Genomic DNA, 57671 nt, shown 5'->3' with positions numbered 1-57671 from the left:
GATCCGCCATTTACTCGAAATTCGAGGTGTGGGTATTATCAACGTCATGACTTTGTTCGGAGCTGGTGCAGTTCGTAATAACAAACGGATTACCTTGGTTGTACGTCTGGAAGCATGGCAGCAGGATAAACAATATGATCGTCTGGGTCTGGATGAAGAGACAACACGGATCATTGATACGGATGTGCCTCTCGTTACGATTCCTGTTCGTCCGGGACGGAACTTGGCCGTTATTATCGAAGTGGCCGGCATGAACTATCGTCTGAAACAGATGGGTCTTAATGCTGCACTGCAATTCACGAATAAATTGACAGCAACCATCTCAGAAGATATGGAAGACATGGATTAAGAAGCATATATAAATTGAACTTATGATAAATGGTTGACATGTACTGCTTCTCTGAAGGCGCAGGGCATGCCAACCATTCGTCATGCGTGCGATTGATCGAATTTATAGGAGTGTGAATGAATGGATACATTATTACTGTTGAACCCGATCGCGTTCTCTATTGGGGCGTTAAAGGTTCACTGGTACGGGCTTATTCTTGGTGCCGCGGCACTTGTAGGACTATTGCTCGTGATCCGGGAAGGTAAAAGATACAATATCCCGCAGGAAGTGTTCATGGACATGGTTCTGTTGGGTGTGCCATCTGCCATCATTGGGGCCCGCATCTACTACGTAGCATTTAAATGGGACGATTATAAGGATAATTTCTGGGATGTCTTTAAAATATGGAATGGCGGTATTGCCATCTATGGTGCACTCATTGGTGCTATCATCTGTGCAGTCATTTTCTTCCGTCGTAAAGGGTATAACTTCTGGCGTATGGCCGATATCTGTGCGCCTGGACTTATTGTTGGACAGTTGATTGGACGCTGGGGGAACTTCGTGAACCAGGAAGCCTACGGCGGTCCCGTGGAAGAATCATTTTTGAGAGACAAGCTTCATCTGCCAGACTTTATTGTGAATCAAATGAACATAGACGGCGTGTTCCACCATCCTGCGTTTTTGTATGAATCGATGTGGAGTCTCGTTGGTCTGGTCTTGCTGCTGGTTCTGCGTCGTCAGAAGTTTCTGCGTTCAGGCGAACTGTTCATGTCTTATTTCATCTGGTACTCGATCGGTCGCTTCTTCATTGAAGCTTTGCGTACGGACAGTCTGGGCTTCCAGGCTCCGCAGTGGGTTGCTTCATTAGTGAACGGGCTGTGGTCTCCAATGACTGCAATGGGCTTCGAACAAGGATATCTTGATCCTGCTTACGGTAACGTAAGAATCTCGCAATTGCTTGCTATTGGCATCATTATTGTTGCTGTTGTATTCATTGTAGTGAGAAGAGTGACTGGTAAAGCGGATGTTCGTTACAGTGATCCGATTGTATCGTCCAAAGTTCCTGCAGATGATATGGAGCATACGGGAACGGTTGCTGGCAAAGAGAATAAGGTAACACCTCCAGCCAAAGACGATCCGAAGCAAGTTGATGATAAAAAGGAGTAATGCAACATGATTGACACGGTATTGTTCGATCTCGATGGAACGATTATTGATACCAATGAGCTGATTATCAGCTCATTCCAGCATGTCATGGGAGGATGGGAGCATTCAGCTCCATGGACACGGGAACAGATTATTCCGCATATGGGTGGCACACTGGAGCAGCAAATGCGCACCTTCTCAGGGCAGGAGGAAGTCTCCGAGTACGTGAAAGGTTACCGCGCCTATAATGATATCCATCATGAAGCGATGGTTAGACCTTTTCCACATGTTATTGAGGTAGTAGAGGCTCTGCATCAGGCTGGCATTGTGATGGGTGTGGTCACAACCAAAATTCGTCCATCTACATTAAAGGTGCTTGAGCGTTTTGACCTGCTTAAGTATATGCAGACGATTGTAACAGTGACCGACGTAACGAATCCGAAGCCACACGCTGAACCTGTACTGAAAGCCATGACGGAACTGGGTGCAGATCCTGCCAAAACGTTAATGGTGGGTGACAGTCCGGTGGATATCCAATCGGCACAAAATGCGGGCGCTCTCTCAGCAGGAGTTGCATGGTCTCTTAAAGGGGAAACGATCCTGAATGGATATGGCCCCGATCACATGTTGCATGATATGAGAGACTTGTTGAAACTCATCCGTATTGAAACGGAACGTTCATGAGAAAAGTAACCCGCTATCCGGTAGAGGACCAGAATGCACTTTGGCATATCTACAAGACAGTGAGTCCGTGGAAGGGCGTTCGTAATTTTATCTGGATCCAGTTGTCACGCTACTGTCCGATTCTATCGGTGAAGAACTGGATATACCGCCGTATGCTCGGTATGAAGGTGGGAAAACACACAGCTTTTGGCCTGATGGTGATGGTAGATGTGTTCTTTCCGGAGAAAATAACGGTCGGTGAAAACTCGGTCATTGGTTACAACACAACGATTCTCGCTCATGAGTATCTCATTAAGGAGTACAGGCTCGGTGAGGTGATTATCGGGGAAAATGTACTGATTGGTGCCAATACAACAATTCTGCCCGGAGTAACTATAGGGGATGGAGCCGTTGTGGCTGCCGGAGCTGTCGTACATAAGGATGTTGCTCCAGGAGCTTTTGTTGGAGGCAATCCACTGCGTGATTTATCACGTCCGGCAGCTTCTACTGAAGAGACTGTCTTTAACATGGATGATTCTTCTCAGGGTAGTGTGCATTAAGTCCATAAAGTGATAAATCAAGATGAATCAATGAAGATGATTCGAAGTAAAAAGCTGCTGATGGCAGCTTTTTTCGTATATAAATACCGATTGGTGAGGGTAACGGTGCGTGTATATAACGATATGTTCATCCAAGGACGTTCAAGCCTCGGTATTGTTGACGGTAATGCGGATTTCATGTTATCATATCCCATATCCTTTAGTTTGTTAGCACTTTACCATGTGAAAGTGTTTTAAGAGAATTAAACATGATAAAGATTAAACTAAACCAATAGTTGAATGCTTTTACGGCAATACGGTGATTCAAGTTTATAAGATAGAATGGGGATTTACACTACATAAATCCTGTTGAAATAGAACGAGGGCGACTCTTAAATTACTGACTCGGGGTGAATATTACCAATGTCCAAACCAAAAGGTTTTGAAAAACCGACCGGATTCCGCGACTATACACCACATGTAGTATCCAAGCTGCGGACGATTGAACGAAATGTACTGGAATGCATGGAACGCTGGGGTTACCGTCAGATCATCACGCCAACAATTGAATATTACGATACCGTAGGAGTAGCAAGCTCTACATCAGATCGAAAATTATTTAAATTATTGAACAGCCGGGGAACTACGCTGGTGCTAAGATCAGATCTAACGGCTCCGATTGCACGCGTAGTTTCGTCCATGCTCAAAGATGAGCAGTTACCGCTGCGTCTGTCCTATCATGCCAACGTATTCCGATCCATTGAAGAGGAAGCTGGACGTGAGGCGGAATTCTTCCAGACAGGCGTGGAGTTGGTCGGGGACGACTCACCTGAAGCGGATGCAGAAGTCGTTGCGTTAGCAATTGCCTCTTTGCAGGCAGCGGGAGTATCTTCTTTTAAAATAGCAATGGGGCATATGGGATTCCTGAACGGATTACTGGAGGAAGTGATTCCAGGTCAGACCGCTGAGCAGGAGCAATTGAAGGAAGGTCTGCTCGGACGCGATTATGTCGGCTATCGCCAGTCAATTGAAGCACTGAATCTGGAGCCTAAGCTGAAAGAACAGCTCGAAGCGATCCTGCGTCTACGCGGTGGTAAGGAAGTATGCACACATGCGGCAGAGCTAAGTTCCAGCGCTGAAGCAGCTCAATCGATTGCACATCTGTGTGCGGTATTCGAAGTGTTGGAAGCTTACGGTGTATCTGAGCATGTACTGATTGATCTGACGATGATCGGTGACTTCTCCTATTATACGGGCATGACGTTTGAAGGGTATGCGGCAGAACTGGGATCACCTGTATGTAGCGGCGGACGGTATGATAATCTGTTACAACAGTTTGGGCGCTCGTTGCCAGCTACAGGCTTTGCATTGAAAACCAACCGGATTATTGATGGCGTTCATGGCATTATCATTGAAGAGAAAAAACCAATACTTATCCAATACAGCCCGAAACGTCGGGCAGAGGCACTAACAGAAGCGGCAAGATTACGCAGTATGGGTCAAAATGTAGTGACACTCCTTCTTTCTGAAGACGGAGCTGAGGGAAATGCTGTATCGGGTGGAGCAACAACTGTTCAGGCTGAGCAAGTTATTACTTACGGATCTGAAGAAGGAGGACGCTGAGATGTCGGATATTCTGAAGGTGGCCATGCCGAAGGGCCGAATCTATAAAAAAGCCTCCAAATTGTTCCGTGAAGCGGGACTGGATATTCCAGAGGACGTGGACGATACACGCAGACTGGTCATTGAAGTACCGGAAGCCGGAATGGAATTCATCATGGCGAAACCCGTGGATGTTCCAACGTATGTGGAGTACGGTGTTGCGGATATCGGAATTGTCGGTAAAGACGTGCTGCTGGAGGAGAATCGGGATGTGTATGAACTGTTGAATCTGGGAATCGCTCAGTGCCGTATGTCTGTCATTGGACTTCCGGACTGGAAACCAGGCATCCAGCAACGTGTCGCGACAAAGTACCCAAGAATTGCCTCACAGTATTTCCGGGAGCAGGGACAGCAGGTCGAGGTGATCAAGCTGAATGGTTCCATTGAGCTTGCACCCCTGATTGGTCTGGCGGACCGAATTGTCGATCTGGTGGAGACAGGTCAGACGCTGCGTGAGAACGGACTTGTGGAGATGACAGGCATTCTGGATATTACAAGCCGTCTTATCGCCAACCGGGTAAGTTATCGGATGAAAAATGCACGAATCCAGGCTTTATGTGATGCACTTCAGCAGGTTATTCCGGCTTCGAATGAGATTTCGGCAGGAAGCCTTCGGGGATAAGTTATTGCGTCGGAAACATAGATGAGAAACATGTAGAGCAGAGGCAAGGACACAACAAAGAAACGAATCAGTCATAAGTAGGCAGGCATTATAGGCGATAAGGGGGTTGTACGCATGAAAATTGTACCTGCACGGGAGTTTGATCTGAAGCGGGAAGTAGAGTATGGTACGCCGGAGCAAAATGAAACGGTACGGCGCATTGTCAGCGACATTCGCCGTGAGGGAGATGCGGCCCTGCTGCGTTACACGGAGCAGCTGGACCGCACGAAGCTGTCGGCAGCGGAGCTACGCGTGCCGCAGGAAGAGCTGCAGGCGGCTTATGCAGCCGTGGAGCCATCTTTTGTGACGGCGATTCGGCAAGCCGCCGTCAACATTCGTGCGTTTCATGAGAAGCAGAAACGCAACTCTTGGATGGATTGGCAGCCAGACGGAAGCCTGCTGGGCCAGGTCATCCGACCGCTGAAGCGGGTAGGTGTCTATGTACCTGGCGGCAAAGCAGCGTATCCATCGTCTGTGCTGATGAATGTGATTCCGGCACAGGTGGCAGGCGTGCCGGAGATTGTTCTCGTGACGCCGCCGTCTACGAACGGCGGCGAAGGCATTAACCCGTACATTCTCGTCGCTGCTGCGGAAGCAGGCGTGAGCGAGATGTACCGGGTTGGCGGCGCTCAGGCCATCGCCGCCCTCGCTTACGGCACGGAGAGCATTGCCCCGGTCGACAAGATCTGTGGACCGGGCAATATTTACGTGGCGCTCGCGAAGCGCGAGGTATACGGTGCGGTCGATATCGACAGTATCGCCGGGCCGAGTGAGATTGTGGTACTCGCCGATGATACGGCGAATCCGGTGTATGTCGCCGCAGACCTGTTGTCGCAGGCGGAACATGACGAGATGGCATCGGCCATTCTCGTCACGAACTCGGCCACGCTGGCGGAAGCCGTGCAGGGCGAAGTGCAGCGCCAGCTTGCTGTGCTGCCGCGACGCGATATCGCTGCTGCTTCCGTGGAGCAGTATGGCGCGATTATTGTAGTCGATTCCATTAATGAGGGAATCGATGTGGTGAACCGGCTCGCACCGGAGCATCTGGAGATCATGGTGCAGGAGCCAATGGCTTACGCTGGCCGGATCGAGAATGCCGGAGCGATTTTCCTCGGCCCATATAGCTCTGAGCCGGTAGGGGATTATTTTGCCGGACCGAATCATATTATTCCGACCAATGGAACCGCGCGATTCAGTTCGCCAGTGGACGTGGATGATTTTATCAAAAAATCGAGTCTGATTTATTATAGTAAACAAGCGCTGCTACAGAACGGAGCGGCTATTATAGAGTTGGCCCGCCATGAGGGTCTTGAAGGGCATGCCCGTGCAATCGCTGTACGGTTAGAACAGGAAGGAAAGGCGGAATCGGACAATGGATAAGCAAAATAATGGTGTGGAACTTGAAAACAAAGGTGCAGTGCGCCAAGCAGAGGTTGACCGCAAAACAAACGAGACCAATATCCAGTTGGCTTTTACTGTAGATGGAACGGGACAATCCACGATTGAAACGGATGTACCCTTCCTGAACCATATGCTGGATCTGTTCACGAAGCACGGACAATTCGACCTGAACGTGCAGGCCCGTGGAGATATTGATATCGATGATCACCATACGGTTGAAGACATCGGAATCTGTCTCGGACAGACGTTGCGCGAAGCTTTGGGTGACAAACGCGGCATCAAGCGTTACGCCAGTGTTTTTGTACCTATGGACGAGGCGCTCGCTCAGGTTATTATCGATGTGAGTAACCGACCTCACTTTGAATACCGTGCAGAATACCCTTCTCAACAGGTAGGCAGTTTCTCCACGGAGTTGGTGCATGAATTCCTGTGGAAATTGGCGCTGGAAGCTCGGATTACGTTGCATGTTATCGTACATTATGGTCAGAACACCCACCACATGATTGAAGCGATCTTTAAGGCATTGGGACGTGCACTGGATGAGGCAACGATGATTGATCCACGTGTAACGGGTGTGCCTTCCACGAAGGGAGTGCTGTAGACGATGGCGATTGCAATTGTCGATTACGGTATGGGGAACCTGCACAGCGTCGGCAAAGCGGTCGAACGTCTTGGCTACGAAGCGCTGGTCACGGGTGACCGGGAAGAGATTCTTAGCGCAGATGGTGTCATTCTGCCAGGCGTAGGTGCTTTTGGTGATGCGATGGTTCATCTGCGGGAGAGTGGACTAGATACGGTGGTGAAGGAAGCTGCTGCCGGATCCAAGCCACTGCTCGGTATCTGTCTGGGCATGCAGCTGTTGTTCAGCTCGAGTGAAGAGCATGGCGAGCATATGGGACTGGATATTCTGCCAGGTAAAGTGGTGCGTTTCGCACCAGGAGAACTGAAGGTTCCTCATATGGGGTGGAACCGTTTAGAATTCCTACATGCCGAAAACCCGCTATTTATGGGACTTGAGGCAGGTCACGTCTATTTTGTCCATTCCTATTATGCAATTACTGAAAATAGGGACGATCTGCTGGCAGTGACGGATTACGGACATCCGGTTACAGCCATTGTAGGCAGAGGATCTAACTTCGGCATGCAATTCCACCCGGAGAAAAGTGGCGAACTTGGCATAAAGCTGCTCGGTAACTTTCTGGCTCTGACAGGAGCGCCTGTACAAAGGTAAATGTCTCTGGTATCCGTGGACAATAGGACTGGTGCAAGAGAGCGAACACATAGTCTACGCAAGTCCAGAGAAACAGGTGTGATCTGAGTATAATTCATATGAAACGAGACGGAGTGATACACTGCTACGGAGTGTTAAACATAGCATACCCGGTATGTGAGCATTGCTCGTCTCTTCTAATTTATAAAATACCTGAAGTTAAACACGCGGGCACGAAATCCAGCGTACCGATAGAATTCATATCGTCAGTTTGTAATAAGCGTACAAATCTAATTCATATTCAGGAGGCCTTGTATGTCATCTTTTATCCTATATCCGGCGATCGATATCCGGGACGGCAAATGTGTAAGACTGGTGCAGGGAGATTATAATCAGGAGACCGTGTATAACGATGACCCGGTTCAAGTGGCTCTATCCTGGGAGAAACAAGGCGGTACATACGTTCATCTGGTGGATCTGGATGGTGCGAAAGCAGGGCATCCTGTTAATGATGAGCTGATCGGGCGGATTGCCTCGGCTGTGAATGTACCTGTTCAGGTGGGCGGCGGACTTCGTACAGTAGCGGATGTAGAGCGTTTGCTGGGTCTGGGTGTTAGCCGGCTGATCATTGGGACAGCAGCGATTGAGGATCGTGCTTTTACAGAGGAAGTACTGGGACGTTACGGCGACAAAGTGGCAATTGGTATCGATGCACGTAATGGTTACGTGGCAACCCGCGGATGGCTTGAAACATCTGAAGTACAGGCAGAGGTGCTCGCGAAGGAATTGGCGGCATATGGGGCAGAAACGTTTATCTTTACGGATATTTCCCGTGATGGTATGATGCAGGGTCCTAATGTGGAAGCGATTGTGTCTCTAGCCAAGGCAAGCGGACGGACGGTTATTGCTTCCGGCGGTGTGAGCGTGATGGATGATCTGCTTCGTCTGAGTCGTCATGCCGATGATGGTGTTGGTGGAGCAATCGTGGGTAAAGCACTGTATACTGGTAGCATCGATTTGTCTGAAGCAGTGCATGCGGTAAATAAGTAAGGGATATTCGGATAGAGAGGAAGAGGTAGCATGCTGGCAAAAAGAATCATCCCCTGTCTGGACGTGAAGGACGGCCGGGTCGTCAAAGGCGTCAACTTCGTTAATCTCCGCGATGCGGGTGATCCGGTAGAGCTGGCGGCGCTATATGACCGCGAGGGCGCTGATGAATTGGTATTTCTCGATATCTCCGCTTCGGTAGAAGGTCGCGAAACGATGGAAGAAGTCGTGCGGCAGACGGCAGGCGAGATTGCTATTCCTTTCACCGTAGGCGGTGGCATCTCCAAGGTGGAGGATATGAAACGTATTCTCCGTGCAGGGGCAGACAAGATTGCAGTGAATACCGCGGCGGTACTTAATCCACAGTTGATTGCGGATGGCGCACGTCGCTTCGGATCGCAATGCATTGTGGTAGCGATCGATGCCAAGTATAACGAGGCTTGGGACGAGTGGGAGGTCTACACGCATGGTGGACGGAAACCTTCCGGAATCAAGGCACTTGAATGGGTTAAGCAAGCTGAAGCATTAGGCGCGGGAGAGATTCTGCTAACCAGTATGGACGCGGACGGAACGAAAGACGGTTTTGATCTGAAGCTGACGGCAGCGGTATCCGAATCTGTGCGTATTCCAGTCATCGCATCGGGCGGTGCGGGCAAGGAATCTCATTTTTATGATGTATTCACCTCAGGCAAAGCGGACGCGGGTCTGGCCGCAACGATTTTCCATTACAAAGAAATCGCCGTACCGGCGCTAAAACAACATTTGAGAGAACAAGGGGTGGAGATCCGTGACTAAAGTGAGCGATGAAATCAAGGAACAGCTATCCTTGGAACAGGTTGTGGAACACATTCGTTGGAGTGATGGTTTGGTTCCTGCAATTGTGCAGGATGTGGATACACGGGAAGTCTTAATGATGGCTTATATGAATCGCGAATCCCTGAAGTTGTCGCTGGAATCCGGTGAGACCTGGTTCTGGTCGCGCTCGCGTCAGGAGTTGTGGCATAAAGGTGCAACATCCGGCAACGTGCAGACGATTACTTCCCTGAAATATGATTGTGACGGCGACACCTTGTTGGTTGAGGTCAAACCAAATGGTCCTGCTTGCCATACAGGTGCGGTAACTTGTTTCCATAATGAGATCATTGGTTTGCCAGAGAAATCGGCGGACAAGGCTTCGGATGGAGTGGGTGCGAATGCTGCAAGCTCCAGTTCCGAAAGTCGCTTTGAGGTATTGGCTGAACTGGAATCGGTTATTGCAGAGCGTGAACGTGAGCGCCCTGAGGGTGCATATACAACGTATTTGTTCGATAAAGGTGTAGATAAAATCCTGAAGAAAATCGGTGAAGAAGCGTCCGAGACGATCATCGCCGCCAAAAATAAAGACAATGACGAGCTTCGTCTGGAAGTCAGTGACCTGATGTATCACCTGCTCGTCCTGTTACAAGAGCGCAAGCTGCCGCTGGACGACATTATGTCAGAGCTGAGCCGCCGTCATGAACGGCCTCGCCGCGATTAGGAGGCGAGTATCGTGCGTATAGACTATCACACACACCATGAGCGGTGTGGACATGCAGTCGGCAAACTGGAGGAATATGTGCAACGCGGTGTGGAGATCGGGCTAACCCAGATTGGATTGTCCGATCACATGCCCTTGTTGCATGTGGATCCGGCTCAATATTATCCGGAAATGGCGATGCCTATGGATGAACTGCCGCGTTACGTGGAGGAGTGTTTCTCCCTGAAAGAACGTTACCGCGGGCAGATTGACGTACGTGTTGGTCTGGAAGGTGACTATATTGAAGGCTGGGAAACAGAGATCCGTGCAATCATTGAGCGTTATCCATGGGATTATGTGATTGGCTCTGTTCATTTCCTCGGGGAATGGGACATTACGGATTTCCGCCAGACCCATCACTGGGAGGGCAAAGACATCCTTGAGGTATATCGTCAGTACTACGATGCCGTAAGCAAAGCAGCTGCCACGGGCATGTACGATATTATGGGCCATACGGATGTCATTAAACGCTTCGGCTTTGTTCCTTCAGCAGAGCAAACAGAAGAACGTATCTCACTGGAGAACGCAGCGCTGCAGGCTATTGCAAAAAGTGGCTGCGCCATGGAGCTGAATGCTTCCGGGTTATCGAAACCGTGTGCAGAGATGTTTCCTAGTCGCAGGATGCTGACGGAAGCTATTCGCTTAGGTATTCCATTAACCATGGGCTCTGATGCACATGACCCACTGAAGCTGGGGGATTACTTGCCTGAAGCAGAGGCTCTCTTGCGTGAGCTGGGCTGTACGGAAGTCGCTGTTTTTGAAGGCCGTCATCGCTCGTTCATTCCTTTAAATGTATAAGCCAGTGGAGTATAATGAGGGTAGGAAATAACCTTTTAGATAAGGGATTATATAGGGACTTCAACCCTCGGGAGGGCATTATGCAGCATTCGTTACGTATTTTTTCCGGTTCATCGAACCCTAAGCTGGCAGAACAGGTATGTGACAAGCTGGGAGTACAACTGGGCAAGATCAAGCTGTCCCGGTTCAAGAGCGGAGAAATATACGTTCATTATGAAGAAACGATCCGTAATTGTGATGTGTTTCTGGTACAGTCGTTGTCTCATCCGATCAATGAGCTGTTTGTTGAACTGCTTGTGATGATTGATGCCGCGAAGAGGGCTTCTGCACGTACAGTGAACATCATTGTTCCGTATTATGGCTATGCTCGTCAAGAGCGTAAATCTGCTCCTCGGGAGCCGATCTCGGCCAAGATGGTAGCAGATGTATTAACTACAGCTGGGGCCAACCGGGTAGTTACAATCGATCTGCACGCAGCGGCCATTCAGGGATTCTTCAATATTCCGGTTGACCATATGACATCGCTGGATCTGATTAGTGATTATCTGTTAAGTAAAGGCATCGAGAACCCTGTCGTGGTCTCCCCGGATGCGGGACGAGCATCGATGGCAGAGAAGCTGGCGAATCGTCTGGATTCTCCATTTGCCATCATGATCAAGAAACGGCCAAGCCATAATGAATCCGTGATTACCCATGTCATTGGTGATGTCGAAGGCCGGACACCTATTATTATTGAGGATCTGATCGATACCGGAACGACTATTCTGAATGTCGTGGAAGGATTGAAGGAACGTGGGTCCAAAAATGTATATGTATGTGCAACACACGGATTGTTCTCGGATGGGGCAGTGAGTAAATTGAATCACCCGTCTATTGAAGAGGTGGTGGTTACGGACTCGATCGCACTGCCAGATGACCACCCTGAATGCTTTAAAGTGTTACCTGTTGCGCCAATGCTGGCCCGCGCCGTACGCATTATTGTGGATGGTGGTTCCATGGCTACATTGTTTAAGGATTCTGGAATTTAGCGCATCGAGGTATTAAATATTGCTAAGCTTGATTAGTTGTTCCGTGTCTGAGTTGCTTACCTGCTCAGCACGGTTTTTTTGTTTTGCCTTTAGGAATTCAATTCTTGCATTACTGCTCGGAGGCTTGTGCTATAATAACATAAAATTAGTTATGATAGCGTTATCATATAAGAAGTTCATCCCAGAATTGTGACGGATGCTGAACAGTAGAGCCACGACTGATGAATATTGGCATCGTGGAGTGAGGAGTGGGGTCTATTGTCTCGTAATTGGTATTATCGGTTACTTTTTTCATATTTCCCGATTTTTTTTCTTACCGTGACCATACTCATTTTTATCGCGTTTGTATTTATTAATGATATCTCCAAGGAGGAAACCCGAAAAGCAGACCGCATTTCCTCCAGTTATCTGTTGGACACGGTAGATCGCACGATCAGAGATATTGAACTATCCATCTTGGAGACGGTGCAGAGTCAGCAGGCCTATAAACTTTATTTTAATAATACAAGTCAGACCAGCTCGGATACCGTGTATACCATTGCACAGAGTTTGCGTGAGATGACCAATTCTTCCTCATGGATTCAATCCATCTATCTATATGACAAGAGAAATAAACATGTTTTGACGGTAAGTGGCTCCAGAGAAGTGGAGAGTTTCTCTGATAAGGCATGGATTGATCAAATGGCTAAAGGGTCAACTGGATCGGGCTGGCAGCCCGTTCGAGAATTCGATGCTGAATCCGTACAACGTACCCCTATCCGGGTGTTAACCATAAATAAAGATATGCCTTTACCTTTTGGATCCCAAGGTACCCTGGTCATTAATATCAAGATGAGTAGCATCGAGCAAAGTGTAGACAGTATGGTCAATGGGCAACTGTCATTTCTGACAATTACGGATCGCGATGGCCAAGTGGTGTATAACGCACATTCTGATGGGGAAGGTTCAGTAGATGGACAAGAGCTGAATAACTTACCCCTGGAAAGACTGGGATGGACATTATCGAGCGGAATCAAGGCAGGGAACCTGTTCGGCTGGGTATCTGTTGTGTCCTATGTGTGGGTGATTATTGCCATTGTGACCGTCCTCTGTGCCATCGTCTATATCGTGTATATTACTCGTCGTAACTACAAGCCTATTCAGATCATCATGAACCGGATCGAATCACATCAGATTCGGGCGTTTGAACATTCCGGTGTTCGTACCGATGAGATGAAGATGATTGATGGTGTGCTTGAGAATCTGATCAATCATATGATGGATTATGATAAGAAGAGTAGAGAAAATGTACTTATGCAACGCAGTAAGCTGTTTAATGCTTTGCTGCACGGGGAACACACAGATCATGCTCCTGAACAGTTAAGGGAGCTATCCCCGTTGGATGAGGTGCATGATTCATCACGTTTTATTGTTGTGGTTGGTGAGATTAACCGCTATGAGAAGGGATTTCAGGAGAGGTATACGAGAGGCGAGCAGAACACTTTGAAATTTGCCTTAATGAATGTTCTGCAAGAGCTTTCCCGTAATACAGGGGTACAGTGCTGGACAGAATGGATCAGTGCAGATCGTATCGCAATCCTCTTTGTGTTTAAAGAACAGCGGGATAACAAGGATATGGCCGGACAGATTCGCGTTGTGGCGGAGGAATGTAAATCATGGGTTGAACAAAACCTGCGTATTTCCTTACGCTTTGGCATCGGGCCTATTGCTGAAGGGATAGGTTCGATTCGGGATTCCTATACGGCCGCTGAGGCAGTGATGCAACGTAAACTGTTAATGAATGGGGATGTGGGTCTGGCGGAGTGCGGAGAACACCAGCATCCTTTGCTGGATACCTACACGTATCTGCAGATGATTGCGGACTTCGTGAAACGATTCCGGATGTCCAGCACCCAGTGGCGTGATCAACTGGAGGGAATATTTACAGCGTTTGAACAAAATAAGCTGCCGGATGATGAGATTCATTCCCTGATCCAGGCGATGCTACAGATGCTCAGCAGAGAAGTGGCCATGATGTCGGAAGAGCTGCAGGAGGCACTGTCAGAAGAGAATATTAACAAGTGGCTACAGTTGATGGAAGAAGCAGAGACACTCCAAGATGTCAAAGGTCTTCTGTTCGATAATCTGACGGATCTGTTCAGAACATATGTAGCGGTAACCGAAACCAAGAGTTACAAGGCAATGGTTAACGAAATGAAAAATTATATTGAAGAGCAGTTCGCAAATCCGGATCTTTCATTGAAACATTTGAGTGATCGATTCCAGATTACGGGCAAACATGCGAGTTATTTGTTCAAGACAGAATTCAACATGAAGTTTGTTGATTTTGTTACAGAGCTTCGCATGAAGGAAACGGAACAGTTGCTTATAAAAACGGATTATTCATTACAGGACATTGCCCTGAAGGTAGGGTATGCTAACGGGATTACTTTGGGGCGTGTATTTAAGCGGGTAACGGGGATTACACCAGGAGATTATCGACGTTTGAAACGTGAACACCGAGCACCCGAAGAATAGTAGGTGTATCTGATGTTATACATCAGAAATGAAGTATAGGGTGAATTTCTTGCATTCCCTTTTCGTTCGGAGAGGAGGAGACAGGAGTTCACCCTTTTCTATTGATCGGACAATAAACCGAAATCGGATTTACCTGCTCGCGAAGGGGATTATGGAGATATGCCTTTTTTGTTGAGGTTTGCGATTATAGGCAGTATGTGAAAATGGTTTATCTGCAATCGGTCAGGCAAGCTGGGATCTTAGGAGACATATTGCTGTTAAAGCCTGAGATAGCGCGGGTTCAGGAAAATAGTCAGTGTGCGAAAATGAGCATAGCGTATAAACCATAATCCGTTTGAAAGCGCTTCCGAAACTGGTTTATTGCAGAGGGTTGGAAAAATGTGAAATACTCTGGGCAAGCTTTAAACATTAAACGCAAAGCCAAAGGGGATGACAAAATGACAAGAAAAGCAACCAAGGGGAGTCTGAAGAAATGGATGGGTTTGGCGCTTACGATGGTAATGGGCGTTTCTTTACTTGCGGGATGCTCATCAGCATCAGAAGAATCAGCTGAAGGTGGAACATCAGGAAATGGCGAGCGCGTTACTTTAAAGGTGGAGGTATTTGATCGCGGTAATAGTCCTTCTCCACATACAATCACGAACAACTACTTAACTAAATTTGTTCAAGAGAAATTCGGCGATCCGAATAACATTGATGTGCAATTCATACCTGTTCAACGTTCAGAAGAAACAACCAAGCTCAACGTGTTAATGGCCAGCCCCAGCGACGTTCCAGATATTGTGTTTGTATACGACTCCAGTGTGTTCTACCGTTATGCTCAGCAAGGTGGTCTAACTGACGTAGGTGAACTTCTTAATGAACATGCACCTAACTTAAAAGAATATCTCGGTGAAGACCTGTTGAAATTCGGTCAGCTTGAAGGTCAGCAATTCGCTATTCCCGGTAAACGTGCCATTACGGCTCGTTACAACTCATATATCCGCCAGGATTGGCTCGATAAAGTCGGCATGAATGCTCCAACAACAACGGATGAGCTGTACGAAACGTTGAAGGCATTCAAAGAGAAAGATCCGGGCAATCTGGGCAGCAAAAACATCCCAATGGGTATGGCACTTGCCCCAGCGCAGTACGAAACATTGATTTACTCCTTTATTAAACCTGTACAAGATGGGCTTACGTACAGTCAGCGTTACGAGCTACCATTGCATGATGGCTTCAAAGATGCGATGCAGTTCCTTAACAAGCTTTACAATGAAGGCCTGATCAGCAAAGACTTCAGTCTTGATGAAGAAAAAACGCAATTGGTCAAAGACTTCCAGAACGGTAATATTGGCTACATGTCTGAGGACGTAGGTCAGATTCTGTATGCAGATGGTATGCTTGATAATTTGTACAAAAATGTACCGGATAGCAAAGTTGTAGCAGTTGACGCTTACACCAACCCGAATGTGGACAACAAACACATCAAATCACGTTATGGTAGCAACGGTATGTACATCATGATTCCAAAAAGCAGCAAACGTTCGGTTGAAGCAGTGAAATATCTAGACTGGATGGCTTCTGGAAAGAACTTGCTGGAGATGAACACCGGTGTCGAAGGTGAAAATTACGATATGGTTGATGGTGTTCCAGTTGTTAAAGATGATGCACCACAGGATGTCAAAGATCGTCTCTACAACGGTGGTGACATGGCCATTATTGCCAACGGTAAAGTAGTTGGAGATCAGGCAGCCAATGAAGCCGCATGGATTGCAGGCTTCCCAGAACGTAACCAAGAGCTGATGAGACAGTCCATTGATATCGCTAATACTGATACGATCGGCCCGGTTATCTTCAGCAAACCAATTGAAGCAGAATCTAAATATGGTACAGCGCTAAATGATAAGTTGAAAGTGCTTATTGTGAAAACTGCAATGGCTAAACCGGCAGACTTCGAAGCGGTATATGAAAAAGAAATGAATGATTTCATGTCACTGGGTGGCGCAGAACTGAAGAAAGAGCTTGAAGCAGCACTTCAGTAAGCGTTATTAAATAAACAGGTTCATCTTGTGATTACTAAATTAATATGTAATTTACCGCATAACTTTGGAAGGAACGTGTGCCGCCAGTATGGGCGGCACAGCCGTTTCTCTGTTGATAGGAGGAAACCGACTTGACCATCACATACTTGAAAAGGTATTGGCAATTGTATGCGCTCATCTCACTGCCTCTGATCTACTTCTTGATCTTTCGTTACGGCCCAATGTACGGGGTTCAGATCGCTTTTAAGGATTTCAACTTGTTTCAGGGCATCAACGGGAGTGAGTGGATCGGTTTCGATGCTTTCCGTGAAGTATTTGGAATGCGGGACTTCTACACCACATTACGAAATACCTTCATGTTAAATTTCCTCGACCTGCTTGTTTCGTTCCCTGCTCCAATTATATTGGCCATCATGCTCTATGAAGTTCGATTTAAATGGTTCAAAAAAATATCACAAACGATTCTGTACATTCCTCACTTTATCTCCTGGGTTATCATCGGGGGAATTGTATACCAATTGTTCGGAAATCAATCCGGTATGGTTAACGGTGTGTTGGAAAGTATGGGCTTAAATTCAATACCATTTTTGACAGAGAAAAACCCATGGCTTGTGACGTACCTGTTCACAGGTGTCTGGCAGAGTGCAGGATGGGGTACTATTCTTTATTTGGCGGCATTAACCGGCGTGAACAAGGAATTGTTTGAGGCTGCCGAGATTGACGGAGCTTCAAGACTGAAGAGAATCTGGCATATTACGCTGCCAAGTATTAAACCAACCATTGTGACCTTGCTCATTCTTAATCTCGGACATATGGTCAGCATCGGTTTTGATCGGCCTTATATTATCGGTAACACAGCCGTACGTGAATATTCAGATGTACTTAGTACTTTTGTATACAGGGTCGGGCTTGAATCAGGACAATACACGCTGGCAACTGTCGTAGGACTATTCCAGGCTGTTGTAGGGCTAATCTTTGTACTTGGCTCTAACTATATTTCAAAAAAGGCAACCGGCGAAGGCATTTTATAAGTTATCAAAGCATGAAAGATACGCCAATCGGCTTGTATGTATAGACCATCAGTAAAGGAGCTGTGCGCATATGAGTGAACGCACCTCAAATCGGATTTTTGATATCGTTAATATCTCCTTTATCAGTTTGTTTGTTATATTCTGTCTGGCTCCATTTTTGCACACCATTGCGATATCTCTAAGTTCTAACCGGGCTATTACTTCGGGAGAAGTGACCATTTTTCCTAAAGAATTTAACTGGGATGCGTATATTCAAGTATTCTCTGATCAATCCATGCTATATTCACTGGGCTTTACGACTGTTCTGACAGTGGCAACCACAGTGTTGTGCATGTTATTCACACTTGCTGCTGCTTACCCGCTAACCAAGAAAAAATTAAAAGGGCGCAAGCTCTTCATGTATGTCATCATCATTACGATGTTCTTCAGTGGCGGGATGATTCCCGAGTATTTGCTCATTCGTGATCTCAATATGCTTAATTCAGTCTGGGCACTGATCTTACCGGGACTGGTAAGTCCATTTAACCTGATTATCCTGATCTCATTTTTCAGAGGCATTCCTGAAAGTCTGGAAGAATCAGCAGAAATTGACGGCAGCTCACATGTACACACACTATTCAAAATCATACTGCCATTATCCATGCCTGTACTTGCCACATTAGCGCTATTCTATGCGGTTGGTCGCTGGAATGGATTCCAGGATTCACTTTTGTATATTAATGATCCTAAGTTGTATCCACTACAACTGAAGCTCTTCCAAATGGTTCAAAACAACATGGTAAGTGAGCTTACATTGATGGAAGGTGCTAACCGCACACCACTGACTCCGGAAAGTCTCAAGGCAGCAACAGTTGTATTCGCAACTGTACCGATTCTGCTCGTCTATCCGTGGCTGCAAAAGTATTTTGTCAGCGGTGCGATGCTTGGCGCAGTAAAAGGTTGAGTTAAGGCTGGTGTAAAAAGTTAAGCCAGAGGGAAGGAGAAGGAAAACAGATGCAGCACATAGATAAGGGTATATATTCGTTCTCCACATGCTGGAATATCCGAAAACATGATGTCGGGGAAGCCATGATTCGGGAGATTGCCGAACTAGGCTTTCGCCAGGTCGAGCTCAACTATAACGTAACGAAGGAAATGCTCACGACGATTGAGCCCATGATTGAACGCGGAGACATCGGAATCTCCAGTGTCCATAATACGTTTCCACATGACCCCGATCCCGATTATGGTACGGATTCAATCCTGCTTGGATTCGAGGATGAGGTTAAACGGCAGCGGGCAATAGAGTTACTTGTTGAGTCGGCAGAATATGCCCATCGTTATGGGGCTAAAGCTGTCGTCGTACACCCCGGGGAAGTACCTTTTCCTGAGGATATCAGCAAAGACCTTGGAAAGATCTATAACGAGGAAGGTCCGGATTCACCGAAGTATCGCAGCAAATGGGCTGAATTGATGGAGCGGCGGGAAGCCCTCAGTTCAGGGTATGTGGAGAAAATTATTGGCAGTCTGGATGAAGTATGCAATCGGGCGGCAGCTAAAGGTCTGGATGTTCGTTTTGGAATCGAGACAAGATCCAGACCACAACAGATTCCTACCCTGGCCGAAGCCAAGACCATCATCACGGGGCTCAAAGGGGCTTCAGTTGGTATCTGGTACGATACGGGTCATGCCATCATGATGGATCGACTGGGCCTCTATGACAGTGTAGGGGAAATGCAGGGCCTGATGGATGATATCGTAGGTGTTCATATCCATGAGACACTGGGTCTCTCTGACCACTGGTGCCCTTATGTACACAGTAAGGACATGAATTTTTATGATGCCTATCTACCTATGATTCGCAGGGCACAGGTGAAGGTATACGAGTTGAAGTCCGCCTGTAAGCCAGAAGAGATCCACGAGAGCCATGACTTGCTTATGAAGAAACTTGAAGCGGCAGATTAGCAGAGTATGAGCCGTGATATTAGGAACATTCTGCGTGTTCAAAGCGGTGTTGAACGGCGGTTTTCTCGGTGATGAAAACCACATAAAGTTTGGTGAAACAAGAACGGAATTCTAGCGACTTTTGTAGAAATATGATATATACTGACGAGAAAAATGAACTCACGTTACGGGCGGTATGGGGAAGCAGCTTCCGGTCTGAATCGAAGAGCTGAAGCAACATACTTTGCACATCGGGAGAATGCATTGGTATGGAGGGACTGCACATGTACAAACAACTGGTGGACAGTAATGACAGAGCGGTAGAAAGAGGCATATCCCGGCAAATGCTTGATCCGGAAAGCCGTTACTATGGAGGGACAATTGATCCCTTCACAGGTGTTGCCTGGGTCAACCATACGACAGGAACACCCACGGATATGTGTTACTGGGGAGCTGCGATCTCCAATCCGGACTCCGTCTATTACCGGGATGAGGCATTGTTAAATCGACTGCTGTTAGCTACGGAATATGTACTTCGCTTCCAGCATGAAGACGGTTCAATATCACCTGGCTGGACCAATTACCATTCCCCTCCGGATACTGCATTTGTCGTTGTAGGGTATTCGCAGTTGTATCAGCTTCTTCTGCAACAGGAATGGGAGCCGCTGCAACCTGTATTGGACAATATGAGGTTGTTTCTGGAACGGACAATCCCAACCATGCTAACGGGAGGTTGTCATACGCCAAATCATCGCTGGGTGCTATGCGCGGCGCTTGGTTTCCTGCATGAACTATTTGATCTGGAGGAAGCTGTGCAGCGCGCAGAGCAGTGGATGGATGAAGGTATGGATATTACACCCGATGGAGAGTGGACGGAGCGGAGCAATGGGATATACAGCGCCGTTAGCGACATCATGTTAATTCATGCAGCGCGTCTGCTCAATCGTCCTGAACTGCTTGAACCGGTGAGGCTCAATCTTCGCATGATGGTGTACCTTGTGCATCCTACGGGTGAAATTGTTACGGATTATTCAGGTCGACAGGATCTGGGCAGTGTTCATGATCTGTCACCTTATTATCTGCCGTATGCCATTCTGGCGCGGCTGGACGGTGATCCACTCTTTGCTGGCATGGCAGCCTGGGCGGGAGATACATTGACAGATCCAGGTGTATGCTCAGTGAATACGCTCATTCGATTAATGCTTGAGCCGGAGCTTCAGCAGACAAATAATACACGTGATGCATTACCGGAACAGTATGAGGTCATGCTGAATGAACATTTTGTACGGGGAGAATATCTGGAGCAGATGGATTCGGCAGGGCATCACGGACGTATCTCGCACAGCCGGATGCATACGGATTTTGGTGCTCCCGTAGCCCGAATTCGGGATGGCGCTACGAGTGTGACTGTGATGACAGAAGTTCCTTCTTTCTTCGCGCTTCGTCATGGCAAGGTGCGCCTGCTGGCTGTGCAACTGGCCTCTTATTTTAATCCAGGGTATGTACCTATGCAGCAAATGACGAGGCTGTCCGAAGGGTATCGACTAACTGGTGAGCAGAAAAAAGGTTACTACGGCCCAATCCCTGCGAACCTGCTGCCAGAATCGGCTGCATCAGCCATCAGTCCATGGTACTTGCTACCTCATCAGAGTCGTCAGCTCACCCATGAGCAGACGTTCCATGTTGGGGCAGAGTTGCAGCCAACCGAAAACGGATGGACCATGCATCTCTCAGGGAAGGAACCGGAGGACATTATGATGCAGTTGTCCTTCGTATTCGGAGGCGAAGGTGAGCTGACCTGCGAGGACGCGATTGAAACGAGTGAGGGCCACTACTTGTGGAAAGGCGGTACATTACGCTATACCTGCGGAGAAGACTGGCTGGAGATCACCGGGGGCGAGCTGGGGCATCTTGCGGCAACGGTACGTGAGGCAAAACTGCCGGACAAGTGTAAGGTTGTGCTGGTCAATTTCATGACGCCGTTTGATAAAACCCTTCATATTTCATTGTCTCCTTCGATGGCGTTGAAGCTTTAGATTTATTGGATCTCCTTTCTTCACGCGTTTGAATCGTGTTACAAGATTGATGAAGATGCTATTAAGAGCCCAATTAAAGAATCCCCTTTCGATAAATCAAAAGGGGATTCTTCGTAATTATGGGAGGGATAACTGAGGCGGGGAGTATATGCTTCAACCAGGTATTCAATCAGCTCGCTCTCACCTAATGGCATATAGTTGATCTAGATACTTGCCTGACAGTCGCTTCGACACCTGACACGAAGCGTAAAACATCACCATAATCATGATTGACCAAAAGAGGACTCTAGGCAGTTTGTGTGGAGTCCTCTTTTGGTATTCAATCAAGCTCACAATATAATTATATTAACCTTGTATCCAGGATGTAACAGCAATAGAAGACGGTTTTGGCTCTAAGTAAGTCGCACCGCCCAGGAATGTGTCGCTGAAGATACCTTTACCATAAACTGAACAGAATGTGGATTTATAAATTGGATAACCAACGGCAATTCCAGTTTTTCCTCCGGGTACATCAATAGGTACATTTACGATCGTGCTTACACCTATGGATTCACCCACAGTACGTCCAAACTCAGCAGCAACGGCTTTGTTAGCACCAACAGTGAGACTAGATTGCACTTGGACAGATACACTTTCATTTGCAGTTACTGATAGTTGAACTCCAGCACAGGTTAGGCCAATAGCCTTGGAGCAAAAGTATTTTGCCCGTGCAACTTCAGTCCAACCATCAACGTTTTGAGTCGCCCCTTTAACAATCTTGAAACCGAAAATCTCACTACTTGGTGAGACGTAATCGTTATCATCTTTTGGTAATAAAGACTTTGGCTGTGTAGCATCAACATCGTTATTTACAATCTGAATAGAGACTAGTTTTGCGCTTGGAGAAGGTTTTTCAAGTCCATATTTTTCGACAAGATCTTCTTGGTTTTCATCATTTGCATAAATAACCGTATTTTCTTTTATTGGTTGACCATTAAGGTACACCTCATTAGAAAATTTTCCTGTGTCTGCTGGAATGACCACTGTTTCAGTTGCGCTTGCCAAGGAGTAAAAGGATAGAGATAAAGCCATGACTGAGGCAATCACAAGGGACAATTTTTTCTTCATTTATTTTCCTCCTTTAATGGAATATATACCAATTATATGCTATTAAATTGTAACGAACAACCTAAAAATGTAAATATTATTATAAATGTGGCGAATCTTTTTTTTCATCTATATAGGATAATCAACGATTTCATCAAAAATTCAACCAGTGAGAGAAACTTAGGGTAGCTAGAAAAGCAATTTAAAAAAGGAGGACTAGTGTATGATGAGCCATGGAATGGGAGCCGATGGTCACGGAGCCTATGGTAAAGAATCCATACAAACAAAGAGTAGGAGCAATCAAAATACAATACCAGTAGCATCTAAGAATTTAGAACGGGCGAAATATATGTGAATGAGCTACGTGAAAAGATATGTTAATTGGTCATAAAATTCATCCTATTGTAAATTCCAGAAATACTTTTAGAAGTGCGGGATCATGACTCGTTTGCAGATTGCTATGTATGAATATAGGCAAATTTCCCTTAATGAGGAGTTTACTAAATTCACTAAGTAGGGAAGTAGCTATTGATCAAATCAAAAAAAGTGGACAAAAAAAGCATATACATGTCCTTTTTGTGAGATTTCTGAACTCACGTTCTGGAAGTACGAATGAACCGCACTTTGCTCATATACGTAGTAAATCATGTCTGATGTCTCAAGGGTATGAGCAATATTAAAAACTGATTAAGAGGGAATCTTCCAACCATTCAGTTACAAGAGACGTAATATTCGATGATTTAAGCACTTAGAGAAAATACAAGCCTTATCTTAAGATCGAACATGTTATAAAACAAAATCGCAAGAGAGTAGGAAGATTGTCCCTGATCTTATTGTGAAAAGTGATCTAAAGAGTGAGGGAAAGTAGCGATTACAGATGAGAATAACTAACTTTGATATGACCGCCTTAGCGTAAATTATTGGAATCTGTAGCCATGTAAGCACCTCCTGAAGTGACTCCGTAGTTAAAGAATAAAAAATGGCAGATGGCTAATTCGTATAAAATAATTATGAAAACTATCCATATGGAGAATCAGATCATGAGCTACATTTATCCTACCATAATCGAAAGAATCCAGTGGAACGTCCCTAAACCGATATGGATGGACTAGACCTTATAGCAAGAGAGATTCGGTTGCAAGTGAAGTGTGTTTATATTTAGTTGGTTATTCCCTAATTATAGGGCTGGTTGTCGAACTGTACATACCTCATACATAGAAGCTGTAAATCCAAAAGGAAGAGTCATATAGCAAAAGACGGTGATATTTCATCATGCATGATGGAATGTCGTCTTTATTTGCATTTTTTTCATAAACGACATGAAACTACATATTGAGAAGTGGGCCTTAAGATGTGGTATACTGAAGAGTATGAATGAAATGCAAAGAGGAGGTGCCTTGGAGATGAAGGGCAAGCTAGTGCGGGCTGAGGGACACCTTGCCAATATTATACCGATTCACTTGGATGCTTCTTTCTTCTTTGAAAGAGCTGTCCGCTCGCTGGACCGTAATCATGTCGACAAGGCATTAAAATATTTTCGCAAAGCTGTTGAATACGAACCGGAAAATCCGGTGAATCATTGTAATATGGCGGGTATATTATCGGAGAAGGGGGATTACGAAGCCTCCAATGCCATTCTGGCTAATGTGCTGGAAGTGGTAGATCCGTCGATGACGGAATGTTATTTCTATATGGCGAACAATTATGCAAATATGGATCGGTTTGAGGAAGCCGAGCAAGCACTTGTTACCTACTTGGAGGAGGACACCCAGGGTCAGTTCATGACGGAAGCTGAAGAGATGATGGAGCTTCTGTACTATGAGCTGGATCGTCCGGCCAAACTGAATCGAATCAAATCGCGTAAAGGTGTAGTGGAGCACGATCAGGCACGGGAACTGTTGGAAGAAGGAAAATTTGCACAGGCTGCTGAGCTGCTCGAAGGCATGTCATCGGATTATCCTGATTACTTGGCTGCCCGTAACAATCTGGCGCTCGCCTACTATTATATGGGGCTGTTTCCCAAAGCAAAAGAGACTATTGCGGAAGTACTTGAACAGGAACCAGGTAATCTGCATGCGCTTTGCAACCTCGCTATTTTCCATCAAAATGAGAACCGGGCTGATCAAGTTCTGCTTTTGATCAAAAAATTGCGTGTCATCGTGCCATTCCAGCACGAACAAGTCTACAAACTGGCTACAACGATGGGAATTCTGGGTCAGCACGATACGGCCTATGTCCATTTCCGGCGTTTGCTCAAGGATGAAGAGACAGCTGGTGATCCGGCACTTGCTCACTATGCAGCAGTAGCAGCTTATAATACAGAGCGTTATGATGCCGCTGAGCGTCTATGGCATCATGTGTCCAAGCTTGATCCGGGTTCGGAAGTATCTCGATACTATCTGTCAGGTCTTGAGGCTGTAAGGCAAGGCGAGCAAGAGCCTGAGAAGATGAGTTATCACTATCATCTGCCATTTGATGAGCAGTTCAGACAGTGGGAGAACTATGGTAGCGGCATACCTGAAGAAATGAAGAATGATCCACTGATTCGTTCATCGTTCTTCTGGGCTTTGCGTCATGGTGATCGGGCAACGAAACTGCAGGTTATTCATGCGCTTGGAATGATCGGCGATTATGAGGTACAGCAGGCACTACAATCTTTCATTGAAGAGCCAGGAGAAGAACCAGATTTGCTTGAGGCAGCGCGAGTTGTGCTAAACGGATTGAAATCGGCTGAACACGAGGATCGGAATACTCAGGTGGTTCGACCCCTGTCTCCTGTTGCCTTGAAGTCCATTGGGAAAGCCCAATCCACATCAGAGCAAACGGAATCTCACTCCACTGCCCATTGGCAAGCGGTGGTTGATCGTGCACTGCAAATGTCTGAGGCAAAGGCCGAGTTGCAGCATGAGATGGAACGGATCTGGACGGATTATGTATCCCGGGTTCATCCCGAGGTTCCGGGTACGAAGCAAATTGAGGGCTGGGCTGCAGGACTAGAATATTTGGCTGCAAAGAATCACAGTCGACCCGTTACCTATCAAAGCATAGCTGAACGATACGGGATATCGGCATCAACGGTTAGCAAATATGCCAAACAGATTCATCGCGTGTGCAACAGTAACCTGCCACTGGTATAGAAAGTTCAGTGCGCTTCAACTCGTTTTCAGAAAGACATCATAAGGTGAAGGATACAACAACCGGGAAAACGGGTAAACTTAACGAATGGGCCTCGTAAACGCCTGTAGGATATCATCTTGGCAAGTTCATCGCTAGTACAACACACATTCACCTTATTAAGGAGGCTGTATCTATATGTCTAAATACAGAACGATTGTGATCGGAACGGGACCTGCGGGTCTGACAGCAGCGATATATCTGGCTCGTGCTAATCTGAACCCACTGGTTATCGAAGGTCTTCAGCCGGGTGGTCAATTGACGACGACTACGGAAGTTGAGAATTTCCCTGGTTTCCCGCAAGGTATCATGGGTCCTGAATTGATGGACAATATGCGTAAGCAAGCAGAACGTTTTGGAGCGGAATTCAAAAACGGTTGGGTGGAAGAAGTTGATTTCAGCAAACAGCCTTTCAAGATCAAGGTTGGCGGAATCGGTGAACTGGAAGCTGAATCGATTATTATCTCCACAGGTGCTTCTGCTCGTTACCTCGGTATTCCGGGCGAGCAGGAAAATGTGGGACGTGGTGTAAGTACATGTGCAACATGTGACGGTTTCTTCTTCCGCGGCAAAAAAATCGTGGTCGTGGGCGGTGGTGACTCCGCAATGGAGGAAGCGAGCTTCCTGACTCGTTTTGCAACGGACGTCACATTGGTTCACCGTCGTGATGAGTTGCGTGCATCCAAGATTATGCAGGATCGGGCTCGCAGCAATGAGAAGGTGAAGTGGGCACTGAACCGTACTCCACTTGAGGTCGTGCCTGAAGCAATGGGTGTCAAAGGGCTGAAGGTACGCAATAATGAGACGGGGCAAGAAGAGTTGCTTGAAGCGGATGGCGTATTCGTCGCCATTGGTCACACGCCAAATACCGGATTCCTGGGTAATGCGATCACACTGGACGAACATGGTTATGTTGTGGTTAAACCGGGAACAACGGAGACCAATATTCCGGGTGTATTTGCCTGTGGTGATGTTCAGGATACGAAGTATCGTCAAGCCATTACGGCAGCCGGATCAGGTTGTATGGCTGCGATGGATTGCGAGAAATTCCTTGAAGGAAGCATTGTGCATGACTGGAGCGAAACGTTGGATAAGTAAGCATGACATCCGTGAGGTTAGGCATAGGCTAGGAATAAGAGACAACGGGAAGTCTCATGAAATGAGAGAAGCCGGAAGGCTTCTCTTTTTTTGAAACTACAGTGGGCATGAGTGCGTATACATATGGGGCATATTAGCTGTGAGGTGAAGATTTTGGGGGAAATGATAAAAGATTGGTTACAAAATGCAACAGTGAGACGGTTTTTGATTCTGCTCTTATTCTGTTTAATTTTGTTCAGTATGGGGAGTATGCTTCACATGATTCTGCTGTTGTTCCTGGTGACGTATGTCATGAACAGGCTACAGCATTTCATTACAGGTGGTCTGAATCGGCTATTTCCAGTCAATTATAAAGTCGTGGTCATCCTGCTCTATATGATCGTTATCGCAGTGATTGTGCTTGGTATATCCAGATATTCACCGCGGATTGTGGATCAGGTCGTTCAGTTGACGAACGAGATTATGAAATTTCTGGACAGTGCAGATGGTGATAATTTTGCTTCCAAGATTGCGGGTTACCTTCAATCCTTCGATATCAAAAATTATACCAATGATGCATTGAAATATATTTTCGCATTGAGCAAATGGTTGGAGTTTATACTGCTCGTTATCATTCTGAGTCTGTTCTTCTTGTTGCAGAAGCAGGAGATTTCCAAATTCACGTCCAAGTTCAAAACAAGCAAAATCGGATGGTTTTATACGGAAGTAGCTTACCTGGGCGATAAATTCGTTTCTTCTTTCGGTAAAGTTATTGAAGCGCAATTGTTGATTGCTGTATTCAATACGGTGCTGACGATGCTGGGTCTCTGGATTCTCGGATATCCGTATTTGTTCGCATTGACCATTCTCGTATTTATGTTAAGTTTGGTGCCTGTGGCAGGGGTGATCATCTCTCTGGTGCCGCTCTGTCTGATTGGGTATCAGATGGGTGGACTGAAACTGAGTATTATCGTGATCATCATGATCATTATCATCCATGCGCTGGAGACTTACTTCCTGAATCCGAAGCTCATGGCACACAAGACCAAATTGCCAATGTTCTACACCTTTATTGTACTGATTCTGTCGCAACACTTCCTGGGGATCTGGGGACTGATCATTGGTATTCCAATCTTCGTCTTCCTGCTCGATATTCTGGATGTGAACAAGATGGAGAAGACAGAAGAGCCGGTACGTGTGGAAACGAAGTTATAACGTAAGAAGATCAACCGAGTTCAATTCAATTGAACAACTTCAGATATTTCGAAAAAGTAAGGGCGTCTTCCATCTGTGGAGGGCGCTTTTGTGTTGGCAATACCGTCATTCGATAGTTCTCTACATGAGAATGACAGGTGGTGGGGTGAGTGAGATGGGTCACTACTCTGAGGTGACGATGATCATCTTTTACGAATGGAACGAGTGTAGATGCAATATCATAAGTTGAGGCTTCCTCTGCTATGGAGGAAGGAATTAAGCGTGCGTTTATAAATAAGGTATTTAGGATGTATACGTATTCAATAATGGTGTGTGATGTGGTTCACAACCCTAACGGAGCATGGTGCATCCAAGGTCTTATCGTCTTGACCCAGGCGTATCCTTCAATTATAGTTGGTACGTAGGACTTAAACTATTTTAGATAGATAAAGGTGGCTTGCAGCATGTCTGAGAAAATCTACGTTGGGGTCGATCTCGGCGGAACAGCAATCAAGGTCGGTATATGCGATGAACAAGGTCAGCTAATGCATACGTATGAAGGACCGACTGAAGTGGATAAGGGCGTAGACACGGTCATCGCCAACATCGAGAAGTATGTCCGACATATCGTAGCCGAATCACCTTACAGTTGGGAACAGCTTGAGGGTGTAGGTGCTGGAGTGGCCGGTTTCACGAATGTACGTGAGGGAATTATCGTTCATGCCCCTAACATCGGATTTCGGAATGTGGCCATTCGTTCGATTCTGGAAGAACGTCTGGGCAAGCCAATCAAAATAGATAACGATGCCAATGTAGCTGCACTGGGTGAAGTATGGGCGGGTGCTGGCAAAGGCGTAGACAATTGCGTATGTTATACACTCGGTACGGGTGTTGGCGGAGGCTTGATCCTGAATGGCAACATCTATCAAGGTTTCTCGGGTATGGCGGGAGAACTGGGTCATATCAGTGTTGTACCTGATCTGGAGGCAATCAAGTGCGGCTGTGGTAAAATGGGATGTGTTGAAACGGTATCGTCTGCAACAGGAATTATCCGTATGGCGAAGGATGCAGTAGAACGTGGTGATCATACGTCACTGGCACTCGTCGACAAGATTGCAGCCAAGGAAGTATTCGATGCTGCGAAGGCAGGCGATGAAGTGGCACAGCGCATTGTAAACCGTGCGGCCTTCTACCTGGGCAAATCCATGGCTACTGTAGCGGCTGTCATTAACCCGGAGATGTTCATCATCGGTGGTGGCGTATCCAAAGCAGGTAATTTCTTGTTCGATGAAATCCGTACCGTATTTGCCAAGTTGACACCGGAGCCACTGCAAGAAGGGGTTCAGATTCTGGAAGCTACACTTGGTAATAATGCAGGTATTGTGGGTGCAGCAGGTCTTCTCTTGCGTTCCTAGTAACCTCGTAACAATATATGAAGACAGCAATATGATAAGGAGGGGACATTTATGCTTGAAGGTGAAGGCTCACCAGGCACAGGCGCCACGCTCATTATCATTACGGGCATGTCCGGAGCAGGTAAAACGATTGCAGTACAGAGCCTGGAGGATCTGGGTTTCTTCTGTGTGGATAATCTGCCGCCGGTATTGATTCCAAAATTTGCGGAACTGATTGAACAGTCAAATGGCAAGATTGGTAAAGTTGCATTGGTTATCGATCTGCGCGGGCGTGAATTCTTTACAGCTCTGTCCGAGTCTTTGAACTATATTAAAGATCATTTTACCATTCATTGCGAAATTTTATTCCTGGATGCTACAGATTCTGTACTTGTTCAGCGTTACAAAGAAAGCAGGCGCAGGCATCCGCTGGCACCTGAGGGTATGCCGTTGGACGGCATCCGGCTGGAGCGCAAGATGTTGGAGGAACTCAAAAACTCTGCGACTCAGGTACTCAATACAAGTACGATGAAGCCTGCTCAATTGAAAGAACGCATCATATCACGCTTTTCTCATCTGGAAAGCCAAATGCTTTCGGTGAATATTACGTCGTTCGGATTCAAGTATGGCATTCCAATCGATGCCGATCTGGTGTTTGATGTACGTTTTTTACCGAATCCGCATTATATTGATCATTTGCGTCCGAATACGGGGCAGAATAGTGATGTGTATGAATATGTCATGAAATGGCCGGAGACACAGGCGTTTCTGACGAAACTGCTGGATATGCTGCATTTCCTGATTCCGCAATACCGGAAGGAAGGCAAAAGCCAGGTTATTATTGGAATCGGCTGTACCGGAGGCAAGCATCGTTCGGTAGCAATATCGGAATATTTGGGCAAGATGTTGGGAAGCAGCGAGACTGAAGCTGTCACCGTAAGCCATCGCGACGCTGACCGGGACCGTCATTGAAGAGGGTGAAGGGATGAAAGAGGCCGGACCACGAAGAGAACGTCCGAGAATAGTTGTAATGGGCGGCGGAACCGGATTATCCGTGATGTTGCGCGGTTTGAAAGAGAAGCCGCTGGATATCACGGCCATCGTCACAGTTGCAGATGATGGTGGAAGTTCAGGCATCCTGCGCAATGAGCTACAAATGCCGCCTCCGGGCGACATTCGCAACGTGCTTACGGCACTGGCTGATGTAGAACCATTGCTTTCAGATATGTTAAAGTACCGTTTCAATACAGGCGCGGGGCTTGCAGGCCACAGCTTGGGAAATTTGATTTTGGCTGCAATGACGGATATTTCGGGCGACTTCGTGACCGCGGTGCGGGAACTTAGCCGCGTGTTTGCCGTTCGAGGTGAGGTATTACCAGCTGCTGGTCAGGCCGTTGTGTTGCATGCTGAGATGGAAGATGGGGCAATTATTACAGGTGAGTCCAAGATCCCTGAAGCAGGCGGACGCATCAAGCGCGTTTTCCTTGAACCGGATCACGTGGAGCCGTTGCCAGAGGCGGTAGAGGCCATTCGTCAAGCTGACGCGATTCTAATCGGGCCTGGCAGCCTATATACCAGCATCCTTCCCAATCTACTCGTACCGAAGCTGGCTGAGGCTGTGGTAGAGGCTGATGCGGTGAAGATGTTTATCTGTAATGTCATGACACAGCCGGGAGAAACAGATAACTATACAGTAAGTGACCACCTTAAGGCGGTACGCGAGCATATAGGTCATCAGCTCTTCGACTATGTTATCGTAAATAATGGTGATATTCCGCTGCAAGTACAGAATAAGTATGCGGAAAAAGGAGCAAAACCGGTTGTACTGGATATGAATGTACTCGAAAGTGCTGGCTATCAGGTGGTTGCAGACACGCTTGTTCTGTTCAAAACCTATCTGCGTCATGATGCCGACAAGCTAAGTCATCACATCTACCAACTGGTACAAAATTGGATGTTACGGAAGAGGTGAAGTCCCATGTCGTTTGCAGCACAGACCAAAAAAGAGTTAACCATGATCGAGAGCGAACCGTGCTGCGAAAAGGCGGAACTTTCAGCCCTCATCCGTATGCTTGGTGCGGTGCAGTTATCGAATAAAAAAGTCATCTTGGATATTTCGACGGAGAATGCCGCCATTGCAAGACGGGCATACTCTCTGCTTAAAAAGCATTTTCAAGTGCATACGGAATTACTGGTCCGCAAAAAAATGCGGCTGAAAAAGAACAATGTATATATTGTTCGTATTCCAACCATGGTACAAGAGATTCTCAATAGTCTTCATATTGTATCTGAAGGCTTTCTGTTTACACCAGGAATCAATGCAGAGTTATTTCAGCAAAACTGTTGTAAAAGGGCCTATCTTCGCGGTGCATTTCTGGCAGGTGGATCGGTTAATAATCCGGAAGGTTCTTCCTACCATCTGGAGATTGCGTCCATGTATGAGGAACACTGTCAGGCACTGGTTGATCTGGCCAATGAATTTCATCTGAATGCCCGGTGTATAGAAAGGAAAAAAGGATTCATCCTATACATCAAGGAAGGCGAGAAAATCATTGAGCTGCTCAGCATCATTGGTGCTCATCAGGCCTTGTTCAAGTTTGAAGACGTACGAATCATGCGAGACATGCGTAACTCCGTTAACCGGATTGTCAATTGTGAGACCGCTAACCTGAATAAGACAATCGGAGCGGCGGTAAGACAAATTGATAATATCCGGTTGTTGCAAAAGGAAGTTGGTCTGGAATCGTTGCCTGAGAAGCTTCGTGAAGTTGCGGAGGTTCGACTGGCGCATCCGGATATCAACCTGAAGGAAGTGGGAGAACTCCTGAAAGGTACAGTCAGCAAGTCGGGTGTAAACCACAGGCTTCGTAAAATTGATGAACTGGCTGAAAAAGTACGAGCAGAACGGTATGGTTAAGGTTAATACGTAGTAGGGTAAATTAACAAGGTCGTTTGATGTTATGGAACAAACCGTCGGTTTAGTTAGCTGTTAAGGAGCGAGAAGAGTTACTCAGGTAACTTGGTGCGATGTACAAAAGGCAAAATGGGGCATGATTATGCCCTCCAAAGTTACCTGAGTTTTTTTCTTCTAGTGTCCTGCACGGGTTAATGTTATAATGTTGTATAAATATAATTGTGTATTTAATGTCTAGATTTCATAATAGGGGGTAAGTTTCCATGACAAAGCACCCGGTAGTTGTCCGTTTGAAAACGGGTCTCCATGCCAGACCTGCGGCACTTTTCGTTCAAGAAGCGAATAAGTACTCATCTGAAGTGTTCGTCGAGAAGGACGACAAAAAAGTTAATGCAAAAAGTATCATGGGGATCATGAGCCTTGCGATTAGCACAGGTACGGAAATCCATATTAGTGCAGAAGGCGCGGATGCCGAACAGGCTGTAAACGCTTTAGTGAGTCTGGTAAGCAAGGAAGAGCTTGAAAACCAATAAGACTATGCTTGAATTCAATGAAGAAGTCCCGAAAGGGGCTTTTTTGCGTTTTTACCGTTTTTGCGATCGTCAAGTGCAACATTATGGAATTTGTCCCGTCTGTTAAGGTATCAAATTGATTAACGTTTGAGATGTTAACACATAAGGAGGCTATCGTGATGGGTAAACAATGGATGAAACCGTTCGGTGCGGTGCTGGTGGCAAGTACGTTGCTTGTTGGAGGAACAGCATGGGTTACACCAAGTAACTATGCTTACGCTGCAGAGGTTCAGGGTGTACAACAGAATGTAATTAATGTGGTGGGTAAAGGTGAGATTCAGGTTAAACCTGATATCGCGTATCTCTCCATTGGTGTGAACAGTACTGCGGAGACAGCTGCATCTGCCCAAAAAGCCAATGCTGCTAAAATTTCCAAAGTAACCAACCTGCTCAAGAATACGTGGAAGATCAGTACAGATGACATTCAAACCAGTCAGTTCTCTGTGCAACCCAATTACACGTATAGCGAAAAAGAAGGACAACAAGTAAAAGGATACACAGCGCATCATACGCTGACAATCACATATCGTGAAATGGAAAAAATCGGCGAGTTGCTCGATGCTGCTTCGGGGGCAGGTGCTAACAACATTGAGAACGTTCGCTTCACTGTAGAAAATCCCGAAAGTTATGAGTCCCAAGTGATTGAGAAAGCTGTTGCCAATGCAGATGTGAAAGCTGGCGCCATTGCAAAAGCAGTTAAACGTCAACTGGGTGCTGTTCTTTCCGTGAGCCAAGGTGATGCCAATGTGCCTGTATTCTATGCAAGCGAGGCGTTGATGTCCAAAGCACAAGATACAGCAGGTGGCACTGAGATTGAAACAGGCCAGGTTAAAGTAAGCACAATCCTGAATATCACGTATGAAATGAAATAAACAAGATTGTAAGATGGAATAACCTTTTCAATTATTATTTGAAGGTGTACCAAGAGATAATGACAAAGACTTTGTCCTGACGACAGGGTCTTTTTTGTTGGAAAAGCAAACTTTGATGAAGTTAGATAGGATGTAATGCTGTTCAAGCTACACAAAATGCTTTATTTTGGTATCTTTTTTGTACAGTTGTTCGTGACAAAAAGGTCATATCCCGTTCTATTTTCCGGCTGATATCCATCAAGATTGTAACTGGAGCTGTAAACCTTTCCGAAATCGGGTTAATTATAATAGAGAGGTGAGCGTATGAGATATAAGAACAGGTCAAGATTACATACGCAATGATCCCTAATTGTGAATTCAGAGAGGAGTTATATATATGACATCATGGAAAAAATGGACAAGTGCGCTGCTTGCAGCAGGAATTATTGTAGGAAGCGGTGCGGTGTGGCAGGATAATTCAGTTCAAGCGGCTTCTGTATCCTCGAAAGTGACAACCCCGGCTGAGGTGACTCTGAAATCGGGTGGGAAAACACTGACTCAAAAAGGACTCCTTCAAGGTGGTTCAACCTGGGTATCTCTTACGGCAGTCAAAGATGTAGCAGGTAGAACGCTGAAATATGATGCGAAAACCAAAGAATATGCTCTGACAGCAGCCAATAACACGATGACAATTAGCCTTATGGACGGTCAACCAAGTGTCAGAATCAACAACTATTATCCTCAAGTGGACGCCAAGCTGATCAACGGCAGATTGTATATTCCATTCTCAGCAATGAGAGATTATCTGGGTGTACAGGGGAATTGGGATGGCAAAACCAAAACATTGACGCTCAGCAAGGTGAAACAAAATAGTGTGAAAGTTAAAGCGGCGACAGTCAATGTCACAGTGAAAAATGCCGAAGTGGATGTACAGTATCCGCAAGTGAGTGGACTTGCCAGCAAAGAGGCTGAAACAGCGATCAACAAAGTGCTGAAAGACGAAGTGGATGCATATGTAGCCGACTTCAAGAAACAGACATCTGAGTTTGGTGGTGCAACAGCCGATCGTCCATATGCGTTCGAGAGCTCTTATGTAGTGACATACAATGAAAGAGGCGTATTGGGACTCATTACACAACGATATGAGGATTATGCTGGTGCTCATGGTATGACGTACCGAACAGGCCACACCTTTGCACTGGACACAGGCAAGGAGCTTACGCTAGATGATGTGCTGCAAAATAACAAAACGATGCGCGAGACATTGGGTAAAAAAGTGGGCGAACAACTTAAAGCTGGCGGTGGCTACCTTGAAGGTTACAAAGGGTTGAATAAAGATCAAGATTTCTATGTGACACCGACGGGTGTAGTGGTGTTCTTCCAGCTGTATGAATATACGGCGTACGCAGAGGGATTCCCCGAAATGCTATTTACGTATAAAGAACTTCTTCCTAAAGGTACAGAGCCTTTCAGTGACGTAACGGGAAGCAAGTAAGCGATCATTAGTGTGCACTTTTGTGTTATCTTTCTTATAAAGTGAAAAAAGAAGCCCTCGTCATAGATATGACGAGGGCTTCTTTGCGTATGAGCAACACATTTAGGTGTTGCTTAGTACGTTAAATGTTGATTGCGTTAACGCAGACCGTGGTCTACTAGCAATTAGATGCCTTGTGAACCTACCTTTTCGAGAACCTTATCAATGATACCATATTCTGCCGCTTCAGCAGCACTCATGAAGTAGTCACGATCTGTATCTTTCTCGATCCGCTCTAGTGGTTGACCAGAACGTTCAGCAATGATGCGGTTCAATGTATCACGCATTTTCAGGATACGGCGAGCACGGATTTCGATGTCCGACGCTTGACCTTGAGCACCACCAAGAGGTTGGTGAATCATGACTTCGCTGTTAGGCAACGCAAAACGTTTACCTTTTGCACCGGCATTCAACAAGAATGCACCCATGGAAGCCGCCATACCTACACAGATGGTAGATACATCCGGTTTGATGAATTGCATTGTATCATAAATGGCCATACCAGCTGTAATCGATCCGCCTGGGCTGTTGATGTATAAGTGAATGTCTTTCTCCGGATCTTCCGCAGCTAGGAACAACATCTGTGCCATGATGGCATTAGCCACAACGTCATTAACATCGCTACCAAGGAAAATAATACGATCCTTCAGCAATCTGGAGTAGATGTCGTAGGCGCGCTCACCCCTGTTGCTCTGTTCAACGACCATAGGAATAAAACTCACGTGAAAAACCTCCTCGGAAATGTAAATGTTATTGGTGTTTCTACTTAAACTGTTACCGTATTACCCACATAATAAACAATTCCAAACAAAAAGTCAAAGAAAGTCAAACTAACTTACAAAAAAAAGAAACCTTTCCGGTTTCATTGGTTAAAAGGGTTATGAGCTGTTAAATAAAAATGGCGCGCCCGCCAAGAATCGAACTTGGATCTCAGGCTTCGGAGGCCTACGTCATATCCATTGGACCACGGGCGCATATTATGTGACAGCAATAATGATTATAGCTCATGAAATATGTAATTGCAAGCAGTTCATTGTGGATGTGGTTTGGATTAGCCTAAAAATGATCATGATGAAGAAGAGTGGATAAAGAGTGCATTTAAGTAAATGCTATTAGAGGTTTTGGACATGCCGTATAAAATGTAATTCTGAGCGATATGTAGATGAGAAAAATGTATTCCTTCTATATATGGTATACGTGTGGCAGTCCTTGATCATGGAAGTCTAGGATTGTGAAAATAGGCGCGTACAAAAGCTTGGAAGCGTGTCGAATTAACATGTTGAAACACTTGCATGTCACGTCAGTTTTAGGTAGAATAGACGTGGGACTTAAAAAGTTAACCCGGGACGTTTTAGGGCCACGAAAGAGAGCTTGGAACGAGAACTTGCGGGAGTGGAAAGCATGCGAACGATTTTAGAAATACAAAAGCAGCTTCTGCCTGATCTCATGGATATCTTGAAAAAGAGGTATACGATTCTGCAGCAGATCATGTTATCGGATGTGATCGGACGGAGAACGTTAGCTAATTCCATGCAGATGACCGAGCGGGTTCTGAGGGCTGAGACCGATCTGTTAAAGGCTCAGGGACTTATTGAAATTGACAGCGCAGGAATGAAGATCAGCGAGGCAGGGTATGATTTGCTGCAGCAGTTAGAGCCCGTTGCCAAAGAGTTGTTCGGATTATCCGAGCTGGAAGAGCGCATCAAGCAAGCCTACGGTCTGCAAAAGGTAGTTGTGGTTCCTGGTGATTCGGACGTATCTCCGTTTGCCAAAAGGGAACTGGGCAGAGCCGGAGCGAAGGCTCTCGGCAATATCATGAGTGACAATGACGTTGTCGCCGTTACTGGCGGATCAACAACGGCCGAAGTCGCAGAGCAACTTAATCCACCAACATCTCTTAAAGGTGTCTGGTTCGTACCGGCACGTGGTGGACTAGGAGAAAGCCTTGAAATTCAGGCGAATACGATCGCATCCACAATGGCAAAACGGGTAGGAGCGCAATACAAACTCCTGCATGTACCGGATTTGCTTAGTGATCATGCCTATGAATCATTAATCCAGGACCCCAGTGTTCAGGAGATTCTACAGCTGATTCGGAAATCGCGGATTGTTATTCATGGAATTGGTGATGCCGTGGAGATGGCGACAAGACGTAAACTTGCGATGGAGATTATAGATGAACTTCAAGAGCAAGGTGCCGTATCTGAATCTTTCGGTTATTACTTTAATGATCAGGGTGAGGTTGTACATACCATGCTTACACTGGGTATGCGACTTCAGGATATTGAACGAACTGATGTCGTGATCGGAATTGCAGGTGGCAAAAGCAAAGCTGCTGCGATACACTCCGTGTTGCGATTTGGTCAGGAAGATATTCTGATTATTGATGAGGCTGCTGCCGAAGTCATTGTTGCCGAAATGGAATAAGAGTTTACTTTTCATCACAACCATTGTTGTCTTGACGGACTTTACCGTCTGTCTTGAATATATAAGTTTCATAAAAAAATTAATCAAAACTTGGGAGGAACTTACTCATGATTAAAGTAGGTATTAACGGTTTTGGACGTATTGGACGCTTGGCATTCCGCCGTATTCAAAATGTAGCAGGCATCGAGGTAGTAGCAATCAACGACTTGACTGACGCTAAAATGCTGGCTCATTTGCTCAAATATGATACAACTCAAGGTCGCTTCGATGGCGATGTTGAAGTACACGATGGCTTCTTCAAAGTGAACGGCAAAGAAGTTAAAGTATTGGCTAACCGTAACCCAGAAGAACTTCCTTGGGGCGACTTGGGCGTAGATATCGTTCTGGAATGTACTGGTTTCTTCACAACAAAAGAAGCAGCTGAGAAACACTTGAAAGGTGGAGCTAAGAAAGTTGTTATCTCCGCACCAGCTACTGGCGACATGAAAACCATCGTTTACAACGTAAACCATGAAATCCTCGACGGTACTGAAACTGTAATCTCCGGCGCATCTTGCACAACGAACTGCCTGGCACCTATGGCAAAAACGCTGCAAGACAAATTCGGAATCGTTCAAGGTTTGATGACTACAATTCACGCTTACACTGGCGACCAAAACACGTTGGATGCTCCACACCCTAAAGGTGACTTCCGTCGTGCTCGCGCAGCAGCTGAAAACATCATCCCTAACACAACTGGTGCTGCTAAAGCAATCGGTCTGGTAATCCCAGAACTGCAAGGCATCCTTGATGGTGCAGCTCAACGTGTACCAGTAGCTACTGGTTCCCTGACTGAGCTCGTAACTGTTCTGAACAAAAAAGTAACAGCTGAAGAAGTTAACGCAGCAATGCAAGAAGCTTCCGATCCAGAAACTTTCGGATACACTGAAGACGAAATCGTATCTTCCGATATCCAAGGAATCACTTTCGGTTCCCTGTTTGATGCAACTCAAACTAAAGTTCTGACTGTTGGCGACCAACAATTGGTTAAAACTGTAGCTTGGTATGACAACGAAATGTCCTACACTGCTCAACTGGTTCGCACTTTGGAGCACTTTGCAAAAATGATTAAGTAATATCTGCAATAACATAGAGCGGAAACAGATGCTATTGTTTCCGCTCTTTATATATCTACATTTTGCAAATTTCTCAAAAACACCAGGATTGACAGGGGATTTTAGCTCTTGATTGGTCCACCAAATACATGGGTGCGGAGGAAATACAGATGAACAAAAAAAGTGTACGCGATATCGAATTGACAGGAAAACGGGCTTTTGTCCGTGTAGATTTCAATGTGCCGCTCGAAGATGGTAAAATTACAGATGACAAACGTATTCGTGCAACGCTTCCTACAATCAACTTCTTGATTGAAAAAGGCGCTAAAGTCATTTTGGCAAGCCACATGGGTCGTCCTAACGGCGAAGTGGTTGAATCCTTGCGTTTGACTCCAGCAGCTGAGCGTTTGTCTGAATTGCTTGGTAAAACAGTTGTTAAAGCTGACGATTCCGTTGGTGACGCTGTTAAAGCTCAAATCGCTGAACTGAACAACGGCGACGTATTGTTGCTTGAAAACGTTCGTTTCCACGCAGGCGAAGAGAAAAACGATTCGGAACTCGCAAAACAATTTGCTGAACTGGCTGATGTTTTCGTTAATGATGCGTTTGGCGCGGCTCACAGAGCACACGCTTCGACTGAAGGAATCGCTCACTTGCTTCCAGCAGTGTCCGGTTTGTTGATGGAGAAAGAACTTGAAGTGTTGGGTAAAGCAATCTCCAACCCTGAGCGTCCTTTCACAGCCATCATTGGTGGATCCAAAGTTAAGGACAAAATCGATGTAATCGACAACCTGCTGAACATTGCAGACAACGTGATCATCGGTGGCGGTCTGACTTACACGTTCTTCAAAGCACAAGGACATGAAATTGGACAATCCTTGCTGGATGATTCCAAACTTGATGTTGCTCTCGGTTTCATCGAAAAAGCGAAAAAACTGGGCAAAAACTTCTACCTGCCGGTAGATATCGTTGTGTCTGACGATTTCAGTGCGAAAGCAAACACACAAATCGTTGACATCGATGGCATCCCAGCAGATTGGGAAGGCATCGACATCGGTCCTAAAACACGTGAGATCTATGCTGATGTAATCAAAAACTCCAAATTGGTTGTATGGAACGGACCAATGGGCGTATTTGAAATCGAGCCATTCTCCCACGGTACTCGTGCAGTAGCAGAAGCTTGCGCAGAGACAGAAGCTTACACTGTAATTGGTGGCGGCGACTCCGCAGCAGCAGCAGAGAAGTTCAAATTGGCTGACAAAATGAACCACATCTCTACAGGTGGCGGTGCATCGCTCGAGTTCATGGAAGGTAAAGTACTTCCAGGCGTAGTGGCATTGAACGACAAGTAAGTTTTAGTAGTCTATAGCATGAAGGAGTTGAAACCCATGAGAACACCGATTATCGCAGGTAACTGGAAAATGTTCAAAACGGTTTCCGAATCCAATGACTTCATTCAGGAAGTTAAAGGAAAAGCGGAAGTTGAAGGCGTGGAGACTGTAATCTGCGCACCGTTTACAAATCTGCCATCCCTGGTAGAAGCCGTTAAAGGCACAAACATCAAAATTGGTGCACAAAATCTTCATTTTGAAGACAACGGTGCATTCACAGGTGAAATCAGCGGTGTAATGCTGAAAGACCTGGGTGTGGATTACGTCATTATTGGTCACTCGGAGCGCCGTCAATATTTTGCGGAAACCGATGAGACTGTCAATAAAAAGCTGCATGCAGCATTCCGTCACGGATTGACTCCAATCTTCTGTCTTGGTGAGACGCTCGAAGAGCGTGAAGCGAACCAAACAAAAGACGTATGCAAAGTGCAAACGGTAGCTGCTTTTGAAGGTCTGTCCGCAGAGCAAGCGGCACAAGTTGTTATCGCTTATGAGCCAATCTGGGCGATTGGTACAGGCAAATCCTCCACTTCCCAAGATGCGAATGAAGTTATTGCTTACATCCGTACGCTGGTGAAGGATCTGTACAACGAGACGGTTGCGAGTGCAGTTCGTATTCAATACGGCGGCAGTGTTAAACCAGAGAACGTAACAGAATACCTCGGACAAAGCGACATCGACGGCGCACTTGTTGGCGGTGCCAGCTTGCAGCCGGCTTCGTTCATCGCGCTTGTTGAGGGGGCGAAGTAAGATGACAGCTCCAAAACCTGTAGCACTGATCATCATGGATGGCTTTGGTCTTCGTAACACGGTGGAAGGCAACGCGGTAGCGCAAGCCAAGAAACCTAACTATGACCGTTTCATGAGCCAATTCCCACATACAACGCTCACTGCTTGCGGTGAAGCTGTAGGTTTGCCAGAAGGGCAAATGGGAAATTCCGAGGTAGGTCACCTGAACATTGGTGCCGGTCGGATCGTATACCAGGATTTGACCCGTATCTCCAAATCCATTCGCGACGGTGAGTTCTACGACAATGAAACACTTGTCAAAGCTGTTCGCGAAGCGAAACAAAGCGGTAAAAAACTTCATCTCTACGGTTTGTTGTCCGATGGCGGCGTACATAGTCACATCGACCACCTGTTTGCTATGCTGGATCTGGCCAAAAAAGAAGGAATGAACGATGTATATATTCATGCCTTCATGGATGGCCGTGATGTTATGCCAGACAGTGGTAGAGACTTCATGCAGAAGCTGATCGCCAAGATTGAAGAAGTTGGTGTAGGGAAAATCGCAACGGTTCAAGGTCGCTATTACGCGATGGACCGTGACAAACGTTGGGAACGGGTTGAGAAATCATACCGCGCCATCGTTTATGGAGATGGACCGAAATACACTGACCCACTCAAAGCGGTTGAAGAATCGTATGAGAAATCCGTATTTGATGAATTCGTTGAACCAACGGTTATCGTCAAAGCGGATGGTGAGCCGGTAGGTTTGGTGGAAAGCGGCGATTCCGTCATCTTCCTCAACTTCCGCCCTGACCGTGCGATCCAGTTGTCGCAAGTATTCACGAACCAAGATTTCCGCGGTTTCGATCGTGGTCCGAAGTTCCCTGTGGGCTTGCACTTTGTTTGCTTGACTTTGTTCAGCGAGACGGTTGAAGGTTATGTGGCTTATTCGCCGAAGAACCTCGACAATACGTTGGGTGAAGTTCTGGTACAGAACAACAAAAAACAACTGCGTATTGCAGAAACTGAGAAATACCCGCACGTTACCTTCTTCTTCAGCGGCGGTCGTGATGTGGAGCTTCCGGGCGAAACTCGCGTACTGATTAACTCACCAAAAGTTGCAACGTATGACCTGCAACCGGAGATGAGCGCGTATGAAGTGGCTGATGCATGTGTTCGCGAGATTGAAGCAGACAAACATGATGCCATCATTCTGAACTTTGCTAACCCTGATATGGTTGGACACTCCGGCATGCTGGAGCCTACCATCAAAGCGGTTGAAGTAACAGATGAGTGCATGGGTCGTGTTGTAGATGCAGTACTTGCCAAAGGCGGCGTTGTACTGATCACGGCGGATCATGGTAACGCGGATATGGTGTTCGATGAGCAAGGACGTCCGTTCACAGCTCATACAACGAACCCAGTTCCATTCATCGTTACCGATGCAAATGTAACCCTGCGTGAAGGCGGAATCTTGGCGGATATCGCGCCAACGATCCTTGACCTGATGCAATTGCCTAAACCGGCTGAGATGACAGGTACATCCGTCATCGCTACCCGTAAATAAATTACGCAACAACATATATAATTGGATGGTTTGGCGTTTGCACATTGAACGAAGGCAACAGAAATAGTCTGAAGAAGCAACGCGTTCGCCTTTATCACATGATTTCAACTTATGAAAATAAGTTCAAAGGAATCAGGGGATAACAGCGATCGGAAGACGATTCTGTTGACGTAGTGAAATAAGGGCAAACACATGTTGGTCCAAAATTAAATCCCAACTATAAAGGAGATTATCAAAAATGACTATTATTTCTGACGTGTACGCTCGCGAAGTCCTCGACTCCCGCGGTAACCCTACAGTAGAAGTTGAAGTATACCTGGAGTCCGGCGCAATCGGACGCGCAATCGTTCCATCCGGTGCATCCACTGGTGCCCACGAAGCCGTTGAGCTTCGCGATGGTGACAAATCCCGTTACCTCGGTAAAGGCGTTCTGCAAGCTGTTAAAAACGTAAACGAAACAATCGCTCCAGAAGTTATCGGTATGGATGCATTGGATCAACTGGGTATCGACAAATTGATGATCACTTTGGATGGTACGCCAAACAAAGGTAAACTGGGTGCTAACGCAATCTTGGCTGTATCCATGGCAGTAGCTCGCGCAGCTGCTGACGCTCTGGACCTGCCATTGTACGTTTACCTGGGCGGATTCAACGCTAAAGCATTGCCAGTTCCAATGATGAACATCATCAACGGTGGTGAGCATGCTGACAACAACATCGACGTTCAAGAGTTCATGGTTCTTCCAGTTGGAGCACCAAGCTTCAAAGAAGCTCTTCGCGTAGGTGCAGAGATCTTCCACAACCTGAAATCCGTTCTGAGCTCCAAAGGCTTGAACACAGCTGTAGGTGACGAAGGTGGTTTCGCACCGAACCTTGGTTCGAACGAAGAAGCAATCACTACAATCATCGAAGCAATTGAAAAAGCAGGTTACAAACCAGGTGTTGACGTATTCCTGGGTATGGACGTTGCTTCTACTGAGTTCTACAAAGATGGTAAGTACACACTTGCTGGCGAAGGTAAATCTTACACTTCCGCTGAGTATGTTGACCTTCTGGCTTCATGGGTTGAGAAATACCCAATCATCACAATCGAAGACGGTATGTCCGAAGATGACTGGGATGGTTGGAAATTGCTCACTGAGAAATTGGGAGACAAAGTACAACTCGTTGGTGATGACCTGTTCGTAACGAACACTGAGCGTCTGGGCAGAGGTATCGACGAAGGTATCGGTAACTCCATCCTGATCAAAGTTAACCAAATCGGTACATTGACTGAAACATTCGATGCAATCGAAATGGCTAAACGCGCAGGATACACAGCTGTAATCTCCCACCGTTCCGGTGAGTCCGAAGACAGCACAATCGCTGACATCGCTGTTGCAACTAACGCTGGTCAAATCAAAACGGGTGCTCCTTCCCGTACAGACCGTATTGCGAAGTACAACCAATTGCTCCGCATTGAGGATCAACTGGGTGAACTGGCTCAATACAATGGTCTTAAAGGATTCTACAACCTTAAAAAATAAGCTGGATATCCAGCTTTTACGGGCAAGCCGGGTAACCGGCTTGTCTTTTTTATTGAAACGTAGTAGTGGTATAACGTAAAGGTTCACGCAGATGGTGAAATTTAGGGCATTGTATGAACTGTACTACTTGTAGTACAACAATAGCTATGTTACAATTAAAGTAACTGTTTTTATGGTGAGATGTTATGCCCACATGGGTAGGAGGTGGAAAGAATGGATATTGCTTTGAAATTGCTGCTCGTTGTCTTCTCGATCGGTCTAATCACTGTAGTATTGCTGCAGCACGGGAAAAGCGCTGGTTTGGCGGGTGCCATCTCCGGTGGTGCGGAACATCTTTTCGGTAAAACGAAAGCGCGCGGATTGGATCTCTTCCTGCAACGTGCAACGGTGGTACTGGGTGCAGGATTTATGATTTTGTCTATTATTGTTACGGTTGTTTCCAAGTAAGAATTGGATCAGCACGGCAATGAATAGCTCTTAAGCTAATGGCTTAATTGATAAACCTTCGTTTCGTGGAGAAACGGGGGTTTTTTAATAAATTCTTACGCGTCCAAACTTTTCCAATGACTAATAGACTCCATGATCTCGGTCTTCTTCTCAACTTCTGTTCAGAATTCCTTCCTTAGCGTGAAACACCCCTATCATGCATGGTATGTCCCTCGCTTATTCGTTACGCGAATTCACTCCTTATAATGAATGTCATGTGTATAGAAAATTTTTCGGGTCTAGTCCTTTTCCAGATGCGTACTGTATATGTGCCGCATAAAATGTCTGTAGAGATATGTGAAAGCGTGATTATAGCGGAGCGTCAGGCCACTGTGGTTTTTTTGCGAGGTACGGATGGTCCGGATTGAATTCGTGTATACTAGGGTATGAGATAGTATGGTTGCACTACTACACTCTACACGAGAATGGCAATATGTATCATGAAAATGGTAAGAATTCCGATACATAAAGAGATGAGACTTGATTACACTTTTATGTTTCCCGAGGTGAATATATTAATGATAACAGAACAACAATTGCTCGACTTCATGCGGGAGACCGCTTATAAACCCATGACTTATCAGGAGTTGGAACAGCACTTCGCGATCGAAGATGCAGCTGATTTCAAAGCCTTTTTGATTATGCTTAATACGCTGGAGGAATCCGGTAAAGTTTTGCTGACCCGTAACAATCGCTATGGTATGCCAGAGCGCATGGACTTGGTACGTGGACGTTTACAGGCTCACGCCAAAGGGTTCGCTTTCCTCATTCCTGAGGATCGGGAGCACCCGGATGTGTACATTCACGCCAATGATATGAAGAGTGCGATGAATGGTGATACGGTATTGGTTAAAGTCACGTCTCAAGGACCTTCTGGCGGTCGCCTTGAAGGTGAGATCGTTCGCATTGTTACTCGCGCTGTGACACAAGTCGTTGGTGTGTTCCAAAGTCATGAAGTTTACGGTTTCGTTATTCCGGATGACAAACGGATTAATCGCGATATTTTCATCCCGCGTACCAACTTTGCAGGGGCTGTTGATGGACAGAAAGTCGTAGCAAAGATCGTCAGCTACCCAGAGGGTCGTGCTGCAGCTGAGGGTGAAGTGATTGAGATCCTTGGTCATAAGGATGAGCCGGGTATTGATATTTTGTCCGTTATTCGCAAGCATCAGCTGCCTGAAGCTTTCCCCGATGAAGTGGTAGAAGAAGCGGAGAAAGCACCAGACTCCATCACGGATGAAGAGATCGTACAACAGGGTCGCCGTGATCTGCGCGGACTTAACATTGTCACGATTGATGGCGAAGATGCCAAGGATCTGGATGATGCTGTTAACGTAGAGAAGCTGCCTAACGGTAACTATCGTCTGGGTGTTCATATTGCTGACGTTGGCTATTATGTGCAGGAGAATTCCAAGCTTGATCAGGAAGCTTACAACCGTGGATGCAGTGTGTATTTGGTGGATCGGGTTATTCCGATGTTACCACAGCGTTTGTCCAACGGGATCTGTAGTTTGAACCCGCAGGTAGATCGCCTGACACTGTCATGTGAAATGGAGTTTAACGACCAGATGAAGGTTGTAAAACATGACATTTTCACAAGTGTAATCAAAACCAAAGAGCGGATGACGTATTCCAACGTCCGTAAAATCCTTGAAGGTGAAGAGCCGGAATTGCTTGAGCGTTATAAGGATCTTGTAGATGATTTCCATCTGATGAAAGAGATTGCTTTGAAGTTGCGTGCTATGCGTATGCGCCGTGGTGCGGTTGACTTTGATTTTGAAGAATCCAAAATCATTGTGGACGCAGAGTGCAAACCGGTAGATATCGTAAAACGGGAGCGTTCGATTGCAGAGCAAATCATTGAGGAATTCATGTTGGCAGCGAACGAAACAGTGGCAGAGCATTTCCACTGGTTGAAGGTTCCGTTCATTTATCGTGTACACGAAGACCCGGATCAGGAGAAACTGCAAAATTTCCTCGCCTTTGCGGCGAATTTTGGACATCAGGTCAAAGGACGTGGCAACGCGATTCATCCACGGGCACTTCAATCGTTGCTTGAGGATATTAAGGAAACGAAAGAACAAACCGTGATTAGTACGATGATGCTGCGTTCCATGAAACAGGCGAAGTATGATTCTGAAATGTCAGGTCACTTTGGCCTCGCAGCAGAATTCTATAGTCACTTTACGTCTCCGATTCGTCGTTATCCCGATCTCGTGATTCACCGGGTGATTCGCGAAGTCATTGAGAACAAAGGCGCTTTGCCGGAGAATCGCCAAGAGTACCTGGCTGGACGCATGTCTGATATTGCCCAGCAGTCTTCTGAACGTGAACGTGTGGCAGTAGAGGCTGAGCGGGATACAGAGAAAATGAAGAAAGCCGAGTATATGCTCGATAAAGTAGGCGAAGAGTTCGAAGGCATGATCAGCAGTGTAACCAGCTTCGGTATGTTTATTGAGTTGGAAAACACGGTTGAAGGCCTGATTCGACTGAGCGCGCTCACGGACGACTATTACCATTTTGACGATCAGCATATGGCTCTGATTGGTGAACGTACCTCGAAAGTTTTCCGCATCGGTGATGAAGTGAAGATCCGTGTGGCACGTGTAAGCATGGAAGAGTATACGATTGATTTTGAAATGGTGGATATGAAACCTCGCGGTGAACGTCCTGGCGGCTTCGGTGGCGGACGTGGCGGTAAAGGTGGACGTCCTAGTAGCGGCGGCGGACGCGGCGGTGCCAAGGGTGGACCAGGTGGATTCAGCGGTTCGCGTGGCGGCAAAGGCGGCTCATCCGGTGCTGGAGGAAACCGTGTTGGCAGATCACCGGAAGATAGCAGCAAAGGTGGACGTGGCGGTCGCAGTGGGGCTGCGAGTGCAGGAGCGGGCGCAGGCTCATCGGGTGGCTATGCTGGTAAAGCCGGAGGCAAACCGAAGGGTGAGCGTCGTGCTGGTGAAGCTGGCGGATCTACTGGCCGGGGCAAAGGCGCGGTAAGCTTTGGTTTTGGCTCAGGTAAAGGTGGTTATAGCTCTACAGCGGGTGGACCGGATAGTGGTTCAACGAGTGGACAAGGAAGTGGCCTGAACAGCGGCAGCGGTCGTGGTGAAGGAAGCTTTAAGTCCGGCAAGGGCGGCGGTAAAGGTGGCAAAGGCGGAAGTGGACGCAAAAACACTTCGCCGAGCGGCGTATTTATTGGAGAAAATGCAACTCCTGGTGGCGCTCAGGAAGGTGGAGCACCACGACGCAAGCGGAAGAAGAGCAAAGGTGCAGCTGGTAACGGTACGGCAGCTTTTGTACGGAAAAAGAAAAAATAAAGCTAACGTAACTTGGAGAAATGGATTACAATTCGTTCCTCCAGGTTAAGCGTTGGAGAAAATAGTCACTTCAGCCGGTGTGTTGTTTCGCACAGTCTGAAAGTGGTGTAATGAGGAGGGGCGGCAGAGGTCGCCTCTTTCTTGATTTTAACAGCCGTACTTGCTACAATTAAGGTCTGGCACGTGGTACCTTGGTGCAACATTGGGTGCGTTGCTATAGAGCATGGTACCGGCTTATTTTACGGAGAAGGAGTGAGGACATGGGCAAGAATGATGGACAGAGTAAAGTGCTGGCACAGAATAAAAAGGCTTCCCATGACTACTTCATTGAAGATACGTATGAAGCGGGCATGGTGCTTACCGGAACGGAGATCAAATCTCTTCGCAACGGCCGTGCGAATATTGGTGATGCATTTGCCACGATTCGGAACGGTGAGATCCATATTCACAATATGCATATTAGTCCTTTTGAACAAGGAAACCGAAATAATCCACTCGATCCAACACGTACGCGCAAGTTGTTGATGCATAAAGTGCAGATTCACAAGCTGCTCGGTCTGTCGAAACAGGATGGATACAGCATTGTGCCGCTGAAGATCTATATCCGCAACGGTTACGCAAAGCTCTTGCTTGGACTGGGTAAAGGTAAGAAACAGTTCGACAAACGCGAGACTGCAGCCAAGCGGGATGCACAACGTGATATTCAACGGGTACTACGCGAGAAGCAGAAGGTTGCGCGTTGATTGGATCCCTTGGCGCGAAAAGCTGCATCTTAGGCATATAAGTTAGTTTCCGTGATGGAGCTAGGAAGAATGATGTAGGAGGTAAGGAGTCTCAAGGTTTGTCCTGTAATGGACAAGGTTGAGGCTTTTTTTATTTGTATTGGAAAAGGTAATGCATCTGGGGAGGAAGGATCAGAAGGATGAGCTTGGTAGGTACTGAAATATGAAATATCAGTCTGTTGCGTAGTTTACTTGGATCGTGGGTAAGATACTTAGGTGCGTTGTTCGTGATCTGATCTGGGTAAACTTTACTTCCGATTGGTGACGCGGTATAATATGTAGACGATTGAGCCATCTGTCGCACTGGATATACTTGCACAGTTGCTCACCTGTTGGAACGTCTTCCAGCAATCTGTACTATTTCGGTGATGTGTCCTGTGTTATGATTACTCATGTAGCAGACAGGAATGCCGAGTTTGAAAGAAGCATCTTTTTACCTTGGAGGAAAAAGATGTGCAGCACCTTTGCTCCGTATTCACGGATTAATCCTGGAGCCCTTCTTCATTGAGGGGGCGTTTATGGATTCGACGGGGATAGTTCGAGCATGGGTAGCGGGTAGTGGGGACGCGTCCGCTTCATCAACGCTAAAGCCTATTAAACGGCAAACAACAAACAAACTACGCTTTCGCAGCCTAAGAAACTGTGTGCGTGCTTCTAACCTGCATCGCCCATGTGACAGGATTAGGGGCTAACAAGTAGTGGGATACGCTGTCACATCTCCGCCTGGGGTGTGCTGAAGAAGACAATCAGGCTGACCCAACGTATAGCCGGTTACGGGGCGATACTCGGGTGACATCAAAACTGTGACTACACCCGTAGAAGCTTATGTGTCGTTATCTTCGGACAGGGGTTCGACTCCCCTCGCCTCCATTAGTAGTATCAGTGACAGCCACCATTTGGTGGCTGTTTTTACGTTGTATGGGTTTGAAGGGGTAGGGTAACCGCTCTGGCTCTAGGGTTTCGGGGTTCTTTGAAGTCGAATACGACATATTCCTGATGATGTACATGGCGGTACCTCTCTATGTATCAGTTTTGATTGTCACCGGAGTATCGCCCATTGGATCAACCAGTTTGTCTTCTTCCGTTAGCCGCAGGCGGAGATGTGACAGACTGTATCCATGCTATAGATCTCATCTTTCTGTAGTTCGACACACATAGTATGTTTAGAAAATCAAACTCACAAAGAAAAATTAGTGTAAAACGCAAAAAAACCAACTCTGCTAACGAAGCGGAGAAGGTTCTTTTTTTGAGTATAGCCAACTCTAGCTAACGAAGCGGAGAAGACTATACTCATCCGTATTATTTCTATATAATCATAATATTATGTATAAGAATGAAAGTCAAGTCTTACATTATCATTTTGGCTAATTAGGATGTGTACAATGATATATAATATCTATTTCGATGAAGCGAATAAAATTGATCAGCCAGGAAAAGCGAATTCATATTACGGTGCTTATGGTGGCAGTGAACAGACAATGACGGACATAACGCAGACGATACAAGGTATGTATGAAGAATTGGGTACTAAGAGCGAACTACATTTTAGGGAATACAATCATGACCAATATCTGAAGAAATACTTCAAGGTTCTTCACTGCATCATCAATCAGGATGTGAATATCAATATTTTAATTGTCGATAATACAAAAGCTCACAGCATTGCTCAAGAATTAAATCTTACGATGATGGAGCTGCGAAAACTTTTCTATATCAAAATTCCCGAGAGATTGTTCTATGGGGTGACACGGCACTTGAGCGGTCAGGTAGATGTGAATATTAAAATTGACCGAAACGATGAGTACGATTCATTACGACTTCATTCCAAAATTAAAGAGCAGATGAATGCTCATTCTGTATATCGGAGCAAAAGGTACAAGATTGCATCCGTTGAATCGGAAGAGTCACATGAATCTATTCCTCTTCAAATTATTGATACGTTTATGGGGATTGTAGTTTTTCTGATGGAACAGAGTTACATGGGGGATTCAAATACAATGCTGATCAAGAGTGATCTGATATATCGCTTTCTCTCTCAAGGTAGTAATGTAGATCGATTCATAAAACAGATCAAATTGTATTCATGGAACGGCAATGAAAATCTGTCAGAACTGTCTGTAGGCGATTACGTATCTCAATTTATGGTGTACAAGGCTCGTTACGATGTTTCAGAAATAGCTTCAGGCGATCATGTTGAGAATCCTGATCTATCAGCAAAGGAGTACCGTAAGCTGATGGAGTATCCGAATACGTTGGTTCGCATGTTGCTGGGATACAAGGACGAAGTTGAGGGCAGGGGTCGAAATTATTCACTAATTGATTGATGCTAAGTCGAAGTTAGTTGGTAGTATTCTCGACTGTTTTAACTCATTTTAACTGTGTACCCTTGTATAAGAGTTGAAAAATGGTGATTTAATGATTTTCTAGTACAAATTGAATTATATTTTGAGAAATATTATTTTTTAGAAGGATTATATTCTAAAATGTAGAAGAATACATATTAAGGAAGTAGAGAAATTTCAATTAAGGTGGACAAATGGCATGATAAATTATCGCATTACAAGCTTAGAATGGCAGGTTGAAAGTAAGTTGAATGTCAACAAAGAAAATATAGGAGAATTAATATTTGAACTAAAAGAGATCTTTCCAGATTTTTCGACTTCTGTATCTGGTAATTCTATCTTTAGCAATTCAGCTACCAAGGAAACTTTAATATTAAGAGAGGAGAATTTATTGATCAGGTCGGAGAATTCTTTCGAAGATGCATCTATTATGGGAATATTACCAATTATCAAGAAGTTTACAGTATCTCCTGAAGTTAAGATGCGTTTGAAAATAAAGCACTACATAAAGAACAATGAAAACTCTTTAATCACAATAAACCCTAATTTAATTGAAGAATTTGAAAAACTTGTACCTAACACTAAAATGCGATCATTGGGATTTGAAGTTGAAGATAACGATAAATTTATATATTTTAATTTACAAACTAGAAAAGATAACCTTGAGGCAATGATAATTACGAGCATTAATTTTTATAAGTTATTTGATATTGGTGATATTTACGATTTAACTTCAGAAAATATTATTCGTATAAGAAAATATATCCAAGAAAGTGTTCCATTGCATTATTAAGGAGAAAATATATGTCATCAAATTCAGCATTAAACTCATATTATGAAGAAGATGTATCTGACCTGTCATACAAATTGATTTCAAATGATTTAGAGCAGTTGGAATCGCATTTAAATCACTTTATTTTATTTAAGGAATTTCGCTCTTACGGATTAGATGAATCCTATCTTGATCTAAATCAACGTTTTAATGAAATTCATGGAATTTTTGATCATTTAATTGGTAAAAATGATAATGATTATGTGTCAAACGAGATGTATGAGGATTCATTTGATCTTAATTATAAAATGAGGAATTTATTAAAAGGGGAGAATAACGATATGGAAAAAATAATCATGAAAGAAACATTCTCCCCTGCCAAAATTAATACATTGAATACATTAAAAGAGTTTTTTTCGAACGGCGACTTGGAAATTTCACAAGATAATGAGAAGCACGAGCCCATAACAAAGGACTCACTTGAGATGCTCCGCAAAGAACTCTCGCTGTTTCCAGTCTCTCTCGCCGAACTTATTAATCAAGAAAGGCGGGAAGGTAAGTGAGTGAAAAGTTCTATTTTTTAGATACAAATGCAATAGCTCGATACTACTGTAATGATATTGGTTCACACATTACAAAACAAATCGTGGAATCTGGTTCAGGATTAATTATGAGTAACTTTTCATATGTCGAAGTCATTTCTGCACTAGCTCAAATAAAACGTGATCAGAGTTTTAATACTTTTAATGAACCTCAGTTTAATATAGCTATAGCTCGCTTTGAATCAGAACTTGATTCTAAATTTATTCAAGTTAAAATGAATGATTCTCATTTTAAAAAGGCTACCGATCTTATAAAACAATATACAATTCATAGTGCTGATGCTCTAATTGTAGCTACTTCATTGATTGTTGCGGATACAATTGAGAAAGATGGGCATAGTTTAACTTTTGTTACTTCTGATAACCAACCATATCAAGTCGCTTTAGCCGAATCTCAAAAAAGATCTAACTATAGTTCCTATCATTTTTGGAAATGTAACTGTCTTAACTGTGGATCTACAATCGATGTGAAAAAGGCCACTTCTATTACCTGTACTTGCCGTAATACTCGATGCGAGAAATGTATAATTGAAAACTGTTCTAATTCATTAGTCATTGATTTAAAAGCGATATAAATCCTATCCATACATAACTTCAACAGTTAGGATGTTGTTATAGAGACAAATTTTAAGTGAATGAAGTGTACTGGTAAGGCACAATATAAGATTATTATAGATCTCGAACTTGTACTTTATTTATAGAACGTATTTTTTTATTCGGGTACTAATTCCTAAGCTGAATAGGTACAGTATGAGTAATGGAGCAGGATTTGAATACTTACCTGCTATAGTATATTTAGAAGTCTGGCAGCCATAATTAGTTTTAATTGATGATTTACGTTCAAAAGGTGATACGCTCCCTTTATGTGACATCAAAACTGTGACTACACCCGTAGAAGCTTATGTGTCGTTATCTTCGGACAGGGGTTCGACTCCCCTCGCCTCCATTAGTAAGCAAAAAACCACCAACCAGTGTTCTGGTTGGTGGTTTTTCAGTTTATGATATAATAAGCATAAATTTAGATTGGGGGACTCAAGATGTTTGAAAATCGAGAACAGCTCCAAGCAATTTTAAAAAAAGCAAATCAACATGCAAGGAAGCAGGCTAAAGAGTCTGGTGCTTCTATTTATTATATAAAGAATAACAAACGCGTTCGTGAGGATGCTGAAGGTAATAAATTCGAAATTATATTCGATGCTACTGGGAAACGCCAGGAGTTTGAGTATCATGAGTGAAACGAAACCAGTCATGACTGTGTTTGCTGGAACCAATGGAGCAGGGAAAAGTACACTCAGCATGCAAATGAGAGAGTGGCTCGGTGAACTGGTTGATCCTGATCAGATTGCACGGGAGTTGAAGCCAGAGGACCCACGTAGTGCTGACCTGTCTGCTGGAAGGGAAGCTGTGAAAAGAATCCGATCACTCATAAAAAATGGTGAAAACTTCGCTATTGAAACGACATTATCTGGATCATTTGTTTTGAAACACATGCAAATTGCAAAAGAAAACAGTTACGAAATTGTCGTATACTATATCGGCCTTGAGGACGTTCAAATGCATATAGATCGTGTTGAACAAGGTGGACATTGGATTGCAGAAGAGGACATTCGTTATCGATTTGGTCAGTCATTGAAGAACCTTAAACCTGCTCTATCCATCGCAGACCAGGTTATCATCATTGATAATACATATGAGCCTTTAATTGTTGCCGAAGAGTCAAGAAACCATCAATCAGTAATCTGGTTGGTGGTTTTTTTGTTTATGCTATAATCTTTTTAAATTATGCTGATTGGAAGCCGTAATTACTCCGTAATCTCCCAAAGGAGGCAAAGAAACATGAGCCAAACGCAGCAACAGATCCGCGAGTTTGTTGCAGGGATACAAGCATATGTCTCGCCAGTAAATGTGATTAATCCTTGGAGAGATTATGTGACGGGCTATGATATCGGCCCCGAAGCGGTGAAGATTCGTTCTGAACATTTGGTCAGGTATTTGGAACCAAGAATGTCCAAGGCTCGGTACATTTTTATTGCTGAAGCCGTAGGTTATCAAGGGGCGAGGTTCTCTGGCGTACCTTTGACGTCCGAACGAATGGTTACCGGGAATCACTTGCTGGTGGATCACCAAATGATTTTTCCAGGCGAGCCGGGTGTCCGGACAAGCCTTCCGAATATCGCCAAACCTAACCGGAGTCAGGCGCAGTATGGATTCGCAGAACCAACAGCATCCATCATATGGGATGTAGTTCTATCCGGTCAGAAGTGGAAGCCAACAGACTTTATATTTTGGAACATGTATCCCTTTCACCCTTATCAATCTTCTCAAAACATGATGACAAATCGAACGCCGACTTCTGCAGAGTTAGAGGATGGTCTGCTATATGCTAGACAGCTTATCGGACTGAATCCTGATGCTCAGATTGTGGCTATTGGCAGAAAGTCAGCAGACACGTTAAGCCTCTATCGAATTAAGCATGACCATGTTCCACATCCTGCGAATGGAAGGGCAGTACAATTTCGAGAAGCAATGCGGATGATTATTTAGTCCTAGTCTTTTTTTCGAAACTGGAGAGAAATTCATTTATACCTTGGCTGGTGAAGTGGACTGCTGCCATTGTTTATTATTTTAAGGAATCTGAGCTTGTTGAACAGCTACTGGTCACTGATCATTCCCTATGTGTCATTCGGCATTCCGATGGCGGTCTTCATTCTGGTCAGTTTCTTCAAAGGTATTCCTCGAGAGAGGGAGGAGTCCGCAGTGATTGATGGTTGCGGCATATACCGGACGTTTTTCTCCATTATTCTGCCGCTTGTGCGTTCGGTCATAAGGCGATGAAGTTATGATCAATGGACTAGACCGGAGACTACGGCCATGGAATAATAAGAGGGTAACAGCCAGATCGTTGCAGAGAGGAGTCATGATTTCATGGTCAATATCGCGTTGGTAGAGCAGGAACCTGTTCAGGAAAAGGTTGTGGCGTTCACATTTGATGACGGTCCTCATCCGGTGTATACACATCAAGTACTTGAGATTTTCCGCCGTGCCGGTGGGAGGGCAACATTTTTCATGATTGGCAAAGAGATGGTGGCCCACCCGGAGATTTCGGCGAAGGTGCGCCGTGAAGGGCATGAGATCGCTAACCATACATATACGCATCCGGATCTGACCAAGCTGACACTGGAGGAGGCAGGGGGCGAGCTGCAACGTGCGGAAAACCTTGTTCAAGAAGTCACGGGACAACCTGCCCGTTGCTTTCGCCCGCCATATTTTGGTGTAAATGATGATATTCTATCTCTGGCGGCGGAGCGTGGATATCGGACGATTGGTGCGGTGAACGGTGATGCGAGGGATTGGGACAATCCCGGCGTTGAGCACATTCTGGAGCATACTCGGTCTGTAGTGAAACCCGGAAGCGTGCTTATATTCCATGATGGGTACGGGGATCGTTCCCAGACGGTGGAGGCGGTCCGTGTGCTGGTGGATGAAATGGTTGCGGAAGGATATCGTTTGGTGACGGTGAGTGAGTTGTTGGAAATAGCTGAGGACATGCAATAAAATCAAATGAGATTAAATAGAACGGGCCTATCATTCTGTGGAATGACAGGGTCCTTTTTTGTTTGGGAGAAGTGTAGTGGCTTAGTAAGGAGATATCCTCCCAAGCATAATATTACGAGAACATTATCCTAGTCATCCTGCAAATATCGAATTTGGTAAAAGGAGATATTACAGAAGAGAAAATCATATATTTAGTAAGCGATATGATCGATTTTGAGCAAGTTTTCTATCTATGACGGGGATCGAGAAAACTAAGAGTTCTACTGCAAATTTTGCTTACCATCCTGATCTACTTTATAATAATAGGCTAAACTAGACGATGTCAGGAGGAAACAATGGACTTTATCAGAAATCAACTAGAGGGAATGGGCATGAGTGAGCCAACCATTGGATATCTTTCGAATATAATTATGGTTATTTTTATAGCGGTGATCTCGGTGTTGGCGAATTTTATAGCCAAAAAAATTGTGCTGAAGACAATTAATCATATCGTCAATAACAATCGGTACAAGTGGGGCAACATCATTGTGGAGAAAAAATTGTTCCACAAGCTGTCGCATCTCGTGCCAGCGATTATCATCTATTATTCTGCTTATATTTTCCCGTCCTATCAGGCCTTGATCGAAAAGGCTGCGATGACATACATGATCGTTATCATGATTACGGTGCTTAACGCACTTCTCAATGTATTTGATGATATCTATCGTACCTATGATGTCTCCAAGATCAGACCGATCAAGGGATACATTCAAGTCGCAAAAATCGTGTTATACATCATTGGTGGCATTGTCGTCATTTCCAACATGATCGGACAGAATCCGTTGATTATTCTCAGTGGACTTGGTGCGTTATCGGCTGTACTGATGCTGGTATTCAAGGATTCCATATTGGGTCTGGTGGCCGGCGTTCAACTATCTTCGAATGATATGGTACGTGTAGGTGATTGGATTGAAATGCCGAAATATAACGCAGACGGTGACGTTATCGACATTACACTAAACACGGTAAAGGTTATGAATTTTGATAAGACCATTACGATGATTCCAAGCTACGCCCTGATTTCCGATTCCTTCAGAAACTGGAGAAGTATGCAGGTATCTGGCGGCAGAAGGATTAAGCGAAGCATCTATATTGATATTAGCAGTATCCGTTTTTGTACGGAGGAGATGGTGGCGGAATTTGAGAAGATTCACTACCTGACTGAGTATGTCACGACAAAAACAAAAGAAATTCATGCATACAACATGGAGCATCAGGTGAATACGGAAAGCAATGTGAACGGAAGACAGCTCACGAATGTGGGGGTGTTCAGGGAATATATTCATCAGTATTTGAGAAATCATCCAAAAATTCATAAGGATATGACGCTCATTGTCAGACAACTGGCGCCGGGAGATAACGGGTTGCCCCTGGAGATCTATGCTTTTAGTAATGATACTGCCTGGGGAGTATATGAAGCGATCCAAGCGGATATCTTTGATCATATCTTTGCGGTTGCTTCGACATTTGGGCTTCGTGCGTTCCAGAATCCAACCGGACATGATATTGTGCAACTGAAAGAAGATAAGCAATATGCACGAGAGTATTGATAGAAATAAGGCCACCACCAGGTGATATGCTCCCATCACAGTAGACAGTAGAAAAAACAAAACTCTACTTCTACCATGATGGGAGTTTTTGTAATGTCCAAAAGAAGCCCGGTTTCATATGAAATCAAGAT

General features: G+C 45.4%; 52 protein-coding genes, 1 tRNA gene and 1 other RNA gene (1 of these 54 running past the window's edge). 51 read left to right on the top strand and 3 right to left on the bottom strand.

Going from position 1 to position 57671, the window contains the following annotated elements; genetic code table 11:
* From hprK to WFI24_RS33070, 20 genes are all read left to right on the top strand, one after another.
* Positions 1-349: the 3' end of an HPr(Ser) kinase/phosphatase gene (hprK, locus tag WFI24_RS33165; protein WP_091011999.1), read on the top strand. Its footprint begins 590 nt before the window's first position; 349 of the gene's 939 nt are visible here — the last part of the coding sequence; its start codon lies beyond the left edge, outside the window; it ends in the stop codon at positions 347-349.
* A gap of 120 nt (positions 350-469) precedes the next feature.
* Positions 470-1495, top strand: a complete 1026-nt coding sequence (gene lgt, locus WFI24_RS33160; protein WP_336766058.1) for a prolipoprotein diacylglyceryl transferase — start codon at positions 470-472, stop codon at positions 1493-1495.
* Between the two features lie 6 nt (positions 1496-1501).
* Positions 1502-2158 carry a pyrophosphatase PpaX gene (gene ppaX, locus WFI24_RS33155; RefSeq protein ID WP_145326406.1) on the top strand — a complete coding sequence of 219 codons (657 nt, stop codon included), beginning with the start codon at positions 1502-1504 and terminating at the stop codon, positions 2156-2158.
* Positions 2155-2697: an acyltransferase gene (locus tag WFI24_RS33150; protein ID WP_145326405.1), complete on the top strand. Its 543-nt coding sequence runs from the start codon at positions 2155-2157 to the stop codon at positions 2695-2697. Before ppaX ends, WFI24_RS33150 begins: the two co-directional genes overlap by 4 nt.
* Positions 2698-3099: 402 nt before the next feature.
* Positions 3100-4299: an ATP phosphoribosyltransferase regulatory subunit gene (locus tag WFI24_RS33145; RefSeq protein ID WP_336766056.1), complete on the top strand. Its 1200-nt coding sequence runs from the start codon at positions 3100-3102 to the stop codon at positions 4297-4299.
* Position 4300: 1 nt separating this feature from the next.
* On the top strand, positions 4301-4960 hold the full coding sequence (gene hisG, locus WFI24_RS33140; protein WP_062837770.1) for an ATP phosphoribosyltransferase: 660 nt from the start codon (positions 4301-4303) through the stop codon (positions 4958-4960).
* A gap of 114 nt (positions 4961-5074) precedes the next feature.
* Entirely contained in the window at positions 5075-6379 is a 1305-nt protein-coding gene (gene hisD, locus WFI24_RS33135; protein ID WP_336766054.1) for a histidinol dehydrogenase, read from the top strand.
* Positions 6372-7001 (top strand): imidazoleglycerol-phosphate dehydratase HisB, encoded by a 630-nt coding sequence (gene hisB, locus WFI24_RS33130; RefSeq protein ID WP_197997954.1) that lies wholly within the window; start codon positions 6372-6374, stop codon positions 6999-7001. Before hisD ends, hisB begins: the two co-directional genes overlap by 8 nt.
* Positions 7002-7004: 3 nt before the next feature.
* Complete coding sequence (hisH, locus tag WFI24_RS33125; RefSeq protein WP_336766051.1) at positions 7005-7631, top strand: imidazole glycerol phosphate synthase subunit HisH; 627 nt, start codon at positions 7005-7007, stop codon at positions 7629-7631.
* A gap of 294 nt (positions 7632-7925) precedes the next feature.
* Entirely contained in the window at positions 7926-8660 is a 735-nt protein-coding gene (gene hisA, locus WFI24_RS33120; protein ID WP_336766050.1) for a 1-(5-phosphoribosyl)-5-[(5-phosphoribosylamino)methylideneamino]imidazole-4-carboxamide isomerase, read from the top strand.
* 30 nt (positions 8661-8690) lie between these two features.
* Positions 8691-9452 (top strand): imidazole glycerol phosphate synthase subunit HisF, encoded by a 762-nt coding sequence (gene hisF, locus WFI24_RS33115; protein ID WP_336766049.1) that lies wholly within the window; start codon positions 8691-8693, stop codon positions 9450-9452.
* Positions 9445-10173: a bifunctional phosphoribosyl-AMP cyclohydrolase/phosphoribosyl-ATP diphosphatase HisIE gene (gene hisIE, locus WFI24_RS33110; protein ID WP_442956289.1), complete on the top strand. Its 729-nt coding sequence runs from the start codon at positions 9445-9447 to the stop codon at positions 10171-10173. The genes hisF and hisIE overlap by 8 nt, the downstream gene beginning before the upstream one ends.
* Positions 10174-10185: 12 nt before the next feature.
* A complete protein-coding gene (gene hisJ / locus WFI24_RS33105; protein ID WP_336766048.1) occupies positions 10186-11010 on the top strand; it encodes a histidinol-phosphatase HisJ in 825 nt (274 codons plus the stop codon).
* A gap of 80 nt (positions 11011-11090) precedes the next feature.
* On the top strand, positions 11091-12038 hold the full coding sequence (locus WFI24_RS33100) for a ribose-phosphate diphosphokinase (RefSeq protein ID WP_036616184.1): 948 nt from the start codon (positions 11091-11093) through the stop codon (positions 12036-12038).
* A gap of 258 nt (positions 12039-12296) precedes the next feature.
* Positions 12297-14555 carry a helix-turn-helix domain-containing protein gene (locus tag WFI24_RS33095; RefSeq protein WP_336766046.1) on the top strand — a complete coding sequence of 753 codons (2259 nt, stop codon included), beginning with the start codon at positions 12297-12299 and terminating at the stop codon, positions 14553-14555.
* A 437-nt stretch (positions 14556-14992) separates the two neighbouring features.
* Positions 14993-16579 carry an extracellular solute-binding protein gene (locus WFI24_RS33090; RefSeq protein ID WP_336766045.1) on the top strand — a complete coding sequence of 529 codons (1587 nt, stop codon included), beginning with the start codon at positions 14993-14995 and terminating at the stop codon, positions 16577-16579.
* A gap of 131 nt (positions 16580-16710) precedes the next feature.
* A complete protein-coding gene (locus tag WFI24_RS33085; protein WP_062837760.1) occupies positions 16711-17610 on the top strand; it encodes an ABC transporter permease in 900 nt (299 codons plus the stop codon).
* A 70-nt stretch (positions 17611-17680) separates the two neighbouring features.
* Positions 17681-18553 (top strand): carbohydrate ABC transporter permease, encoded by an 873-nt coding sequence (locus WFI24_RS33080; RefSeq protein WP_062837759.1) that lies wholly within the window; start codon positions 17681-17683, stop codon positions 18551-18553.
* Between the two features lie 50 nt (positions 18554-18603).
* The gene (locus WFI24_RS33075; RefSeq protein WP_336766043.1) at positions 18604-19554 is read left to right on the top strand and encodes a sugar phosphate isomerase/epimerase family protein; all 951 of its coding nucleotides are present in this window, start codon (positions 18604-18606) and stop codon (positions 19552-19554) included.
* A gap of 263 nt (positions 19555-19817) precedes the next feature.
* Positions 19818-21569 (top strand): hypothetical protein, encoded by a 1752-nt coding sequence (locus WFI24_RS33070; protein ID WP_336766041.1) that lies wholly within the window; start codon positions 19818-19820, stop codon positions 21567-21569.
* A 345-nt stretch (positions 21570-21914) separates the two neighbouring features.
* Here the strand turns inward: WFI24_RS33070 and WFI24_RS33065 are convergent, their stop codons facing one another.
* Complete coding sequence (locus WFI24_RS33065; RefSeq protein WP_336766040.1) at positions 21915-22676, bottom strand: hypothetical protein; 762 nt, start codon at positions 22674-22676, stop codon at positions 21915-21917.
* A 202-nt stretch (positions 22677-22878) separates the two neighbouring features.
* Between WFI24_RS33065 and WFI24_RS33060 the strand changes: the two genes are divergently transcribed.
* The 11 genes from WFI24_RS33060 to WFI24_RS33010 all read left to right on the top strand — a co-directional run bounded on the left by WFI24_RS33060 (position 22879) and on the right by WFI24_RS33010 (position 35326).
* Positions 22879-23010: a hypothetical protein gene (locus tag WFI24_RS33060; protein ID WP_336766039.1), complete on the top strand. Its 132-nt coding sequence runs from the start codon at positions 22879-22881 to the stop codon at positions 23008-23010.
* A gap of 1048 nt (positions 23011-24058) precedes the next feature.
* Positions 24059-25792 (top strand): tetratricopeptide repeat protein, encoded by a 1734-nt coding sequence (locus WFI24_RS33055; RefSeq protein WP_336766037.1) that lies wholly within the window; start codon positions 24059-24061, stop codon positions 25790-25792.
* A gap of 175 nt (positions 25793-25967) precedes the next feature.
* Positions 25968-26927 (top strand): thioredoxin-disulfide reductase, encoded by a 960-nt coding sequence (trxB, locus tag WFI24_RS33050; protein WP_145326394.1) that lies wholly within the window; start codon positions 25968-25970, stop codon positions 26925-26927.
* 123 nt (positions 26928-27050) lie between these two features.
* Entirely contained in the window at positions 27051-28121 is a 1071-nt protein-coding gene (locus WFI24_RS33045; RefSeq protein WP_336766036.1) for an AI-2E family transporter, read from the top strand.
* Positions 28122-28564: 443 nt separating this feature from the next.
* Entirely contained in the window at positions 28565-29515 is a 951-nt protein-coding gene (locus WFI24_RS33040) for an ROK family glucokinase (RefSeq protein WP_062837749.1), read from the top strand.
* Between the two features lie 51 nt (positions 29516-29566).
* Positions 29567-30466 (top strand): RNase adapter RapZ, encoded by a 900-nt coding sequence (gene rapZ / locus WFI24_RS33035; protein ID WP_017691251.1) that lies wholly within the window; start codon positions 29567-29569, stop codon positions 30464-30466.
* A gap of 13 nt (positions 30467-30479) precedes the next feature.
* Complete coding sequence (locus WFI24_RS33030; RefSeq protein WP_336766034.1) at positions 30480-31466, top strand: gluconeogenesis factor YvcK family protein; 987 nt, start codon at positions 30480-30482, stop codon at positions 31464-31466.
* 6 nt (positions 31467-31472) lie between these two features.
* Positions 31473-32411, top strand: a complete 939-nt coding sequence (gene whiA, locus WFI24_RS33025) for a DNA-binding protein WhiA (protein ID WP_145326393.1) — start codon at positions 31473-31475, stop codon at positions 32409-32411.
* 260 nt (positions 32412-32671) lie between these two features.
* Positions 32672-32941 carry an HPr family phosphocarrier protein gene (locus tag WFI24_RS33020; protein ID WP_056695263.1) on the top strand — a complete coding sequence of 90 codons (270 nt, stop codon included), beginning with the start codon at positions 32672-32674 and terminating at the stop codon, positions 32939-32941.
* A 158-nt stretch (positions 32942-33099) separates the two neighbouring features.
* Positions 33100-33852, top strand: a complete 753-nt coding sequence (locus tag WFI24_RS33015) for an SIMPL domain-containing protein (RefSeq protein WP_336766030.1) — start codon at positions 33100-33102, stop codon at positions 33850-33852.
* A 376-nt stretch (positions 33853-34228) separates the two neighbouring features.
* On the top strand, positions 34229-35326 hold the full coding sequence (locus WFI24_RS33010) for a stalk domain-containing protein (RefSeq protein ID WP_336766029.1): 1098 nt from the start codon (positions 34229-34231) through the stop codon (positions 35324-35326).
* A 164-nt stretch (positions 35327-35490) separates the two neighbouring features.
* On the opposite strand, the gene clpP is transcribed toward WFI24_RS33010, so the two are convergent.
* Both clpP and WFI24_RS33000 read right to left on the bottom strand, forming a co-directional pair.
* Complete coding sequence (clpP, locus tag WFI24_RS33005; RefSeq protein WP_145326390.1) at positions 35491-36087, bottom strand: ATP-dependent Clp endopeptidase proteolytic subunit ClpP; 597 nt, start codon at positions 36085-36087, stop codon at positions 35491-35493.
* A 177-nt stretch (positions 36088-36264) separates the two neighbouring features.
* Positions 36265-36339: transfer RNA gene (locus tag WFI24_RS33000), tRNA-Arg, on the bottom strand.
* A gap of 427 nt (positions 36340-36766) precedes the next feature.
* Here WFI24_RS33000 and WFI24_RS32995 point away from each other — a divergent pair.
* The 20 genes from WFI24_RS32995 to WFI24_RS32900 all read left to right on the top strand — a co-directional run bounded on the left by WFI24_RS32995 (position 36767) and on the right by WFI24_RS32900 (position 57540).
* Positions 36767-37792 (top strand): sugar-binding transcriptional regulator, encoded by a 1026-nt coding sequence (locus WFI24_RS32995; protein WP_336766027.1) that lies wholly within the window; start codon positions 36767-36769, stop codon positions 37790-37792.
* Between the two features lie 107 nt (positions 37793-37899).
* Positions 37900-38907, top strand: coding sequence for a type I glyceraldehyde-3-phosphate dehydrogenase (gene gap, locus WFI24_RS32990; RefSeq protein WP_017691243.1), 1008 nt, complete (start codon positions 37900-37902; stop codon positions 38905-38907).
* A 149-nt stretch (positions 38908-39056) separates the two neighbouring features.
* Positions 39057-40238, top strand: coding sequence for a phosphoglycerate kinase (locus WFI24_RS32985; RefSeq protein ID WP_076216887.1), 1182 nt, complete (start codon positions 39057-39059; stop codon positions 40236-40238).
* 36 nt (positions 40239-40274) lie between these two features.
* The gene (gene tpiA, locus WFI24_RS32980; protein WP_215078049.1) at positions 40275-41027 is read left to right on the top strand and encodes a triose-phosphate isomerase; all 753 of its coding nucleotides are present in this window, start codon (positions 40275-40277) and stop codon (positions 41025-41027) included.
* A 1-nt stretch (position 41028) separates the two neighbouring features.
* Positions 41029-42573: a 2,3-bisphosphoglycerate-independent phosphoglycerate mutase gene (gene gpmI / locus WFI24_RS32975; RefSeq protein ID WP_336766025.1), complete on the top strand. Its 1545-nt coding sequence runs from the start codon at positions 41029-41031 to the stop codon at positions 42571-42573.
* Positions 42574-42811: 238 nt separating this feature from the next.
* Positions 42812-44098, top strand: a complete 1287-nt coding sequence (gene eno, locus WFI24_RS32970) for a phosphopyruvate hydratase (RefSeq protein ID WP_062837741.1) — start codon at positions 42812-42814, stop codon at positions 44096-44098.
* A gap of 213 nt (positions 44099-44311) precedes the next feature.
* Entirely contained in the window at positions 44312-44545 is a 234-nt protein-coding gene (gene secG / locus WFI24_RS32965) for a preprotein translocase subunit SecG (RefSeq protein ID WP_062837740.1), read from the top strand.
* 557 nt (positions 44546-45102) lie between these two features.
* Complete coding sequence (gene rnr / locus WFI24_RS32960) at positions 45103-47898, top strand: ribonuclease R (RefSeq protein WP_336766024.1); 2796 nt, start codon at positions 45103-45105, stop codon at positions 47896-47898.
* Between the two features lie 260 nt (positions 47899-48158).
* Entirely contained in the window at positions 48159-48641 is a 483-nt protein-coding gene (smpB, locus tag WFI24_RS32955; RefSeq protein ID WP_076254288.1) for an SsrA-binding protein SmpB, read from the top strand.
* A gap of 547 nt (positions 48642-49188) precedes the next feature.
* Positions 49189-49553: a transfer-messenger RNA gene (gene ssrA / locus WFI24_RS32950) on the top strand.
* A gap of 509 nt (positions 49554-50062) precedes the next feature.
* Complete coding sequence (locus WFI24_RS32945; protein ID WP_336766023.1) at positions 50063-51004, top strand: DUF3800 domain-containing protein; 942 nt, start codon at positions 50063-50065, stop codon at positions 51002-51004.
* 217 nt (positions 51005-51221) lie between these two features.
* Positions 51222-51815 carry a hypothetical protein gene (locus WFI24_RS32940; RefSeq protein WP_336766022.1) on the top strand — a complete coding sequence of 198 codons (594 nt, stop codon included), beginning with the start codon at positions 51222-51224 and terminating at the stop codon, positions 51813-51815.
* A gap of 11 nt (positions 51816-51826) precedes the next feature.
* Complete coding sequence (locus WFI24_RS32935) at positions 51827-52357, top strand: hypothetical protein (protein ID WP_336766021.1); 531 nt, start codon at positions 51827-51829, stop codon at positions 52355-52357.
* On the top strand, positions 52354-52971 hold the full coding sequence (locus WFI24_RS32930) for a type II toxin-antitoxin system VapC family toxin (RefSeq protein WP_336766020.1): 618 nt from the start codon (positions 52354-52356) through the stop codon (positions 52969-52971). The genes WFI24_RS32935 and WFI24_RS32930 overlap by 4 nt, the downstream gene beginning before the upstream one ends.
* Positions 52972-53433: 462 nt before the next feature.
* Positions 53434-53631, top strand: coding sequence for a hypothetical protein (locus WFI24_RS32925; RefSeq protein WP_336766019.1), 198 nt, complete (start codon positions 53434-53436; stop codon positions 53629-53631).
* Positions 53624-54166: a zeta toxin family protein gene (locus WFI24_RS32920; protein WP_336766018.1), complete on the top strand. Its 543-nt coding sequence runs from the start codon at positions 53624-53626 to the stop codon at positions 54164-54166. The genes WFI24_RS32925 and WFI24_RS32920 overlap by 8 nt, the downstream gene beginning before the upstream one ends.
* A gap of 66 nt (positions 54167-54232) precedes the next feature.
* Positions 54233-54940: a uracil-DNA glycosylase gene (locus tag WFI24_RS32915; protein ID WP_336766017.1), complete on the top strand. Its 708-nt coding sequence runs from the start codon at positions 54233-54235 to the stop codon at positions 54938-54940.
* Positions 54941-55009: 69 nt separating this feature from the next.
* Positions 55010-55231 (top strand): ABC transporter permease subunit, encoded by a 222-nt coding sequence (locus WFI24_RS32910; protein WP_336766016.1) that lies wholly within the window; start codon positions 55010-55012, stop codon positions 55229-55231.
* A 90-nt stretch (positions 55232-55321) separates the two neighbouring features.
* Entirely contained in the window at positions 55322-55951 is a 630-nt protein-coding gene (locus WFI24_RS32905; protein WP_336766014.1) for a polysaccharide deacetylase family protein, read from the top strand.
* 335 nt (positions 55952-56286) lie between these two features.
* Positions 56287-57540 (top strand): mechanosensitive ion channel family protein, encoded by a 1254-nt coding sequence (locus WFI24_RS32900; protein WP_336766012.1) that lies wholly within the window; start codon positions 56287-56289, stop codon positions 57538-57540.
* The last annotated feature ends 131 nt before the right edge of the window (positions 57541-57671 follow it).

Source organism: Paenibacillus sp. USHLN196 (genome assembly GCF_037144955.1).
Taxonomy (GTDB): Bacteria; Bacillota; Bacilli; order Paenibacillales; family Paenibacillaceae; genus Paenibacillus; species Paenibacillus xylanexedens_C.
The sequence above is the reverse complement of the archived record's forward strand: the minus strand, read 5'-3'. Positions and strand labels throughout refer to the sequence as shown.

Coding starts and splice junctions, on each gene's coding strand:
- lgt (WP_336766058.1), top strand. CDS start 470: ATGGATACATTATTACTGTTGAACCCGATCGCGTTCTCTATTGGGGCG.
- ppaX (WP_145326406.1), top strand. CDS start 1,502: ATGATTGACACGGTATTGTTCGATCTCGATGGAACGATTATTGATACC.
- WFI24_RS33150 (WP_145326405.1), top strand. CDS start 2,155: ATGAGAAAAGTAACCCGCTATCCGGTAGAGGACCAGAATGCACTTTGG.
- WFI24_RS33145 (WP_336766056.1), top strand. CDS start 3,100: ATGTCCAAACCAAAAGGTTTTGAAAAACCGACCGGATTCCGCGACTAT.
- hisG (WP_062837770.1), top strand. CDS start 4,301: ATGTCGGATATTCTGAAGGTGGCCATGCCGAAGGGCCGAATCTATAAA.
- hisD (WP_336766054.1), top strand. CDS start 5,075: ATGAAAATTGTACCTGCACGGGAGTTTGATCTGAAGCGGGAAGTAGAG.
- hisB (WP_197997954.1), top strand. CDS start 6,372: ATGGATAAGCAAAATAATGGTGTGGAACTTGAAAACAAAGGTGCAGTG.
- hisH (WP_336766051.1), top strand. CDS start 7,005: ATGGCGATTGCAATTGTCGATTACGGTATGGGGAACCTGCACAGCGTC.
- hisA (WP_336766050.1), top strand. CDS start 7,926: ATGTCATCTTTTATCCTATATCCGGCGATCGATATCCGGGACGGCAAA.
- hisF (WP_336766049.1), top strand. CDS start 8,691: ATGCTGGCAAAAAGAATCATCCCCTGTCTGGACGTGAAGGACGGCCGG.
- WFI24_RS33100 (WP_036616184.1), top strand. CDS start 11,091: ATGCAGCATTCGTTACGTATTTTTTCCGGTTCATCGAACCCTAAGCTG.
- WFI24_RS33090 (WP_336766045.1), top strand. CDS start 14,993: ATGACAAGAAAAGCAACCAAGGGGAGTCTGAAGAAATGGATGGGTTTG.
- WFI24_RS33080 (WP_062837759.1), top strand. CDS start 17,681: ATGAGTGAACGCACCTCAAATCGGATTTTTGATATCGTTAATATCTCC.
- WFI24_RS33075 (WP_336766043.1), top strand. CDS start 18,604: ATGCAGCACATAGATAAGGGTATATATTCGTTCTCCACATGCTGGAAT.
- WFI24_RS33070 (WP_336766041.1), top strand. CDS start 19,818: ATGTACAAACAACTGGTGGACAGTAATGACAGAGCGGTAGAAAGAGGC.
- WFI24_RS33065 (WP_336766040.1), bottom strand. CDS start 22,676: ATGAAGAAAAAATTGTCCCTTGTGATTGCCTCAGTCATGGCTTTATCT.
- WFI24_RS33060 (WP_336766039.1), top strand. CDS start 22,879: ATGATGAGCCATGGAATGGGAGCCGATGGTCACGGAGCCTATGGTAAA.
- WFI24_RS33055 (WP_336766037.1), top strand. CDS start 24,059: ATGAAGGGCAAGCTAGTGCGGGCTGAGGGACACCTTGCCAATATTATA.
- trxB (WP_145326394.1), top strand. CDS start 25,968: ATGTCTAAATACAGAACGATTGTGATCGGAACGGGACCTGCGGGTCTG.
- WFI24_RS33045 (WP_336766036.1), top strand. CDS start 27,051: ATGGGGCATATTAGCTGTGAGGTGAAGATTTTGGGGGAAATGATAAAA.
- WFI24_RS33040 (WP_062837749.1), top strand. CDS start 28,565: ATGTCTGAGAAAATCTACGTTGGGGTCGATCTCGGCGGAACAGCAATC.
- rapZ (WP_017691251.1), top strand. CDS start 29,567: ATGCTTGAAGGTGAAGGCTCACCAGGCACAGGCGCCACGCTCATTATC.
- WFI24_RS33030 (WP_336766034.1), top strand. CDS start 30,480: ATGAAAGAGGCCGGACCACGAAGAGAACGTCCGAGAATAGTTGTAATG.
- whiA (WP_145326393.1), top strand. CDS start 31,473: ATGTCGTTTGCAGCACAGACCAAAAAAGAGTTAACCATGATCGAGAGC.
- WFI24_RS33020 (WP_056695263.1), top strand. CDS start 32,672: ATGACAAAGCACCCGGTAGTTGTCCGTTTGAAAACGGGTCTCCATGCC.
- WFI24_RS33015 (WP_336766030.1), top strand. CDS start 33,100: ATGGGTAAACAATGGATGAAACCGTTCGGTGCGGTGCTGGTGGCAAGT.
- WFI24_RS33010 (WP_336766029.1), top strand. CDS start 34,229: ATGACATCATGGAAAAAATGGACAAGTGCGCTGCTTGCAGCAGGAATT.
- WFI24_RS32995 (WP_336766027.1), top strand. CDS start 36,767: ATGCGAACGATTTTAGAAATACAAAAGCAGCTTCTGCCTGATCTCATG.
- gap (WP_017691243.1), top strand. CDS start 37,900: ATGATTAAAGTAGGTATTAACGGTTTTGGACGTATTGGACGCTTGGCA.
- WFI24_RS32985 (WP_076216887.1), top strand. CDS start 39,057: ATGAACAAAAAAAGTGTACGCGATATCGAATTGACAGGAAAACGGGCT.
- tpiA (WP_215078049.1), top strand. CDS start 40,275: ATGAGAACACCGATTATCGCAGGTAACTGGAAAATGTTCAAAACGGTT.
- gpmI (WP_336766025.1), top strand. CDS start 41,029: ATGACAGCTCCAAAACCTGTAGCACTGATCATCATGGATGGCTTTGGT.
- eno (WP_062837741.1), top strand. CDS start 42,812: ATGACTATTATTTCTGACGTGTACGCTCGCGAAGTCCTCGACTCCCGC.
- secG (WP_062837740.1), top strand. CDS start 44,312: ATGGATATTGCTTTGAAATTGCTGCTCGTTGTCTTCTCGATCGGTCTA.
- rnr (WP_336766024.1), top strand. CDS start 45,103: ATGATAACAGAACAACAATTGCTCGACTTCATGCGGGAGACCGCTTAT.
- smpB (WP_076254288.1), top strand. CDS start 48,159: ATGGGCAAGAATGATGGACAGAGTAAAGTGCTGGCACAGAATAAAAAG.
- WFI24_RS32945 (WP_336766023.1), top strand. CDS start 50,063: ATGATATATAATATCTATTTCGATGAAGCGAATAAAATTGATCAGCCA.
- WFI24_RS32940 (WP_336766022.1), top strand. CDS start 51,222: ATGATAAATTATCGCATTACAAGCTTAGAATGGCAGGTTGAAAGTAAG.
- WFI24_RS32935 (WP_336766021.1), top strand. CDS start 51,827: ATGTCATCAAATTCAGCATTAAACTCATATTATGAAGAAGATGTATCT.
- WFI24_RS32925 (WP_336766019.1), top strand. CDS start 53,434: ATGTTTGAAAATCGAGAACAGCTCCAAGCAATTTTAAAAAAAGCAAAT.
- WFI24_RS32920 (WP_336766018.1), top strand. CDS start 53,624: ATGAGTGAAACGAAACCAGTCATGACTGTGTTTGCTGGAACCAATGGA.
- WFI24_RS32915 (WP_336766017.1), top strand. CDS start 54,233: ATGAGCCAAACGCAGCAACAGATCCGCGAGTTTGTTGCAGGGATACAA.
- WFI24_RS32905 (WP_336766014.1), top strand. CDS start 55,322: ATGGTCAATATCGCGTTGGTAGAGCAGGAACCTGTTCAGGAAAAGGTT.
- WFI24_RS32900 (WP_336766012.1), top strand. CDS start 56,287: ATGGACTTTATCAGAAATCAACTAGAGGGAATGGGCATGAGTGAGCCA.